This is a genomic window from Streptomyces sp. NBC_00223, from assembly GCF_036199905.1.
Taxonomy (GTDB): domain Bacteria; phylum Actinomycetota; class Actinomycetes; order Streptomycetales; family Streptomycetaceae; genus Actinacidiphila.
This window is the reverse complement of sequence record NZ_CP108109.1, coordinates 1603278-1660948: the sequence shown is the minus strand read 5'-3', so window position 1 is coordinate 1660948 and position 57671 is coordinate 1603278. Positions and strand designations below refer to the sequence as shown.

Genomic DNA, 57671 nt, shown 5'->3' with positions numbered 1-57671 from the left:
ACGTGCGGCGCGCCACGGCGGCCCGCCCCACCACCCACGAACCCGCACTCGCCGACGGCGCTGCGCCCCCACAGGGAGACCCGCAGACGAACTCCCACCCGCACGGGTGGTGCGGGTGGGAGCCAACCCGCGCCGCCAGGCGCGGGTCACCCCGCACGGACGTGCGGCGCGCCACGACGCGCGCCCGCCGGGTGCCCGCGCGTCGGCGCGGCCTGCCTCTCGGGCCGAGGCCCGTCCCCCCGCGGGGGGTGGTGCCCCCGCGCGGCGGCGCGCGAGCCGAGGGGCGGGGCTGCCCAGGCCCGAAGGGGCCCCGGGGACGAGGGGGTCACCCCGCACGGACGTGCGGCGCGCCCCGCCGGGGGACCCGTACCCCCGCCGGGGGCCCGCGTGCAGGAACGACCGCAACCTCCGCGTCGGACAGGCACCGCGCCGCAGGCGCGAAATGGGCGGGTGGGTGGGCAAGGCGCGCCGCAGGCGCGCACATCGGCCCGCGGGCCGGGAACAACCGCAACCTCCGCCGGAGGCGGGCAAGCGCCCGGCAGGGGGCGAGCCACGGGGAAGCGGCGCGCGAGCCGGCCCGGGGCAGGGGGCGGGCCGCCAGGCCCGCCGGGGACCCGTACCCCCGCCGGAGGCGGGGGCGCGCCGGGGTCGGGGACCCCTCAGCGGGAGGCGACGGCGTACCGTGAACCCCGTGAGCGTAGAGCGAACCGCGCTGATCATCGGCGCCGGCATGGCAGGCGTCCAGACCGCCGTCGAGCTGCGCCGCCAAGGCTGGCGCGGCCCCCTCACCCTGGTCGGCGACGAACCGCACCCCCCGTACGACCGCCCCCCGCTGTCCAAGGCCGTGCTGCTGGGCGCGGCCGAGGGCGGCGAGCCCGTCGACACCCGCTTCGACGTCGACTTCGCCGCCCTGGGCGTCGACCTCCGCCTGGACGTGCGGGCCCAGGCCCTGCACACCGACGACCACGTGGTCGTCACCTCCGCCGGCCGGATCCCCTACGACCGCCTCGTGCTGGCCACCGGCGCCTACGCCGTCGCCCTCCCCGGCTCCGTCGGCCTGCCCGGCGTCTACCCGCTGCGCACCCTCGACGACGCCGCCGCCCTGCGCCCCGTACTCGACCGGCGGCTGCACGTCGTCGTGATCGGCGCGGGCTGGATCGGCGCCGAGTTCGCCACCGCCGCCCGCCAGGCGGGCTGTGAGGTCACCGTCGTGGAGGCCGCCGACCGGCCGCTCGCCGGGGTGCTGCCCGCGTCCGTCACCGCGCCCATGCGCGCCTGGTACGAGGAGGCCGGCGTGGACCTGCGCACGGGCTCCCCGGTCGCGGCACTCGAACCCGGTTCCGTGGTCCTCGCCGACGGCACCCGGCTGCCCGCCGCGGCCGTGGTCGTCGGCATCGGCGCCCGCCCGGCCAACGGCTGGGTCGCGGGCTCGGCGGTCACCCTCGACCCGGACGGCGCCGTACTGGCCGACGAGCGGCTGCGCACCACCGCGCCCGATGTGTACGCGGTCGGCGACTGCGCCTCCTTCCCCTCGGCCCGCTACGGCCGCCGGCTGCTCGTCCACCACTGGGACAACGCCATGCAGGGCCCCCGGACGGCCGCGGCCAACCTGCTGGGCGGCGACGAGGTCTACGACCCGGTGCCGTACTTCTGGTCCGAGCAGTTCGGACGCTTCGTGCAGTACGCCGGGGACCACGCGGCGGGCGACACGATGCTGGCCCGAGGCGACCAGGAGAGCCCGGCGTGGTCGGTGCTGTGGCTGCGCGGGGAGACCCTGGTGGCGCTGCTCGCGGTGGGCCGCCCGCGTGACATGGCCCAGGCCCGCAAACTGATCGCCCGGGCGGCCGTACTCGACCCCGCGCTCGCCGCCGACCCGGCCGTACAGCTCAAGTCCGCCGTCCGCCAGTGACGGGTGTCCTGACGACCGGGCCGGCGGCCGGATGTGACATCCGGCACGACGCCCGGACGGCGTCGTGCCGCAGCGCTTGTCGGCGGCGGATGGCACGCTTGTCCCGTGACTGTTTTCTCGTCGGTTGACGCACACATCGACGCTCTCGTCCCCTCGTGGCTCACGCTGCCTGAGGTCGCCGAGCGTCTCGGTCTCGAAATCACCCGGATCCGGCCGCTGATCAAGGAAGGGCAGCTGATCGCGGTCCGCCGCGGTGAGAACAGGGTGCTCATGGTGCCCAGCGACTTCATCGGTGACGGCAAGATCCTCAAGGGTCTGTCCGGCACGCTCACCGTTCTCAAGGACGACGGGTTCTCGGACGAGGAGGCGCTGGAGTGGCTCTTCACCGCTGACCCGACCCTGCCCGGCACCCCCGCCCAGGCGCTGCGCGAGAATCGCGGGACCGAGGTGAAGCGCCGCGCGCAGGCACTCGCCGTGTAACCCGCAGCAGCGCCCCAGGGGGAGCCGATGACCACCGCCCGCGACCAGCTCGCCGACGCCCGGCTGTATCTGTGCACCGACGCCCGCACCGGGCGCGGTGACCTGGCGGCCTTCGCCGACGCCGCGCTGGCCGGCGGGGTGGACGTCATCCAGCTCCGCCACAAGGGCATCGAGGCACGTGAGGAGCTTGCCGCGCTGGCCGTGCTGGCTGACGCCTGCCGCCGGCACGGCAAGCTCCTCGCGGTCAACGACCGGGCCGACGTGGCGCACGCGGCCGGCGCGGACGTCCTGCATCTGGGCCAGGGCGATCTGCCGGTGCCGGCCGCGCGCGCCCTGCTCGGCGACGGCGTGCTCATCGGCCGCTCCTGCCACAGCGAGGCGGAGGCGGCCGCGGCCGCCGTCGAGCCCGGCGCCGACTACTTCTGCACCGGACCGGTCTGGCCCACCCCCACCAAGCCGGGCCGTCCCGCGCCCGGCCTCGACCTGGTCCGATACGCGGCGGCGCTCGGCGGTGACCGTCCGTGGTTCGCGATCGGCGGCATCGACGCCGCCAATGCCGACCAGGTGCTGGCCGCCGGCGCCCGCCGGATCGTGGTCGTCCGCGCGATCACCGAGGCCGAGGACCCGGGCGCGGCCGCGGCCGAGCTGGCGAAGATCGTACGGTCGTACGACGACTGAGCCGCGGTTCCGCGCGGAGGTCCCGTGTCCACGTACTGGACGGAGAACGTCCGGGAAACGGACGTAAACGGTCATATGCCAGCGTGCGGTGACGCTCGGTCGCCGAGCACGGCTAGCCTGCATACATGGCTTTGGGTACCCCTTCCACGCGAACCGACGGCTCGACCACGATCCGTGAACTCCTCGCGGCCGGCGGGCGCTCGTACTCCTTCGAGTTCGCCGCGCCCCGAACGGAGAAGGGCGAGCGGACGCTGTGGAACGCGATCCGCCGGATCGAGGCCGTCGGCCCGACCTTTGTCTCGGTGACGTACGGTGCCGGCGGCTCCTCCCGCGAGGGCACCCTCCGCGCCACCGACCGGATCGTCTCGGACACCACCCTGACCGCGTGCGCGCATCTGACCGCGGTCAACCACTCGGTCGCCGAGCTGCGCAACATCATCGGGCAGTACGCCGACGCCGGTATCCGCAACATCCTGGCCGTGCGCGGCGACCCGCCCGGTGACCCGCTCGGCGACTGGGTGCCGCACCCGAAGGGCCTGACCTACGCGGCCGAACTCGTCCGGCTGATCAAGGAGTCCGGCGACTTCTGCGTGGGCGTCGCCGCCTTCACCGAGATGCACCCCCGCTCCACCGACCCGGCCGAGGACACCCGGCACTTCGTCGACAAGTGCCGGGCGGGCGCGGACTTCGCGATCACCCAGATGTTCTTCGACCCGGCGGACTATCTGCGGCTGCGCGACCGGGTGGACGCGGCGGGCTGTACGGTCCCGATCATCCCCGAGATCATGCCGGTCACCAATGTCCGGCAGATCGAGCGGTTTTCGCAGCTCGGCAACGCCCCCTTCCCGCCCGAGCTGGCCGAACGCATCCTCGCGGTGAAGGACGACCCGGCCGCGGTCCGGGCGATCGGCATCGAGTTCGCCACCGAGATGTGCCGGCAACTGCTCGCCGAGGACATCCCCGGCCTCCACTTCATTACTCTTAACCACTCCACCGCCTCGCTGGAGATCTACGAGAACCTCGGACTGCACCAGCGGGCGGCGTGACCCCTAGGTGAGGAAGTGGGCACATGGGCTACTCGGTGCTCTACATCGCGTTCGGCATCGTCGCGCTGTGGCTGCTGGGTGAGGTACTGCTCCAGTACAAGGCCCGGCTGCGCTGGCGGCTGCTCGCCTTCGGCGGGTTCATGGGTGTGGTCACCGGGGTCTATCTGCGTGAGGTGATCGTCATCGTGCTGGGCGCGCTCGCGTTCGGCGCAGGACAGACGTTCGTCACCCTGTCGTACAAGCGCGGTTTCTCCACCGGCTGGGCGCTCGGCGGGCGGCCCGGCTCCAGCCGCCGCCGCAAGGGCGCAGGTCCCCGGGTCACCGAGCCGGTGCTCGAAGTCACCCCGGTCCAGGAGGAGTTCGCCCCCGCAGGCGCGATGGCCCCGGCCGCCTCGGTCGCCTCGGCGGAGGACGTGGACATGCTCGCCGCCCAGGGCGCGCCCGACGCGGTGTACCAGCCGATGCCGATGCACGACGACAGCGTCGAGTTCCCGCTCTACGACGGCCAGTCGTCCTACACCCCGGACCCGTACACCAGCGGCGGCTACGAGGGCTACGGCGCCCACGGCTACGCGGGCTGGGGCGGCGACCCCCAGCCCGCCGCGGCCAACGCCGGATACGACGGCGGGTACGAGGGCGGCTACGGGAACGCGCACGAGGCCGGCTACGACAGCTCGTACGGGGACGGCGGCTACGCCGGCGGCCAGGAGCAGTCCGGCTGGGGCGGCCAGGGCTACGGCTACGACCAGGCCGCCGCCTCCTACCAGGAGCAGCCCGCAGCGGACGGCTACGACGGGTACGGCGGCCGGGCCACCGGTGACTGGACCCCCCAGCCCCCCACCCCGTCCGCGCCCCCGCAGTACGGTGAGCCGCAGCCCGGCCCCGACTCCTACGGCTACTACGACCAGCAGCAGCCGTACATCCCCCAACAGCAGCAGCCGTACGAGCAGTCGTATGAGCAGTCGTACGAGCCGCAGCCCGCGCAGCAGCCGCCGCAGCAGTCACAGCCGCAGTACGTCAGCGAGTCCGCGGAGTACGCGGACCCGTACGACCCCTACCGCTACTGACGGGCCCGCTCGCCGGCGGGTGAGCGGCCCGGCTCAGCCCCGGCCCGCGCCCAGCAGCGACGGCAGCCGGACCGCCGACATGCCGAGGGCGCCCGGGGTGCCCCACGGGGTGCTCCAGGGCTGCGCGGGCACCAGCGACGCGACATGCGGGAAGTCCCGCAGCAGCGTCTCCTCCTTGTAGCGGGTGCAGCCCTCGTGCCAGCTGAGGATGCCCGCCATCCAGTCGCGCAGCTCCTGCACATAGCCGAGCAGCACCTTCCTGGCCGCCTCGTCGAGCGAGAACTCATCGAAGAGCGCGGGCAGTTGGGTCTCGGTGATGTGCTGGAACTCCTGCATCCTGGCGGCCATCAGATCCCCGACCACCCCCATCGCCTCCTGCGGCCCGCAGTCCAGGAAGTTCTGCACGACGAGGACCGCGTTGTGGATCTCGCCCTCGAACTCGATCTCCTTGCGGTACGAGAAGACGTCATTTAGCAGGCAGGCGTAGTCGGCGGCCGCGCTCTCCATGGCCCGCACGGGACGCGAGCGGTAGACCTCCGGCGACAGCGCGTTGCCGTGGCCGATCCGCGACAGGCTCATCGTCAGGTCGGAGCCGAAGGTCATCCGGCGCATCTCGATGTAGTCCACGGGGTCGGGCACCCGGTTCTGCTTCTGGTTGGCCACCTCCCACAGCCAGCTCTCGCACATGTCCTCGATCGAGGTACGGAACCGGCCCCTGGCCTCCGGGGCCATCGGGCCCGCGGTGCGGTGCCACAGATCGGCCAGCGCCCGTTCCAGCGCGGTCAGCGGCGGCGGTACCGCGCCCGCGTCCAGCGGCATGAAGAGCTTGAACCGGTCGGTGGTGACCCGCGCCGCCGACATGTCGCTGCCGCGGCCGAAGACGATCGGGTAGTAGTCGTCGCCGTAGGTGCCCCAGGTCAGCCAGTCCGTGGTCAGGTCCAACTCGTCCTGGGACGCGGCCGGATGAATGCCGGCGGAGCACAGCGCGAAGTCGTACGCGACGAGCTTCTCCTCGTTCCACAACCCGCCCGGCACCGGGTAGCCGGGCTCGGCGTCCAGCATGCCCATCCGGGCGGCCCACTCCAGGTTGTGCCGCCGCGAGCCGTCCAGATGCGGGCTCAGCGTCAGCTCGAACGGCATCGGGATGTCCGGGGGCTTGACCCAGTCGACCCGCTGGTGCGGCGCGTGCGTGTAGGCGCGGGTCCGCTGCGGCAGCGTCGTGACCAGCGAGGTCAGGATCTGCGCCGCCGAGGTGCCGAGTCCGGTCGGGCCGCCCAGCACGGACGCGGCCCGGGTGCCGTCCTTGGCCCCGTTCATGTAGCGGCTGGACCGCATGTGCCACTCGTGGCCGCCGGACTGCCAGTCCTGGAGCCCCTTGACGTACGCGAAGACGTCCAGCCGCTCCTTCGGGCCCAGGCCGTACTGCCGGAAGAGCGGCTCGACCTCGGTGAGCGCGGTGTGCTCGAACTGCTGGAGCCGCGAGGTCAGCAGATCGTTCACGGCGTCGGCCGCGTCCTGGGTGCTCAGGTTGAGGAAGCGTTCCAGCACGAGCACCGCGTTGGCCAGCTCGCCCTCCTCCTCGGTCTCGCGCTGGTACGAGAACAGGTCGTTGCGCAGGTGCACGCCGTCCGAGAAGGTGTCGCGCAGCACCCGCATCGGGCGGGCGGCGGCGATCACGTCCGGGACTTCCGCGCCGGCGGCGTGCTCGACCAGGTTCGCCGACCAGGGGGCGCCGCCGACCTTGCGGCGCATCTCGATGTACTCGATGGGGTTGGAGACGCGGCCCGCGCTGATGTTGGACAGCTCCCAGAGGGATTCCTCCAGCAGATAGCGGGTGCTCTCGTGGAACCGCCGCCGCCAGCCCTCCGACATCGCGGGCACGGTACGCGCCCACAGGTCGGCGAGGCCCGCCTCGACCTGGTTGGTCGGCTCGGGCACGGACTGGGCGAGGTCGACGGGCATGAAGGCGGGCAGGCGGTCGAGGTACGTCTTGGCGCCGGCCATGTCCTGGGTGCGTTTGAAGATGTCGAGGAAGTGGTCGTCGAAGAAGAACACCCAGACGTACCAGTCGGTGACCAGGTCGAGTTCGGGTCCCGAGGCGTCGGGGTGGGTGTACGCGCACAGCAGCGCGTAGTCGTGCGAGTCGAAGTCGGACTCCTCCCAGATGCCGGAGCCCTCGATCATGTCGAAGTCGCGGGCCCAGGCTTTGGAGTGCTCGCGGGCGCGTTCGAGGTGGGGGTTGAGCCGTGCCGGGTACGGCACGTAGAACTGGGGGAGTTCGAAGGGTTGCGGCATGTCCTCAGGGCCTTCCGCCTGGATGATCAACGGCCGCTCTTCACGCTATGCGCGACCCCCCACCGCTCGTCAGAGCGACCGCCCATTTTCCCCTCGATCTGCTGAATCCCCCCTCCCCGACGCTTAACGATCTTCCCCCCGGTTTTCCCGCCCGCGCGGCGCATGCACGCGCTTTTCCGCCGCGACGGCGGGGTCCTTCGCGGCGCGCCCGGCGGCCGCAACCGCGCCGACCGACGCGGCGCCCGCCCGGGCGGGGGCCCGCTTCTTTCCGCCGCGATGGCGAGAACCCCGGCGGCGGGTTTCGGCGGTGCCGAGGGGCGCGCACCGCGCGTGTTTTCTGCCGCCTGGGAGGGCGGACCCAGCGGCGAAGGCCGCGCACCTTATCCGGGCGCGGATGCGCGCTCTTCTCCGCCGCGGCGGTGGGAAGCCCGGTGGCGGTTTTCGGCGGTGCCGAGCGACTCGCACCGTGTGGCGTCAACGCCGGGTTGAGCCGCCTGCGGGGGCGGAGCCCCGTACGCGCCCGGGCGCGGGTGCGCGCTTTTTCCGCCGCGGTGGTGGGGAGCTCCGCGGCGCATCCCGGCGGTGCCGAACGACTCGCACTGCGTGGCGTCGACGCCGAGTTGAAGCCCGCGTGCCTAGGCGCAGGTGCGCGCATCGTCTTTCAGCCACGGCGGCGGGAACGCCCGTGGCGCTTCTCGGCGGTGCCGAGTGGCCCGTGCTGGGGGGCGTCAATGCCCGGCCAGGGGCGCTGCCTGGGCCGCAAGCCCTGCGCCCGAGCGCCCGCAGCTGCGCCGAGCGGCGCGAGTGCGCGCCTTCTTCCGCCCCGGCGGCGGGTTTCGGCGGTGCCGAGCGGTCCGTGCTGTGTGGCGTCAACGCTGGGTTGGAGCCCCGTACGTGTCCGGGCGCGGGCCGGCGCTTTTTCCGCCGCGGGGGCGGGGAGTCCCGGGGTGCATCCCGGCGGTGTCGAGGGGCGCGCGCCGCGCGCGTGGTCCCTGCCGCCTGGGAAGGGCGGACCCAGCGGCGAAGGCCGCGTACCTTACCCGCGGCGTGGGTGCGCGTGGTGGCAACGCCGGGCCGGAGGACGTGGGTCAGGCTCGGCCCGGAGGGCTATCTGCTGCCGCCGGGGCCGCCGGCGATCAGGTCCGCGGTGATCGCCGCGGACATCCCGACGTGGGGCAGACCGCCCCCGGGATGCGCCCACGCGCCGACCACGTACAGCCCGGCCACGTCCCCCCGATTCGCGGCCCGCAACCACGCCCCGCCCGCCCCGGCCAACGCGGGCGCCGGCACCGAACCGCCCGGCGCCCCCGTCTCCCGCTCGACGTCGGCCGGCGTCCGCACCGCCCGCCACAACTCCCGTTCGCGCAGCCCCGGCACGGCCGCCTCCGCCGCGGCCACCACCCGCGCCGCACACGCCTCGGCGAACCCCGGCGCCGTCCAGTCCACCGCCGAGCCGGCCCGCGCAGCCGAGTGCGGCGGCACCGTCGCCGTCACGGTGACGGCCTCGTGCCCCTCGTCCGGCCGCGTGGCGGGGTCGTCGGGCCGCAGCACGGTCACCGTGACGTCCCCGTCCGCCGGCCCGCCGCCGGGCCCGTACGGCGCGAACACCCGGTCCAGCGCCCCCGTACGGTCGGCCGCGTGCACGACCGTACGGTGAGCCGTGCCCGCGGGCCGCGCCCCCCGCAGCGCGAGGTGGACGGTGAGCCGCCCGGGCTCGGCCGAAGGGCCCACGTACGTCCCCGCCCACGGCACCGCCGGCAGCGGCGCCCCCGCGACCACGAACTCCGCCTCCGCCCGCCCGCCGTCCGCGAGTTCGACCCCGGCCACCCGCCCGTCCTTCTCCAGCAGCCCGCTCACCGCGGACCCGAAGCGGAACTCCACCTTCCGCGCCACGCACCGCGCGTACACCGCGTCGGCCAGCGCCCGCATCCCCCCGCGCACGTACCAGACCCCGAACGTCTGCTCCACGTACGGCAGTACGACCGCCGCGGCCGGCGCCGTACGCGGATCGAGCCCGTACCCGAGCACGTCCGCCTCCAGCAGCGCCACCAGCCGGGGATCGCGCAGTTCCGCCGCCGCGACCCGGGCGAGCGTCGCCGTGCCGCGCCGGAAGAGCCCGCGCCGCGCCGCCCCCGGATAGGGGTCACGGCCCAGCGCGGACGGGTCCGCGCCCAGCGCGTCCTCCAGCAGGGGCCTGCGCGTGACCTCCCACACCTCCCGCGCCCTGACCAGGAGTTCGCTCCACCGCTCCCCGCTGCCCGCCCCGAAAGCCCCGTCCAGGGCGTCGATCACCCCTGAGCGGGAGGCGTTCGGGAGAGACACGCCCGTGCCGTCGGCGAAGACATGGCGGCTCGCCGGGTCGGCCTGGACGAGCCCGACGCTCTGCTCCAGGCTCTCCTTGCCGGTCTTCACGAACAGATCGCGGTAGACGGCCGGGAGCAGCAGCAGACCGGGACCCGTGTCGAAGGCGAAGCCGTCCCGGGCGAACCGCCCGACCACCCCGCCGTAGGTCTCCGCCTGTTCGTGCACGACCACCCGGTGACCGCCCACGGCCAGCCTGGCCGCCGTCGCCATCGACCCCATACCCGCGCCGATCACCGCAATCCGAGCCATGCCAGGGACTGTAGCGGCGGCCCGCGCCTCAGGTGGCGGCCGGGGTCCCCGCGCCGGCCCGGCGGGCGGCGCGCTCCGCCCTCCGCTCGCGCCTGCGCAGGAGGTAGCGGCGGATGCGCGAGAAGAGCAGGACCACCAGGGCGACGCCGAACGCCAGCAGCGTCCCCGCGACGACCGCGGCCAGGACCGGGTGGAAGAGCGCGAAGACCACGATCGCGGCCACCCCGACGTCCTCGGCGAGGCTGAGCGCGATGTTGCTCGCGGGCTCCGGCGTCGTGTTGACCGCCATCCGCGTGCCCGCCTTCACCAGATGGCTGACCAGCGCCGTCGAACCGCCGATCGCCCCCGCCGCCAGCTCGGGCAGCGAACCGTCGTGCCCGGCGAGCAGCGCCGCCACCACCCCGCCGGCGACCGGCCGGACGACGGTGTGCACGACGTCCCACGCGGTGTCCAGGTACGGGATCTTGTCCGCGACCGCCTCGCAGAGGAAGAGCAGCCCCACGACCACCAGGACGTCGGTGCGCTGCAACGAGTGCGGCACCTCGTCCGTCACCCCGGTCGCACCCATGACGCCGAGCAGCAGCACGACGGCATAGGCATTGATCCCGCTCGCCCAGCCGCTGGTGAACACGAGCGGAAGTACGGACATGACGGGACTCTAGCGCGCGTGCCCCGCCGGTCGGCAGCGAATGAGTACCCGTACCTAGACGCCCGGTTGAGTACGGATACGGATGGCTCGCGTGTGGCGGGACGGAAGAGTGGGAACCGTGAACGGGCGCGGGGCGGAACCGCCGACACGGGGCGGCGGAACTCCCGGGGCCCGGACGCGAACGGGGGCGCACCAGGGAAGCGCTGTTCCGCCACGGCCCGGCGGGAATCCGGACGGGCCGCGCCGGAGCAGCGCTTCGTGCGTGCGGTCAACACGGGCCGACGATCGGCGGTCGGCGGGTGCGGGCCTCGCGGTTTGCGCGCGCCCGCCGTACGCGCGGCGGCGGCCGTACGTTCAGCGGTGCGCCGCGGCCCCGCCGACCCGCCCCTGGAGCAGCCGTGACAGCGTCGCGTGGACCTCGTCGATGCTGCGCTCGGCCGCGAACGCCTGCCAGTCGAGCGCGGTGACCAGCACCATCCCGAACAGCGCCGACGCCGTCAGCGGTACGTCGATGTCGTCGCTCACCTCGCCCGCCGCGACCGCCTCGCCCAGCACCTTCTCGACCACGGCCACCGCTTCCTGACGGACCGTCATCAGCGTGTCCTGCCAGGTGCGGTTGGTACGCCACAGCTCGGCGACGTACAGCTGCGTGAAGGACGGGTAGCGGACGATGAAGGCGAGCCCGGCCCGGATCATCGCGTCGAGCGCTTCCACCCGGGTGCCGCCGCGGGCCTCCACATGGTCCGCGGCCTTGCTCAGGGACGTGGTGAGCAGGCCGACACCGTGCCGGAGCAGCTCCTCGAACAGGTCGTTCTTGCTGGCGAAGTTGTAGTAGACGGTGCCCTTGGCCACCCCGGCCCGTTCGGCGATCTCGTCGACCGTGGTCGCGGAGAACCCCTGCTCGGCGATGAGGGTGACGGCGGCCTCGTAGAGCTTCTGCCGAGTGGCCTGGCGTCGTGCGGTGGTCATGACCTTGATTCTGCCTGGCCGGTGAGGTCCGCGTGCACGTTCACCGCCTGTCGCGCGGCGCCCGCGAAACCCGTCGGAAGGGGTGTTTGCCCAGTTCAGGGCGATTGTCAGTGGTCGGCCTCATGATGGGACGCACGGAGAAAGGAGGCTCGTCATGGCAGTTCCCGTCAGCGACATCCACCCTGTGCCGCGCCGCGCGACCGCGCCGCCGGCCGCCCTCGACCTGCTCACCCAGGCGCACCTCGGCCTTGAGGAGGCCGCGCTCCTGGAGACTCCGCACGAGCGTTACGCCACCGCGCACCTCGCCGCGCTCCGCACCGCCGCCGCGGTGCTCGCCGTGCGGGCGCGGCCCGAGGAGGGCCCGCGGCGGCGCAGGAGAATCCGCAGCGCCTGGGAGGTGCTGCCCGAAATCGCGCCGGAACTGGCGGAGTGGAGCGCGCTGTTCGCCGCGGGCGCGGCGCGCAGGGCCCGGGCGGAGGCGGGCATAGCGGGGGCCGCGACCGCGCGCGAGGCGGATGATCTGGTGCGGGCCGCCGGGATGTTCCTGCGGCTGGTGGAGCGGATGCTGCTGCTTCGGCCCGCGGTGCGCGGGAGTTCGGAGCTGATACCCGAGCCGTCGCAGGCGGCGGGCCGGCCCACGGGCTGACCGGGGAGGGGTCGCGCGTCGCGTCGGCGCGGGGCCGTCGTCGGGGCCGCGCCAACGCGCCGGGGCTGTGGTCGAGCCCGGCCGGTCGGGGGCGGCCGCAGCCGACGGTGTGGGGGAGTGACGGCGGTGTCGGGCCGCCGGGCACGGCGGTGGCGCTGACGTGCTCGCGCGGGCGACATCCGCTCTAGAGTGGAGCCGCCCGTAGTGTCGCCCTCGCGAGGAGAGCCGCCCGCCATGTCCCGTCAAGGAGGGGTGGACCCGATGCGCCCCCGTGCCAGCCTCCGTACCGCCGTCGTGTGGGAGATCCTGCGCGATGCCCTGGAACGGCGGGCCAAGGCCGCGGACCGGCCGGATCTCGATGTGCTGGACACCGGCGGCGGCACCGGCAACTTCGCCGTGCCCGTCGCCCGGCTCGGCCACCGCGTCACCGTCGTCGACCCCAGCCCCGACGCGCTCTTCGCCCTGGAGCGGCGCGCGGCCGAGGCGGGCGTGACCGACCGGGTCCGCGGCGTCCAGGGCGACGCCCACGGCCTGCTGGGCGTGATCGAGGCCGGCGGCTACGACATGGTGCTGTGCCATGGCGTCCTGGAGTACGTGGACGACCCCGCGGAAGGCGTGCGCAACGTGGTGGGCGCGCTGCGGCCCGCGGGCTCGCTCAGCCTGCTCGCCGCCGGGCGTGGCGGCGCCGTGCTGGCCCGCGCGCTGGCCGGGCACTTCGCGGAGGCGCAGCACGCGCTCGGTGACCCGGACGGCCGATGGGGCGCGGGCGACTCGCTGCCGCGCCGCTTCACCGCGGACGAGCTGACCCGGCTGGTCAGCGAGGCGGGGCTGCGGGCGGCCGCGGTGCACGGCGTACGGGTCTTCGCCGACCTCGTCCCCGGGGTCCTGGTGGACACCGAGCCGGACGCCCTGGAGGCACTGCTCCGGCTGGAGCTGGCGGCGGCCGAGGAGCCCGGTTTCCACTCCGTCGCGACCCAACTGCACGTGCTGGGCGAGCGCGGCTGACGCGTCGCGTGCCGAGAGTCACCGCGGGGAGTCGGTCACCACGCTGCCCACGGCGTCATTCCTGACCGTATGCTGGCATGACGTGACGTCCGACGGGGAATGAGACCCCCGCCGGATTGGCGCAGTGGGGCGGGTTTCACAGGGGCGATTCCCGCCTATCCTGAAAGGGTCGGACCGGTCGCCCCGTGCGACCGACGAGTAGGAGGTCTCCGTGCCGCTCTCGGAGCATGAGCAGCGCATGCTCGAGCAGATGGAGCGAGCGCTGTACGCCGAAGATCCCAAGTTCGCGTCGGCGCTTGAGGGAAGCGGGCTGCGTACGTATACGCGGCGGCGCGTCTATCTGGCCGTGGTCGGTTTCCTCGGCGGGATCGGGCTGCTCATGGGCGGCATGATCGCGCAGCAGGTCTGGATCAGCGTGGTCGGCTTCCTGGTGATGCTGGCGTGCGCGGTGCTCGCCGTGACGGGGTGGCGCAAGGCCGGTAAGCCCGGCGAGCAGCCGTCCGTCGCGCCCGGTCGCCGTGCGGGTGGGCGGCGCAATCAGCCGCGGCGCGGCAAGGTCATGGACCGCATCGAAGAGCGGTGGCAGCGGCGCCGCGACGAACAGGGGCAGTGAGCGGGCCTCCGGCCCGCCCCCACCGACAACCCCGGCCCTTGTTCCGCCGTAACCCCAGCGAAATCCTCAGCCTGGCCGCCCAGAGCGGCCAGGCTTCTTCGTGCCCCGCGGCGCCCGCGCGCCGATACGGCGAACGCTGTCGCCCGGGGCCACCATGGCTTGGCGCTGAGCCTCGTACCGCCCCGGCCCCACCGGCCGTACGGGCCCCCGCCTCGGGTTTCGCGCGTCGGCGCGGTGCTTCGTGCCTCACGCTCGCGTGGTGCTTTCCGCAGGGCGTCGCCCCCGCAGGGCCCCGCCAGGTCGGGCACCCGCCTCGGGCTTTCGCGCGCTGACATGGCGCTTCGTGCCTCCCGCTCGCCGTACGGACCCCCGCCTCGGGGTTTCGCGCGTCGGCGCGGCGCTTCGGGTCCCACGCTCGCGCGGTGCTTCCCGCAGGGCGTCGCCCCCGCAGGGCCCTGCCGGGTCGGGCACCCGCCCCCTCGGGTTTCGCGCGCCGAGGCGGCGCTTCGGGTCCCACGCTCGCGCAGTGCTTCCCCGCAGGGCGTCGGCCCCGCAGGGCCCCGCCAGGTCGGGCACCCGCCTCGGGCTTTCGCGCGCTGACATGGCGCTTCGTGCCTCCCGCTCGCCGTACGGGCCCCCGCCTAGGGGTTTCGCGCACCGACGCGGCGCTTCGGGTCCCACGCTCGCGCAGTGCTTCCCCGCAGGACGTCGGCCCCGCGGGGCCCTGCCGGGTCGGGCCCCCACCCCCTCGGCCCCCGCAGGACCCTGCCCCGGCGGGCGGGCGGCGGGGGCACAAGCCCCCGTCGCCCGCCCGCCCGGATGACGCCGCGGGCCCCGAGGGCTACGGCGTGCGGCCGCGGACGAGGCGGAGGCGGTGGAGGGGGGACGTCAGACGGGACGTCGTCGATGTCCAGCGGGCCGAGAAGGCCCAGGCCAGCCGCGCCGCGGAGCGCGGCAGCAGCAGCGCCCGCAGGCGTCCGCCCCGCGTGGCCGAGGCGTGCAGCCCCTCCCGCACCCGGTGGACCTCCGCCGCCAGTCCCGGCGTCAGCCGCGGCGTCGGCGCGTACAGCGTCTGCTCCACCGCCGTGGCCAGCGCGGTCGCCGACGAGGCCGCCTCCCCGCTGAGCCGCCCGTCCCGCACGAGACGGGCCATCGCCCGCCGCGGCGTCTCCGACTCGTCCGGCAGGACGCCGTAGTCCCAGCCGGTGTCGAGCACCTCCCGCCAGGCCGCCAGCGCGGGGCTCCCCGCCTTGTCCCGGCCCCCGCCGAGCCTGCGGGCCCGCACCCGGGACCGCCAGAACACCGGCGTCATCGGCAGCAGCAGCACCAGCAACGCGATCAGGACGATCAGCGCCACCCGTCCGCCGCTGACCCCGCCGCCGCCAGAACCGCCGTTCGCCGGCGCCGCGGCCTCACCGCAGGCGGTCCCGCGGTCCTGCTGGGCCGCCGCGCAGCCCGGCGTGGCGGACGGCGTGGCCGCCGGAGCCGTCGCGGTGCCGTGCGGCGCCTGGTCCGGCTGGTCACTGCTCCCGCCGGTCGGCACCGTCTGGGTGTACGAGGGCGCCGAGCCCCGGTACGGCGTCGGCTCGAAGCGGGTCCAGCCGACCCCCTCGAAGTACAGCTCGGGCCAGGCGTGCGCGTCCTTGAGACCGACCGACATCGACCCGTCCGCGCCCTGCGTGCCGGGCGTGAAGCCGATCGCCACCCGCGCGGGAATGTGCAGCGTGCGGGCCATCGCCGCCATGGTGAAGGCGAAGTGGACGCAGAAGCCCTCCTTCGTCTGGAGGAAGCGGGCGATCGCGTCGACCCCGGTCCCCGCCTGGGCCTCCGTGTTGTAGACGAACTGCCCGGAGGTGAAGTACCGCTGGAGGTCCAGCGCCCGCTGGTAGTCGCTGGTGGCCGTGCGCGTCACGCTCTTCGCGGTCTGCTCGACCACCGGCGGCAGCGAACCCGGCACCTGGGTGTACTCCTTGGCGATCCGCCCGGTGGCCGGGGGCGCGTCCGCCAGCTGCTGCGCGGTCGGCTGGAGCTGCATGCTCGTGACCGAGTACCGCACCCCGGACGCGGTCTGTCCGTGCTGGCCGACGATCATCCGGCCCTCGGGCTGGAACTTCCAGTTCCCCGGCGCCTGCACGGACTTCGCCGGGAACGGCAGCGGCAGCAGCCCCTGCACATAGCCGTTGTCCACCCGCACCCGCGTGGTGACGTCCGTGTACTTCACGGCGTCGGACAGGCCCTGCGGCAGGGGCAGTTCGTCGGGCACCGACTCGGTGCCCCGGTTCGACGGCGACCACTCCTTGCCGTCGAACCTGTCGAGCGCCGCGATCTGGAGATACATCCCGGACACGTCCTTGGCGTCCGTCCGGTACGTCAGCACCTCGCGGTCGTCCGGCTGGTTGAGGTTGTCCTGGAGGGCCGCCACCAGGTTCACCGCCCCGGAGCCGCGGCCGCCGCTGCCCGTGCCCGTACCGTGCCCGGTCGTGTCGATCAGTCCGCCGCCCATCGACGGCAGCATCACGGGCACGATCAGCGCGATGCCCAGGGCCAGCACGCCGATCCGCCGCCCGGTGCGCAGCGGGGCCGTCGTGCCGGAGGACGCCGTGGCGGGCCCGCCGGCCCAGCCGCCGCGCGCGGGGGCGGCGCCGAACACCCGGCCCCAGCGCGAGAGCCGGTCCCGGCCCTCGGCGAGCAGGAGCAGCAGATAGCCGCAGGAGGCCAGCAGGAAGTACAGCCACTGGGCGCCGCCGCGCGAGAGCCCGGCCGCGATCGAGTACAGCGCGAGCAGCGGCAGTCCGGCGGGCGCCGCGCTGTCGTACGTCACCGCGATCGCGTCGACCGCGAGCGCGATCAGCAGCACCCCGCCGACCAGCAGCAACTTGATGCCGGGGGTCACCGGCGCCGGGATCGCGAAGCTGCTGACGTCGTTGATGCCGTCCTGCACGAGCCGGCCGAGCTGCCGCAGCGCGCTCGGGCCCGGCAGGATGCCGCCCAGTGCCTGGCGCGCGGTGAACATCATGGTCAGCACGATCAGCGAGACGATCGCCTGCGCCAGCACCGTCAGCGGCCTGGCCAGCGGCACCCGCCGGCCCGCCGCGCCCACCCCGGCCTGGAGGCAGACGCACAGCAGGGCGCGGATGATCCAGCCGTTCGGGGTGGCCAGCGGCAGCAGCGCGCACGCGGCCAGCATCGAGGCGGCCACCGCACACACCGTCAGCCGTGCGCGTCCGCTCATGACGCCGCCCCCGCTCCGCGCTCTTCCCGCTGCGATTCCTCGTGCGACCGGTAACGGTCCGCCTGCTGCCACAGATCCGGCAGCGCGTCCCCCGGGCGCACCTCGACCACGGTCCAGCCCGCCTCGCGCAGCATCCGTACCGCGCGCTCGGTGCTGTCCGTCTCGGGCTCCCCGGGCGCCGGCGGTACGGGGGCGGAGGCCAGTTCCGGCCGCCCGGCGGCCTCGCGGACCAGCCAGTCGTCGCTGTCCAGGACGAACGCGACCGCGCCGCCCGCCCGTTGCCGCATCCGGCTGATGCCGGCCGCCTGCTCCTCGTAGAGGTCGCCGAAGAAGGCCACCAGCAGGCCCTCCCGGCCCGACCGCAGCACGTCGTACGCGGCCGACAGCGTCTCGCCGTCGGAGTGGTCGACGACCGCGAGGGTGTCGAGCAGCACTCCGGCCATGTCCGAGGAGTCCCCGGTGAAGCCGGCCGAGCCGTCAGGCCCCGGCACACTGCTGCCGGTGTCGGTCAGCAGCCGTACCGCGAAGCCGCGTTCGAGCATGTGGGTGGCGACCGAGGCGGAGCCGGAGACGGCCCACTCGAAGGCCGAGTCGGGCCCGGCGCCGAAGTACGCGTCCCTGCGGGTGTCGAGCAGCACCGTGCAGCGCGCCCGGTGGGGCTGCTCCTCGCGGCGGACCATCAGCTCGCCGTACTTCGCGGTGGACCGCCAGTGCACCCGCCGCAGGTCGTCGCCGTGCCGGTAGCCGCGCGGGATCACATCGTCCTCACCGGAGAACGCCAGCGCCCGGGTGCGGTTCTCGCCGTATCCGGTGGACTCCCCGGCCAGCCGCACGGCCGGCAGCGGCTCGACCCGGGGGACGACGGTGAGCGTGTCGTACGCGCTGAACGAGCGGGTCAGCTCGACCATCCCGAACGGGTCGGACAGCCGCAGCTGCAACGGTCCCAGCGGATAGCGGCCGCGCAGGTCCGAGCGGACCCGGTAGGACACCTCGCGGTGGCCGCCGGGCTCGACCCGGTCGAGCACGAAGCGCGGGCGCGGCCCGAGCACGTACGGCACCCGGTCCTGGAGCATCAGCAGCCCGGAGTGCGCCCGGGAGACGTTGTCGACCCGCAGATGGACCCGGGCCTCGGACATCGCGGGGACCCGGGAGGGCGCCAGCCGGCGGCTGCCCGCGACCCGGTAGCGGGTGCGGTAGAGCACGGCGACGCACACCAGCGGCAGGACGGCCAGCAGCAGTCCGACCCGCAGCAGATCCGCCTGCCCGAGTACGTAGCTGCACGCCGCCGCCGCTATCCCGGCGGCCACGAAGGAGCGGCCGCGCGTGGTGAGCCCGCCGAGCGCGGAGCGGAACCCGCCGCCGCCCGTCTGCGGGCCGCCGGGCTGGGCGGCACCGGGCTGCCCCGAGCCCGGCGGGGGATAGGCCGGCTGCGCGCCGGCCTGCGGCGGATACGACGGCTGGGGTCCGCCCGGCGGCGGATAAGCCGGCCGGGCTCCACTCTGCGGCGGATAAGCCGGCCGTGCGCCGCCCGGCCCGCCGCCGCCCTCGGGCGGATAGGCCGGCGGGGGAGGCAGGGGCGAGGCCATCACAGGCCCCGAACGCCCGGTGTGCCCTGCGGACGGCCGGCGCCGTGCGGCCACCCGCCGGCGGTCCCCCCCCCGCCGGCGGCGGACGGGTCGGGCACGGGGACCCGCTGCACGATCTCGGCCACCACCTGCTCGGGCGTGCGCCGGTTCAGCTGCGCCTGCGCGGTGGGCAGCAGCCGGTGCGCGAGCACCGCGGGCGCCAGCGACTGCACGTCGTCGGGGAGTACGTAGTCCCGCCCGTCGAGCGCGGCCGACGCGCGGGCGGCCCGCACCAGGTGCAGGGTGGCCCGCGGCGAGGCGCCGAGCCGCAGGTCGGGGTGGTTGCGGGTGGCGCCGACCAGCGTCACCGCGTACCGCCGCACCGGGTCCGCGACGTGCACCTGCCGTACCGCCTCGATGAGCTTGACGATCTCGTGGGCGTGCGCGACCGGCTGGAGGTCGTCCAGCGGCGAGACCCCGCCGTGCACGTCGAGCATCTGGAGTTCGGCCTCGGGGCTCGGGTAGCCGATGGACACCCGCGCGGTGAAACGGTCCCGCTGCGCCTCGGGCAGCGGATAGGTGCCCTCCATCTCCACCGGGTTCTGGGTGGCGATCACCATGAAGGGGCTGGGCAGTTCGTAGGTCGTGCCGTCGACCGTGACCTGCCGCTCCTCCATGGACTCCAGCAGCGCGGACTGGGTCTTGGGGGAGGCGCGGTTGATCTCGTCGCCCACCACGATCTGCGCGAAGATCGCGCCCGGCTTGAACTCGAAGTCCCGCTGCTGCTGGTCGAAGACGCTCACCCCGGTGATGTCCGAGGGCAGCAGGTCGGGCGTGAACTGGATACGCCGCACCGAGCAGTCGATCGACCGTGCCAGCGCCTTGGAGAGCATGGTCTTGCCGACGCCGGGCACGTCCTCGATCAGCAGATGCCCCTCGGCGAGCAGCACGGTCAGCGCGATGCGTACGACCTCGGGCTTGCCCTCGATCACGCGCTCCACACTGCGGCGGACCCGTTCCGCGGTCGTGGTCAGATCGCTCAGGCTTGCACGCGCTTCAAAGGTCGTCACCCGGTACTCCTCGGCCTGTTCCTAGGGACGCGGTCATCCCTGGACCGGCCCTCCCCGCTCGCGGACCGGCCGTCCCGAGGGACGATTCGGTGCCGCAGGATGCATTCTTCCCTTACGGGGAGGCCCACGTCACTCGCCTGCCGTTACTTGTTCGTGATTTCCCGCAGCAGGCCGGTGTGCACGTCGAAGACAAAACCCCGCACGTCGTCGGTGTGCGCGAGGAACGGGGAGGTGCGGACCCGGGCCATCGACTGCCGCACGTCCTGGTCGATATCGGTGAACGACTCCACCGCCCAGGTGGGCCGCTGGCCGACTTCACGCTCCAGATCGTTACGGAACTCCTCGGTGATGCTCTGCAGACCGCAGTTGGTGTGGTGGATCAGCACCACGGAACGGGTGCCGAGCGCGCGCTGACTGATCGCGAGCGAGCGGATGGTGTCGTCGGTGACGACCCCGCCCGCGTTGCGGATGGTGTGACAGTCGCCCAGCTCCAGACCGAGCGCCTTGTGCAGGTCGAGGCGGGCGTCCATGCACGCGACGACCGCCACCTGGAGCACCGGCCTGGCGTCCATGCCGGGGTCCTCGAACTTGGCCGCGTACCGCTGGTTGGCCGCCACGAGCCGTCCGATGACGGGGGCGGTGGCCGTCGCGGACCCGCCGGAGGCCGGGGACGCCTGGGAGCCGGGGGCGGCCGGGGAAGCCGGAGTGGAATCGGGCGAACCGCTGACAGATATCGACATGTCTATGACGGTACGGGTCGGGCGCCCTTTTGTATCGGTGATGAGTCCCGGCGAAACACGGGAAACCACCCCATCGCACCGTCTGTGATGTACCCCACAGAGCCTGGTGGACAGACCGCTCGGGAGTGTGACGCGCCCGGCCCGGGTTCCGTTGACCGTGGGGCGGGGTGGAGTAAAGTGGCGCGAAGTGGTGCCGTCTGCGGGAGGTGTGCCGTGTTCCTGGGATTCCTCGGGACGTACACCCCGCGCCTCGACGACAAGAACCGGCTGGTGCTGCCCGCCCGGTTCCGTGAGCAGCTGGCCGACGGACTGGTGATCAGCCGCGGGCAGGAGCGCTGTCTGTGCGTATGGCCCGCCGAGGGGTTCAGGGCCGCCACCGAGCAGCTCTCCGCGGCCCCGCTGACCTCCAAGGCCTCCCGTGACTATCTGCGGGTGCTCTTCGCCGGGGCGCACGACGAGATCCCCGACCGGCAGGGCCGGGTCACCGTCCCCCAGCCGCTGCGGGAGTACGCGGGCCTGGTCCGCGACTGCGCGGTGATCGGCGCCAACACCCGGGTGGAGATCTGGTCGGCCGAGGCCTGGGAGCGGTATCTGACGGCCCAGGAAGACACCTTTTCGGCCCTGTCACCGGAGGTTCCGCCCGGATTACTGTGAGCGCGGCCCGCCCCCCGCGGCCGCGCGCCCCACCCCCCCATCACCCGCGCGGACGTACGACTCGGCCTCCTCCCGCTCCCCGGCTCCGCTGGCACCACTTCCCCGGTGCCAGGGGACCGTTTTCCGCAGAGCGGGCGGGGACCAGGTTCTACGTCCACCCGTCCGGCCGAAGGCGGCCGGCACCGCCGGGGCCCGTGGTGTCCGACGCGTCGGACCCGTCCGGGCCCGGCGATCTCCAGAAAAAGGCCCTCATGACCAACCCGTCCCCCTCCGAGCGCCGGCCCTCGGAGCCGCGGCACGTCCCCGTGATGCTGCGGCGCTGCCTCGACCTGCTGGCGCCCGCGCTCGCCGAGCCGGGCGCCCTCGTGGTGGACGCCACCCTCGGGCTCGGTGGGCACAGCGAGGCGCTGCTGCGCACCTTCCCCGCGGCCCGGCTGATCGCCATAGACCGCGACCCGGCCGCGCTGAAGCTGTCCGCGGACCGGCTGGCGCCCTTCGGCGACCGGGCCACCCTGGTGCACGCGCGCTACGACGAGCTGCCCGACGTCCTCGACCGGCTCGGCGTCCCCCGGGTCCAGGGCGTGCTGTTCGACCTCGGGGTGTCGTCCATGCAGCTCGACGAGGCCGAGCGCGGCTTCGCCTACGCCCAGGACGCCCCCCTGGACATGCGGATGGACCAGTCCACCGGGATCAGCGCGGCCGAGGTGCTGAACACCTACCCGCCGGGCGAGCTGGTCCGGATCCTGCGCGCCTACGGCGAGGAGAAGTTCGCCCGCAAGATCGTGGACGCGGTGGTAAAGGAGCGGGCCCGCGAGCCGTTCAGCAACAGCGCGCGGCTGGTCGAGCTGATCCGCGAGGCGCTGCCGCAGGCCGCCAAGCGCACCGGCGGCAATCCGGCCAAGCGCACCTTCCAGGCGCTGCGGATCGAGGTCAACGCCGAGCTGGCGGGGCTGGAGCGGGCCATCCCGGCGGCCGTCGCCGCGCTCGCGGTCGGCGGGCGGATCGCCGTCCTGGCGTATCAGTCGCTGGAGGACCGCCTGGTCAAGCAGGTTCTCGCGGCCGGCGCCGCGCACTCGGCGCCGCCGGGGCTGCCGGTGGTGCCCGAGCAGTACCAGCCCCGGCTGAAGCTGCTCACCCGCGGCGCGGAACTGCCCTCGGAGGACGAGATCGCCGAGAACCGGCGGGCCGCCCCGGCCCGGCTGCGGGGTGCGGAGCGCATTCGCGAGGATGTGCGGTGAGGCGGCCCGCAACCGCGGCGCGCACCCCGTTCGTCGTACTGGTCGTGACACTGCTCGGGGGCGGTCTGATCGCGCTGCTGCTGCTGAACTCCGCGGTCAACTCCGACTCGTTCGAACTGAACAGGCTGCAGAAGCAGACCACCGGCTACACCGACGAGCAGCAGGCCCTCCAGCAGGAGGTGGACGGCTACTCGGCGCCCGGCCCGCTGGAGCGCCGCGCCCGCGAACTCGGCATGGTCCCGGGCGCCAACCCGGCCTTCCTCAACCCCGACGGCTCGGTCCGCGGCACCGCCACCGCGGCCACCGCGCCGCCCGCCCCGCCGCCGCCCCCCACATCCGCGCCGCCCACCACCACGGCTCCGGCGGCCTCGACCTCCGGGGCGCCGCTCGCCACCACCCCGCCGTCCGCCGGTATGCCCACCCCGACCACGGCCCCGCCGCCGCTCCCGCCCCCCGCACCGACCCAGCAGGTGACCCCGTGACCCGTGCCCTGTCGCCCCGTCAGCCGTCACCCCGCCGCCCGGGGACCGCCTGATGACCGCCCCCCGGGACCCCGGCCCCGACCGCCCCCGCCGCCCCGGCGGCCCGCGCGGCGCCGCCCCCCGGCCCGATCTCCGGGCGCGTCCCCGTACCGCCCCCCGGGTCGGCCCCCCGCGCCGCGACGCGCGCCCCTACCGGCACCCCACCCCGCGCGGGCCGAAGATCGTACGACTCGGCCGCCCGCGGCCCCGGCTGCGGCTCGTCGGGGTCGCGCTGACCCTGGTGATGGCCGCGTTCGTGATCCGGCTGCTCCAGGTGCAGGCCGTGGACGCCTCGGCCTACGCGTCCAAGGCGGCGGTGAACCGGTGGGTGACCCACGAGGTGACCGCCGACCGCGGCACGATCACCGACCGCTCGGGCGTGGACCTGGCCACCACCGTGGACGCCTACGACATCACCGCCGACCCGTATCTCTTCACCCTCGCGCAGACCAAGGTCGACGACGCCCCCCAGCAGGCCGCCGAACTGCTCGCGCCCATCGTCGGCGGCGACGCCACCAAGATCGCCAAGCAGCTGGCCACCCCCAACTCGCGCTACCAGATCATCGCCACCCAGCAGTCCCCCCAGGCGTGGAACCAGATCAAGGACCTCAAGTCCGCGTTCGCCACCAAGGCGTCGAGGCGCCAGGGCGCGAATGTGCTGGCCGGGGTCTTCTCCGTGCCGCACAGCAAGCGGGTCTACCCCGCCGGCGACCTGGCGGCCGGCGTGATCGGCTTCGTCAACAGCGAGGGCCGGGGCGGCGGCGGCCTGGAGTCCATGCTCGACAAGGAACTCGCGGGCCGCAACGGCCAGATCCGCTACGCGCAGTCCGACGGCCGCCAGGTGCCCACCGCGGGCGTCCAGGAGCACCCGGCCGTCCCGGGCACCGATGTGGAGCTGACCCTCGACCGGGACATCCAGTGGGCCGCCCAGAGCGCGATCAGCGCCCAGGTCCAGCAGTCCAAGGCCGACCGCGGCTATGTGATCGTCCAGAACTCACGGACCGGCGAGGTGCTGGCCATGGCCGACGCCCCCGGCTACGACCCCAACGACCTCGCGCACGCCGACCCCTCCGCCCTCGGCAACCCGGCGATGCAGGACGTCTACGAGCCCGGCAGCGTCAGCAAGGTGATGTCCATGGCGGCCATACTGGACACCGGCACCGCCACCCCCGGCACCCGGGTCACCGTGCCCGGCACCCTGCCGCGCGCCGACCGGGTCTTCCACGACGACGTCGACCACGGCACCTGGTACCTCACACTCAACGGCGTGCTCGCCAAGTCCAGCAACATCGGCACGATCCTGGCCAGCCAGCACCTCGGCGCGACCCAGCCGCAGGCCAACCAGGTCCTCTACTCGTACCTGCGGAAGTTCGGCATCGGGCAGCCCACCGGCATCGGCTTCCCCGGCGAGACCCCCGGCATCCTGGCCGAGCCGCAGAAGTGGAACGCCTCCCAGCAGTTCACCATCCCCTTCGGCCAGGGTCTGTCCGTCAACGCCCTCCAGGCCACCTCGGTCTACTCCACGATCGCCAACGGCGGGGTCCGGGTCGAGCCCAGCCTGATCCGCGGCACCACGGGACCCGACGGCCGCTTCGTGCCCGCCGACCCGCCGAAGAAGACCCGGGTGGTCACCGAGAAGACCGCCAAGGAGCTCTCGCAGATGCTGGAGTCCGTGGTCGGCGACGAGCAGGGCACCGGCATGAACGCCCGTATCGACGGCTACCGGGTCGCGGGCAAGACCGGTACGGCCAACCGGGTGGACCCGCTCGGCGGCGGCTACCGCGGCTACACCTCCTCCTTCCTGGGCTTCGCCCCCGCCGACAACCCGCGGATCACCGTCTCCTGCGTCATCCAGAACCCGACGAAGGGCTCCTACTTCGGCGGCTCGATCTGCGGACCGGTCTTCAAGCAGGTCATGCAGTTCGCCCTCAAGACCCTGCGGGTGCCCCCGTCGGGCAGGCCCGCCCCCCATCTGCCGGTCGACTTCGACCCCGCGGAACCCGTCCAGCCGGCCACCACGAAGGCCAGGTGATCATGACCAGCGACGCCTCCGGCCGGGGCGCGCCCCCGCCCCGACACGCCCCCGACCAGGGCCGGTCCGCGCCCGGCCGGGTCCGCGACCCGCGCCCGCGGCCCCCCGCCCGTTTTGGCCCGGACCCCGGGCCGCCCGGTAACCTCACCGCCGTGCCCAACGCTGATCAGCCCACCCTCAAACAGCCGGGCGCGCCGCGCCCGGCCCGTGTCCGCCCCCAACCGCTCGCGGCCCTCGCCGGCCTCCTCGGTACGCGGCCGCCCGACGGCGACACCCGTGTCACCGGCATCACCCATGACTCCCGCGCGGTCCGGCCCGGCGACCTCTACGCGGCGCTGCCCGGCGCGCGCTTCCACGGCGCCGACTTCGCCGCGCAGGCCGCCGGGTCCGGCGCGGTCGCCGTACTGACCGACCCCGCGGGCGCCGACCGCGCCGCCGCCACCGGCCTGCCCGTCCTGACCGTGGCCGACCCCCGGGCGGTGATGGGCGGGCTCGCCGCCGCCGTCTACGACGAGCCGGGCCGGGGAATGCTGCGCATCGGCATCACCGGCACCTCCGGCAAGACCACGACGTCGTACCTGGTCGAAGGGGGGCTGCGGGCCGCCCACGCCACCGGCTCCACCGGGCTGATCGGCACCGTGGAGACCCGGATCGGCGACGAGCGGATCAAGAGCGAGCGCACCACCCCGGAGGCCACCGACCTCCAGGCGCTGTTCGCGGTGATGCGCGAACGCGGTGTCGACTCGGTGGTCATGGAGGTCTCCAGCCACGCCCTGGTACTCGGCCGGGTCGACGGCGCCGTCTTCGACGTGGCCGTCTTCAGCAACCTCAGCCCGGAGCACATGGAGTTCCACTCCGGCATGGAGGACTACTTCCAGGCCAAGGCGCAGCTGTTCACCCCGCGCCGCAGCCGCCTCGGCGTGGTCAACCTCGACGACGAGTACGGCCGCAGGCTGGTCGCCGAGGCCGGCGTACCGCTGGTGACCTACTCCGCCGAGGGACGGCTCGACGCGGACTGGCGGGCCGAGGACGTCACCGCGGGACTGCTGGAGAGCCGCTTCACCGCGATCGGCCCCAAGGGCGAACGGGTGCAGGCCGTCGCGCCCCTGCCGGGCCCCTTCAACGTCGCCAACACCCTCGCCGCCATCGCCGCGCTGGCCGCCGCCGGGCTCGACCCGCAGACCGCCGCCGACGGTATCGCCGCGGTGCCCGGGGTGCCCGGACGGCTGGAGCGCGTCGACGCCGGGCAGCCGTATCTCGCGGTCGTCGACTACGCGCACAAGACCGACGCCGTGGAGTCCGTGCTGCGGGCGCTGCGCACGACCACCGAGGGCCGTATCCACGCCGTGCTGGGCTGCGGCGGCGACCGCGACCGCACCAAGCGCGCGCCCATGGGCGCGGCCGTCGCCCGGCTGGCCGACACCGCCGTGCTCACCTCGGACAACCCCCGCTCGGAGGACCCGCTGGCCATCCTCGCCGCGATGCTGGACGGAGCCGTCGAGGTGCCCGCCGAACAGCGCGGCCACATCATCGTCGAACCCGACCGGGCCGCCGCGGTGGCCGCCGCCGTCGCCCTGGCCCGCCCCGGCGACATCGTGCTGGTCGCGGGCAAGGGCCATGAACAGGGCCAGGACATCGCCGGAGAGGTACGCCCCTTCGACGACCGCGAGGTGCTGCGCGCCGCGATCGAGAAGGACCGGAAACAGCCGTGATCCCCCTCACCCTCGCCGAGGTCGCACACGCGGTCGGCGGGAGCACGCACGACATACCGGACACCGGGGTACGCGTCACCGGGCCCGTGGTCCTCGACTCCCGCGCGGTCGAGCCCGGCGCGCTCTTCGTGGCCTTCGCCGGGGAGCGCGCGGACGGCCACGACTTCGCCGCGGGAGCCGTCGCCGACGGCGCGGTCGCGGTGCTGGCCGCCCGTCCGGTCGGCGTGCCCGCGATCGTGGTGGACGATGTGCAGGCCGCCCTCGGCCGGCTCGCCCGGCACGTCATCGAGCGCCTGGGCACGGCCGTGGTGGCCCTCACCGGCTCCGCGGGCAAGACCAGCACCAAGGACCTCCTCGCCCAGCTGCTGGAGCGCCTGGCGCCCACCGTGTGGACGCCCGGCTCGTTCAACAACGAGATCGGACTGCCGCTCACCGCGCTCCGCGCCGACCCCGGCACCCGCCACCTGGTGCTGGAGATGGGCGCCCGCAGCATCGGCCACATCCGCTACCTCACCGGACTGACCCCGCCCCGGATCGGCCTGGTGCTCAATGTCGGCACCGCGCACATCGGCGAGTTCGGCGGCCGCGAGCAGATCGCCCAGGCCAAGGGCGAACTCGTCGAGGCCCTGCCGGCCGCCGCCGAGGGCGGTGTCGCGGTCCTCAACGCCGACGATCCGCTGGTCCGCGCGATGGCCGCCCGGACGAAGGCGAAGGTGGTGTTCTTCGGCGAGAGCGAGGAAGCCGAGGTACGCGCCGAGAACGTCCGGCTGAACGACCGGGGACAGCCCGTCTTCGGTCTGCGAACACCCTCCGGGTGCGCCGAGGTGACCTTGCGCCTGTACGGTGAGCACCACGTGTCGAACGCGCTTGCCGCGGCCGCCGTTGCCCGTGAACTCGGCATGCCTGTCGAGGAGATCGCCTCCGCGCTGTGCGCGGCCGGCTCGCTCTCGCACTGGCGGATGGAGGTCACGGAGCGGCCCGACGGCGTGACGGTCGTCAACGACGCCTACAACGCGAACCCCGAATCCATGAGGGCAGCCCTGCGCGCACTGGCCGCGATGGGCAGGTCCGCGAAGGCTCGGGGGGGCCGTACGTGGGCGGTACTGGGACAGATGGCCGAACTCGGCGAGCAGTCGCTCACCGAGCACGACGCGGTGGGGCGGCTGGCCGTCCGGCTCAACGTCAGCAAGCTCGTGGCCGTGGGCGGTACCGAAGCCGCCTGGCTGCAAATGGGCGCTTACAACGAGGGTTCGTGGGGTGAGGAGTCGGTGCACGTGTCCGACGCGGTGGCGGCGATCGAACTGTTGCGCAGCGAAGTGCGCCCGGGAGACGTCGTGCTGGTGAAGGCATCGAGGTCGGTGGGTCTGGAATCGGTGGCCCTGGCGCTCATCGAGGCAGGCGGCCCGGGCGCCGCCGGCGGTACGGCCCGCGAGGGTGCCGCGCGATGAAGCAGATCCTCGTCTCCGGCGTTCTGGGACTGTTCCTTTCGCTGATCGGCACCCCGCTGCTGATCCGCCTGCTGGCCCGCAAGGGCTACGGACAGATGATCCGGGACGACGGCCCGAAGGCCCACCACAGCAAGCGCGGCACCCCCACGATGGGCGGTATCGCCTTCATCCTGGCCACCCTGGTCGCCTACGCGGCCACGAAGGCGATCACCGGCCAGAAGCCGACGATGTCCGGGGTGCTGGTGCTCTTCCTGACCACCGGGCTCGGTCTGGTCGGCTTCCTCGACGACTACATCAAGATCGTCAAGCAGCGCAGCCTCGGTCTGCGGGCCAAGGCCAAGATGGCCGGCCAGCTCATCGTCGGCATCGCCTTCGCGGTCCTCGCGCTGAACTTCCACGACTCGCGCAACCAGACCCCGGCCTCGACCAAGCTCTCCTTCACCACGGACTTCGGCTGGTCGATCGGCCCGGTGATCTTCGTGATCTGGGCGCTGTTCATGATCCTGGCCATGTCCAACGGCGTGAACCTCACCGACGGCCTCGACGGCCTGGCCACCGGCGCCTCGGTGATGGTCTTCGCCGCCTACACCGTCATCGGCGTGTGGCAGTACGGCCAGTGGTGCGGCGCCGAGGTCAGCGCGACCGCCGGCTGCTACGAGGTCCGCGACCCGCTCGACCTCGCGGTGGTGGCGGCCGCCCTGATGGGCGCCTGCTTCGGCTTCCTGTGGTGGAACACCTCCCCGGCGAAGATCTTCATGGGCGACACCGGTTCGCTGGCCCTCGGCGGCGCCCTGGCCGGCCTGGCGATCTGCTCGCGCACCGAGATGCTGCTCGCCATCCTCGGCGGCCTCTTCGTGCTCATCACGATGTCCGTCGTCATCCAGGTCGGCTCCTTCCGGCTCACCGGCAAGCGGGTCTTCCGGATGGCACCGCTCCAGCACCACTTCGAACTCAAGGGCTGGAGCGAAGTCCTGGTGGTGGTCCGCTTCTGGATCATCCAGGGCATGTGCATGGCCGTCGGCCTCGGCATCTTCTACGCCGCCTGGGTGGCCGTGAAATGACCGCCGCCGCGGACTTCAGCGGCCCGGCCGGCTTCAAGGACCGCCGGGTCACCGTCGCCGGGCTCGGCGTCTCCGGAGTGCCCGCCGCCAAGGTGCTGCACGGCCTCGGCGCCCGCGTCACCGTCGTCAACGGTGTCGCGGGGGACCGGCAGCGGGCCGAGGCCGCCGCACTCGAAGCGCTCGGTGTCGCCGTACGCCTCGGTGACGGCGACACCCTGCCCGAGGGCACCGAACTCGTCGTCACCGCCCCCGGCTGGAAGCCGGACAGCCCGCTGTTCACGGCCGCCGCCGAGGCGGGCGTCGAGGTCTGGGGCGACGTCGAACTCGCCTGGCGGCTGCGCGACACCGTGCCGGGTACGCCCGCCCCCTGGCTCGCGGTCACCGGCACCAACGGCAAGACCACGACGACCCGCATGCTCGCCGCGATCCTCACCGCGGCGGGCCTGCGGACCGCCGCCGTCGGCAACATCGGTGTCTCGCTGCTCGACGCGGTGCTCGGCGAGCAGGAGTACGACGTGCTCGCCGTCGAGCTGTCCAGCTACCAGCTGCACTGGGCGCCCAGCATCCGCCCGCACTCCGCGGCCGTGCTCAACCTCGCCCCCGACCACCTCGACTGGCACGGCTCCATGGCGGCGTACGCGGCCGACAAGGGCCGGATCTACCAGGGCAACCAGGTCGCCTGCGTCTACAACACCGCCGACCCCGAGACCGAGCGGCTGGTCCGCGAGGCCGACGTCGAGGAGGGCTGCCGGGCGGTCGGCTTCACCCTGGACGCCCCCCGGGTCTCGCAGTTCGGCCTGGTCGACGGCGTCCTGGTGGACCGGGCCTTCGTCGCCGACCGGCAGCGCAACGCCCAGGAGCTGGCCGAGACCGCCGACGTACGGCCTGCGGCCCCGCACAACCTCGCCAACGCGCTGGCGGCCGCGGCGCTGGCCCGCGCCTACGGTGTCGAACCCGCCGCCGTACGCGAGGGGCTGCGTGCCTTCCGGCCCGACGCCCACCGTATCGACGAGGTCGTCACGGTCGACGGCGTCACCTATGTGGACGACTCCAAGGCCACCAACACCCATGCCGCCGAGGCGTCGCTGGCCGCCTACGACTCGATCGTGTGGCTGGCGGGCGGCCTCGCCAAGGGTGCCGTCTTCGACGAGCTGGCCGCCAAGGCGGCCGGGCGGCTGCGCGCGGTGGTGCTCTTCGGCGCCGACCGGGCGCTGATCCGCGAAGCACTCGCGCGACACGCGCCGCAGGTCCCGGTGGTCGAGCTGGAACGGACCGACACTGGGGCGATGTCCGCCGCCGTCGCCGCGGCCCGGGACCTGGCCCGACCGGGCGACACGGTTCTGCTGGCCCCGGCCTGCGCGTCGATGGACATGTTCACCAACTACAACCAGCGCGGCGACCTGTTCGCCGAGGCGGCGCGGGCGCTGGCGCCCGGCACCGGCGGAACGGGCGACCACTAGCCGGGGCCCCTCGCGGGGCGGCCGGCCGAGCCCACCGATGGAGGGGACGCATGACGGCAGACCGTTCCACCGCACCCGGCGACGGCGCCTCGCCCCGCGCGGGCGCCCGTGGGACGGGCGACGCCACGTCCCGTGGGGCAGGCGGCCGCGCCTCCGGCGACGCGGCGTCCCGTGGGTCGGGCCGTACTCCGGCCGATCCGTCCGCCCGTAGCGGTGGCCGTTCGGCGGCCGGGTCGGTGCCGCGTGCCTCGGGCGATCCGTCCGCCCGGCCCGGCGGCCGCGCCTCCGGCGATGCGGCGCCCCGCGCTAGTGGCCGTGCGTCGGGTGACGCCACGTCTCGCGGATCGGGGCGTACTCCGGCCGATCCGCCGCCGCGCGGCGGGGGCCGCGCCTCCGGTGATTCCCCGGGCCGTAGCGGTGGCCGTGCCTCCGGCGATGCGACATCTCGTGGGTCGGGCCGTACCCCGGCCGATCCGCCCGCTCGGGGCGGTGGTCGTTCGGCGTCCGGGTCGGTGCCGCGTGCCTCGGGCGATCCGTCCGCCCGGCCCGGCGGCCGCGCCGCGAGCGATTCCTCGGCGCGCGCGGGCGGCCGCGCCGCCCCCGCGCCTCGCGTGAGCGACCTCGCGGCGCGACGGCCCCGCGGCCGGCGCGATAGCGCGCCTCCGCGCGGCAGCGCGCTGCGGGGGGCGGCGCGGCTGCCGGGGCGGCTGCGGGCCGCCTGGGACCGCCCGCTGACGGCGTACTACGTCATCCTCGGCGGCAGCCTCCTGATCACCGTCCTCGGCCTCGTGATGGTCTACTCCGCCTCGATGATCCAGGCGCTGCGCTGGGGCCTGCCCTCCACGTACTACTTCCGCAAGCAGCTGCTGGCCGTCGCCATAGGGTCCGTGCTGCTCTACGCCGCCGCCCGGATGCCGATCAAGCTGCACCGGGCGCTGGCGTACCCGATGCTGCTGGGCGCGGTGTTCCTGATGTGCCTCGTGCAGATCCCCGGGATAGGGGAGACGGTCAACGGCAACACCAACTGGATCTCCATCGGCGGCCCGTTCCAGCTCCAGCCCAGCGAGTTCGGCAAACTCGCCCTCGTGCTGTGGGGCGCCGACCTGCTCGCCCGCAAGAACGACAAGCACCTGCTCGTCCAGTGGAAGCACCTGCTCGTGCCGCTGGTGCCGGTCACCGTACTGCTGCTCGGCCTGATCATGCTCGGCGGCGACATGGGCACCACCATGATCCTCACCGCGATCCTCTTCGGCATGCTGTGGCTGGCGGGCGCCCCCACCCGGCTGTTCACCGGTGTGCTGGCCGGCGCCGGCTCGCTGGCCGTGCTGGCGATCATCACCAGCCCCAACCGCATGGGCCGACTCCACTGCATCGCCGCCACCGACCCGGGCACCAACGACCAGTGCTGGCAGGCCGTGCACGGGATCTACGCCCTCGCCTCGGGCGGCTGGTTCGGCTCGGGCCTGGGGGCGAGCGTGGAGAAATGGGGTGAACTCCCCGAGCCCCACACCGACTTCATCTTCGCCGTGACCGGGGAGGAACTGGGCCTGGCGGGGACGCTGTCGGTCCTCGCCCTGTTCGCGGCACTAGGCTACGCGGGTATCCGCGTGGCCGGTCGCACGGAGGACACCTTCGTCAGGTTCGCAGCGGGTGGCGTGACCACCTGGATCACGGCTCAGGCCGTGATCAACATCGGTGCGGTGCTCGGTCTGCTGCCGATCGCCGGAGTCCCGCTCCCGCTGTTCTCCTACGGAGGTTCCGCCCTTCTGCCGACCATGTACGCGGTCGGGCTGCTGATCTCCTTCGCCAGAAGCGAGCCGGCGGCGCGAGCAGCCCTGGCCGTGCGGGGACGGAACTCCCGGGCCGGGGCCATGAGACGGACGATGCGACGGTACGCCAGACGGCGACCGTCCGGAGAGCGGTGAATTTCGGTGCATGTCGTACTCGCCGGCGGGGGGACCGCCGGCCACATCGAGCCGGCGCTCGCGCTCGCCGATGCCCTGCGCAGGCAGGACCCGACCGTGGGAATCACGGCGCTCGGCACCGAGAAGGGACTGGAGACCAGGCTCGTACCGGAACGCGGCTACGAGCTCGCGCTCATCCCCGCCGTGCCGCTGCCCCGCAGGCCCACTCCCGAACTGATCACCGTCCCCGGGCGGCTGCGCGGCACCATCAAGGCCGCCGAGCAGATCCTGGAACGCACCAAGGCCGACTGCGTGGTCGGCTTCGGCGGCTATGTCGCCCTGCCCGGCTATCTGGCCGCCAAGCGGCTCGGCGTGCCGATCGTCGTCCACGAGGCCAACGCCCGCCCGGGCCTGGCCAACAAGATCGGCTCCCGGTACGCCCACGCCGTCGCCGTCTCCACGCCCGACAGCAAGCTGCGTGACGCCCGCTACATCGGCATCCCGCTGCGCCGGACCATCGCCACCCTGGACCGGGCCGCCGCCCGGCCCGAGGCCCGGCACGCCTTCGGGCTGGACCAGAACCTGCCGACCCTGCTGGTCTCCGGCGGTTCGCAGGGCGCCCGCAGGCTCAACGAGGTGATCGCCACGGTCGCCCCGCGCCTCCAGCAGTCCGGTATCCAGATCCTTCACGCGGTCGGCCCCAAGAACGAGTTGCCCCGGTCGGACAATATGCCCGGCATGCCGCCGTATCGTCCGGTGCCGTACGTCGACCGGATGGATCTGGCCTACGCCGCCGCCGACATGATGCTCTGCCGGGCCGGCGCCATGACCGTCGCGGAGCTGTCCGCGGTCGGTCTGCCCGCCGCGTACGTACCGCTGCCGATCGGCAACGGCGAACAGCGGCTCAACGCGCAGCCGCTGGTCAAGGCGGGCGGCGGACTGCTGGTCGACGACGCCGATCTGACGCCTGACTGGGTGCTCGGCAACGTCCTGCCGGTCCTCACCGACCCGCACCGGCTCTACGACATGTCCCGCGCCGCCGCCGAGTTCGGCCGCCGCGACGCGGACGACCTGCTGGTCGGCATGGTGTACGAGGCGATCGCCGCCCGCAGGCGCTGACCGCCGCCGCCCGCGCGGTCCCGGCCGGCCGGTGGCGTACCGGCCGGCCGGGGGCCGGCCCGGCGGGGGTGCCGTACGCCGGGCGGCGGGCGGGGCACGATAGGGCCCGTGGGGCGATCGTCCCGCAGCCGTCACCAACTCGGGAGGCCGAGATGACCCGACCGGGACCAGCCGCCGTCGGCCGCGCGAGCGGCGCGGACGCCGGCGCGCAGCCGCGACCGCCCGAGGAGCGGCTGCCGGAGCCGGACGGCGGCGGCCCCCCGCGGTGGTCGGCGCGGCGGCGCAGGCAGGCGCTGCTGGCCGGGCTGGTCGTACTCACCGTGCTGTTCGGCGGCGGCACCTGGGCGGTCTACGGCTCCTCCTGGTTCCGCGCGACCCGGGTCGGCGTCGACGGCACCAGGGAACTGACCCCCGCCGCCGTCGAGAAGGCCGCCGCCGTACCGCTCGGCGGCCCGCTGGCGTCGGTCGACACCGGGGCCGTGCGCAAGCGGCTGCTGGCCGAGCTGCCCCGGATCGAGGACGTCGACGTGGAAAGGTCGTGGCCGCACACGATTCGGGTGAAAGTGACCGAGAGAACGCCTTCCGCGGTACTGAAAAACGGCAAGAAGTTCACCGAAGTGGACCGGACCGGAGTACGTTTCGCGACGGTCGATCAGGCACCCCGCGGGGTACCCCTGGTGCAATTGACTCCCGATCAGTCCGCGAGCTTTCGGCATTTCGGAACAAAGGGACTGCTGCGGGCGGCGATTGCCGTCGCGGGAGATCTTCCGGAATCGCTGCACGGACGGGCGACCGCGATCCGGGTGCGTTCGTACGACTCCATCACCGTCGAACTCACCGGCGGCCGGATGGTGATGTGGGGAAGCGCGGAAGCCGGAACACGGAAGGCATCCGTGCTCACCGCACTGATGAAGGCACAGCCCGACGCCACCCGATTCGATGTCAGTGCTCCCACCGCGCCTGCGGCGTCCGGAAGTTGACGCCGGGACCGGAGTGACAGCGGTGTCTTGGGGCCCTGTGTCCACGGCCGACGTCGTGATCACATAGGGTGAAAAGAAAACCGGGAGGTTCGGCGTGTTCGTTGAACCACCGCCGCTTGTCGACTTAGTGTCTCGTCCCAAGGAACACATGGGACAGGCATACTGGTAACCCTAAACCTGAGGGTCAGGGTTCGGAACGGCAACGGCGAGCCTACCGACCGTCCCACACGATTCGTAACTCGAGGCGAGAGGCCTTCGACGTGGCAGCACCGCAGAACTACCTCGCAGTCATCAAGGTCGTCGGCATCGGCGGCGGTGGCGTCAACGCCATCAACCGGATGATCGAGGTCGGTCTCAAGGGCGTCGAGTTCATCGCGATCAACACCGATGCGCAGGCCCTCCTGATGAGCGACGCCGACGTCAAGCTCGACGTCGGCCGGGAACTGACCCGGGGACTCGGCGCCGGCGCCAACCCGGATGTCGGCCGCAAGGCGGCCGAGGACCACCGTGAGGAGATCGAAGAGGTGCTCAAGGGCGCCGACATGGTCTTCGTCACCGCGGGCGAGGGCGGCGGCACCGGCACCGGTGGCGCCCCCGTCGTCGCCAACATCGCCCGCTCCCTGGGCGCGCTGACCATCGGCGTGGTCACCCGGCCCTTCACCTTCGAGGGCCGCCGCCGCGCCAACCAGGCCGAGGACGGCATCGCCGGGCTGCGGGAGAACGTCGACACCCTCATCGTGATCCCCAACGACCGCCTGCTGTCCATCTCGGACCGCCAGGTGAGCGTGCTCGACGCCTTCCGCTCCGCCGACCAGGTGCTGCTCTCCGGTGTGCAGGGCATCACCGATCTGATCACCACCCCCGGTCTGATCAACCTCGACTTCGCGGACGTGAAGTCCGTGATGTCCGAGGCGGGTTCGGCCCTGATGGGCATCGGCTCCGCCCGCGGTGACGACCGCGCGGTGGCCGCCGCGGAGATGGCGATCTCCTCGCCGCTGCTGGAGGCCTCCATCGACGGCGCCCGCGGGGTGCTGCTCTCCATCTCCGGCGGCTCCGACCTCGGCCTGTTCGAGATCAACGAGGCCGCCCAACTGGTCAGCGAGGCGGCCCACCCCGAGGCCAACATCATCTTCGGCGCGGTCATCGACGACGCCCTGGGCGACGAGGTGCGGGTCACCGTCATCGCGGCCGGCTTCGACGGCGGACAGCCGCCCACCAAGGGCAGCCGCGACAAGGTGCTCGGCGGCCCGTCCTCCTACACCTCGCGCGACGACACCCCGGCCGCCGGCGCCCCCCGCACCGACGGTTCGCGTCCCACCCCGTCCTTCGGCGGGCTCGGCAGCGTCCCCTCGGCCTCCCCGGGCGAGCGCGAGCCGCACGGCGAGCCGGTCGCCGAGGCCCCCTCGGCCCCGGCGCTCCCCCCGGTCGTCCCCCCGGCCCGTCCGTACCAGGACAGCGCCGCGGAGGAGCTGGACGTCCCGGACTTCCTGAAGTGACCGCCCGGCAGTGATAGGACACAGCACGGCAGCGGACGGCGCGCACTTCGCCTTCACCGACCGGTGGGGCGGGGTGAGCGCCGTTCCGCATGACAGCCTCAACCTCGGCGGCGCGGTCGGCGACGACCCGGCCGCCGTACGGACCAACCGCGAGCGGGCCGCCGCCGCGCTCGGCCGCGACCCGGGCCGGGTGGTGTGGATGCGCCAGGTGCACGGGCGCGAGGTCGCCGTGGTCGACGCGCCCTGGGGCGCGGAAGTGCCCGCGGTCGACGCGCTGGTCACCGCCCGCGCCGATCTCACCCTCGCGGTGCTGACCGCCGACTGCGTACCGGTGCTGCTCGCCGACCCGCGGGCCGGGGTGGTGGCCGCCGCGCACGCCGGACGGCCCGGACTGGTCGCGGGCGTCGTACCGGCCGTCGTGGAGGCGATGATCGGACAAGGCGCCGAAACCGGTCGTATCATGGCACTGCTCGGACCGTCGGTGTGCGGAAAGTGCTATGAAGTGCCCGCCGAAATGCGGGAAAACGTCGCCGCCGTGGTGCCCGAGGCGTACGCCGAGACGAGTTGGGGCACTCCGGCGGTCGATGTGAGCGCCGGTGTGCGCTCCCAACTCGCGTGCTGCGGCGTACGGCTGATGGACGGCCCGGCCGTCTGCACCCTGGAATCCACCGATCACTTCTCCTACCGTCGCGAGCGCGTCACCGGACGTCTCGCGAGCTATGTCTGGCTGGACGGGAACGCGTGAACGACTCCTCCGACCTCTCCCGCAGAGGCGCCCAACTCGCCGAGAATCTCGCCCGGGTGGAGGACCGTATCGCCCGCGCGTGCGAGTCCGCCGGACGCGACCGGGCGGAAGTGACCCTGATCGTGGTCACCAAGACCTACCCGGAGAGCGATGTACGGCTGCTGTCCGGCCTCGGAGTGCGGCAGGTCGCCGAGAACCGTGACCAGGACGCGGCCCCCAAGGCCGCCGCGGCCGCCGATCTCCCGCTCACCTGGCACTTCGTGGGCCAGTTGCAGACCAACAAGGTACGCTCCGTGGTCCGTTACGCTGATCATGTGCACTCGGTCGACCGGCTCAAGCTGGTCACCGCGCTGTCCACCGCGGCCACCGCCGCGGGACGGCGGGTGGGCTGTCTCGTCCAGGTCGCCCTGGACGCCGAGTCGGGCGACCGCGGTGAGCGGGGCGGTGTGGCGTACGACGCGGTCGCGCCGCTCGCCGACGCCATCGCGGCGGCCGAAGGGCTGCGGCTGGACGGGGTGATGACCGTCGCGCCGCTGACCGGCCGGTACGCGGGCCAACCCCGCGCCGCCTTCGACCGGTTGACGGAAATCTCATCCCGCCTGCGCGAGACGCATCCGGCTGCGAACATGGTCTCGGCCGGGATGAGTCAGGACCTCGACGAAGCCGTGGCGGCCGGAGCGACACATGTACGCGTCGGAACGGCGGTGCTCGGAGTCCGTCCCGGGCTCCGGTAACGTCACCAACAAGTCGGACCACAGCATAAATATGGTGTGGCGGCCGTCCCGCGAGGCGGCCGAGGACCGCAACCCCGCTGAGAGGACGCAGAGCATGGCCGGCGCGATGCGCAAGATGGCGGTCTACCTCGGCCTCGTGGAGGACGACGGATACGACGGGCCGGGGTTCGACCCCGACGACGAGTTCGAGCCCGAGATGGCCACGCCGCCCAGCGGCCGGACCGCCCCGGAGCCCGAGCGCGTCGCTCCCCGTCGGCCGCACAGCCAGCATGTGCCGCCGATCCAGCACCAGCCGTCGCAGGACGAGCCGGCGCGTCTCGTACACGCCCCGGCTCCGCGAGAACCGCGGATCGCCCCAGTGGCATCCATCACACCCGAACGTCACAGCCTGGAGAAGAACGCACCGGTGATCATGCCCAAGGTCGTGTCAGAGCGCGAGCCGTACCGGATCACAACACTCCACCCCCGGACGTACAACGAAGCCCGTACCATCGGGGAACACTTCCGTGAGGGTACGCCGGTGATCATGAACTTGACGGAGATGGACGACACGGACGCGAAGCGACTTGTCGACTTCGCCGCCGGTCTCGTCTTCGGTCTTCATGGCAGCATCGAGCGGGTGACGCAGAAGGTCTTTCTGCTCTCGCCTGCTAACGTCGATGTCACGGCGGAGGACAAAGCCCGGATCGCTGAGGGTGGGTTCTTCAACCAGAGCTGAGCGAAACACAAGCGTAGGAACCGGCCGGCAGGCCGACGAGGAGCAGGGGAGAGGGAAGCGCGATGAGTGTCGCACTCCAGGTGCTGTACATCGCGTTGTACTGCTTCCTGTTTGTGCTGATCTTCCGATTGGTGATGGATTACGTCTTCCAGTTCGCTCGTTCGTGGCACCCTGGCAAGACGATGGTGGTGGTCTTGGAAGCCACCTACACTGTCACCGATCCGCCACTCAAGCTTTTGCGGCGGTTCATCCCGCCGCTACGTCTCGGGGGCGTGGCGCTCGACCTGTCCTTCTTCGTATTGATGATCATCGTGTACATCCTGATCTCCGTCGTTGGGGGCTTGATGTGAACGGTGCGGGCTCCCGATATGTCGACGATCACGTTGAGGTGAAGAGATGCCGCTGACCCCCGAGGACGTTCGGAACAAGCAGTTCACGACCGTCCGCCTCCGAGAGGGCTATGACGAGGATGAGGTCGACGCCTTCCTCGACGAGGTGGAGTCGGAGCTGACCCGATTGCTCCGAGAGAACGAGGATCTGCGGGCCAAACTGGCCGCGGCGACTCGTGCCGCCGCGCAGAACCAACAGCAGGGCATGCGCAAGCCGGAGCCGCAGGACCGGCCGGTGCCCGCTGCCATATCGGGACCGCAGCCGGTGCAGCAGCAGATGCCGCAGCAGCAGATGGGCCCGCCCCAGCTGCCCGGCGGCGCGCCGCAGTTGCCTGCCGGGCCGAGCGCCCAGCAGCAGCACGGCCCGGGTCCGGGCCAGCACCCGATGCAGCAGCAGGGCCACCCCATGCAGCAGCAGGGGCCGGGCCCGATGGGCCAGCACCCGATGCAGCAGCAGCACCCGATGCAGCAGCAACAGGGTCCCGGTCCGATGGGCCAGCACCCGATGCAGCAGCAGGGTCCCGGCGGCGACAGCGCGGCACGCGTGCTCTCGCTCGCCCAGCAGACCGCCGACCAGGCGATCGCGGAGGCCCGTTCCGAGGCCAACAAGATCGTCGGCGAGGCCCGCAGCCGCGCCGAGGGCCTGGAGCGGGACGCCCGCGCCAAGGCCGACGCGCTGGAGCGGGACGCGCAGGAGAAGCACCGCGTGGCGATGGGCTCCCTGGAGTCCGCGCGGGCGACGCTTGAGCGCAAGGTCGAGGATCTGCGCGGCTTCGAGCGGGAGTACCGCACGCGGCTCAAGTCCTACCTGGAGTCCCAGCTGAGGCAGTTGGAGAACCAGGCGGACGACTCGCTGGCCCCGCCGCGTACGGCGCCGCCTGCCCCGTCCCTCCCGGCGGCCTCCTCGATGGGCGGCGGCATGGGCGGTTCCATGGGCAGCAGCGGCATGGGCGGCATGGCTCCGGCCGGTGCGGGTGCCATGGGCCATGGCGGTTCCGCGCCGTCGTACGGCGGCGGTCAGAGCAACGGCATGGGCGGGCACGGTCCCGGTCCCACGTACGGTGGTCAGCAGCAGATGTCGCCGGCGATGACGCAGCCGATGGCGCCGGTGCGGCCGCAGGGGCCGCAGCCGTTGCAGCAGGCGCCGACGCCGATGCGGGGCTTTTTGATCGACGAGGACGACAATTAGTCGTTAGGCACTAGTCGTTAGGCACTGGCCTCACCAAGGTCCGGGCCGCCCGGGAAACGTACCCCAGGCGACCCGGACCTTTTGCGCCTCAATCGCCGGCGGGCTTTGGCCTCAGACGCCGGCCGGGCTGGATCTGCCCTCAAACGCCGGGCGGGCTTCGCTGCCCTCAAACGCCGGGCGGGCTGGTTTTTCCAGCCCGGCCGGCGATTGAGGCCAGGAGCCTGCCCGGCGATTGAGGGCCTAGGACTTGCGGAGGTGGAACGTGAGGCCAAGGCCCTCGTCGGTGAACGCCGGGCCGAACTCCTCCCCGGGAGCACCGGCCGCGAAGTCCACCGCCAGAACCTCCTCGGCGATCAACCCCGCGTGATCCGCGAGCGCCGCCCCCAACTCCGCCTCCGCGGCCACATACCGCACCGCGATCCGGTCCGCCACATCGAGCCCACTCTTCTTCCGCGCCTCCTGGATCAGCCGGATCGCGTCCCGCGCCAGCCCGGCCAGCCGCAGCTCCGGCGTGATCTCCAGGTCGAGCGCGACCGTCGCGCCCGCCTCGGAGGCCACCGACCACCCTTCCCTGGGCGTCTCCGTGACCACGACCTCCTCGGGCGAGAGGTCGACCGCCTCCCCGTCGACGGTCACCGTCGCCGTCCCCTTCTCCCGCAAGTCCGCCGACAGCCGCGCCGCGTCCGCCGCGGCGACCGCCGCCGCCACCGCCTGCACCCCCTTGCCGAACCTCTTGCCCAGCGCCCGGAAGTTGGCCTTCGCGGTGGTGTCGACCAGCGACCCGCCGACCTCGGCGAGCGACGCCAGCGAGGAGACGTTCAGCTCCTCGGTGATCTGCGCCCGCAGCTCCTCGGACAGCGCCTCGAAGCCCGCCGCCGCGACCAGCGCCCGCGACAGCGGCTGCCGGGTCTTGACCCCGGACTCCGCGCGGGTCGCCCGGCCCAGCTCCACCAGCCGCCGTACCAGCCGCATCCGTTCGGACAGCGCCGGGTCGATCCGCTCCTGCTCGGCCACCGGCCAGCTCGCCAGGTGTACGGAGTCGGGCGCGTCCGGCACGACCGGGACGACCAGGTCCTGCCACACCCGCTCGGTGATGAACGGCACCAGCGGCGCCATCAGCCGGGTGACCGTCTCGACCACGTCGTGCAGCGTCCGCAGCGCCGCCGCGTCGCCCTGCCAGAAGCGCCGGCGCGACCGCCGCACGTACCAGTTGGACAGGTCGTCCACGAACGACGACAGCAGCTTGCCCGCGCGCTGGGTGTCGAAGGTCTCCAGCGCGTCGGTGACGTCCCGCACCAGCCCGTTGACTTCGCCGACCAGCCAGCGGTCCAGCAGCGGCCGGTCCTCGACCGCCGGGTCGGCCGCGCTCGGCGCCCACCCCGAGGTACGGGCATACAGCGCCTGGAAGGCCACCGTGTTCCAGTACGTCAGCAGCGTCTTGCGCACGACCTCCTGGATCGTGCCGTGCCCGACCCGCCGGGCCGCCCACGGCGAACCGCCCGCCGCCATGAACCACCGGACCGCGTCGGCCCCGTGCTGGTCCATGAGCGGGATCGGCTGGAGGATGTTGCCCAGGTGCTTGGACATCTTGCGGCCGTCCTCGGCCAGGATGTGACCGAGGCAGACCACGTTCTCGTAACTGGACTTGTCGAAGACCAGGGTGCCGATCGCCATCAGCGTGTAGAACCAGCCGCGGGTCTGGTCGATCGCCTCGGAGATGAACTGCGCCGGGTACGTCCGCTCGAAGACCTCCTTGTTGCGGTACGGGTAGCCCCACTGCGCGAACGGCATCGACCCCGAGTCGTACCAGGCGTCGATGACCTCAGGGACGCGGGTCGCCGTCGCCGAGCAGGACGGGCACGGGAAGGTGACCGCGTCGATGTACGGGCGGTGCGGGTCGAGGCCCGACTGGTCGGTACCGGTCAGCTCGCCGAGTTCGGCCAGCGAGCCGACACAGGTCTGATGGCCTTCCTCGCAGCGCCAGATGGGCAGCGGGGTGCCCCAGTAGCGGTTGCGGGACAGCGCCCAGTCGACGTTGTTGTTGAGCCAGTCGCCGAAGCGGCCGTGTTTGACGGACTCGGGGTACCAGGTGGTCCGCTCGTTCTCCCGCAGCAGCGCGTCCTTGACCGCGGTGGTGCGGATGTACCACGACGGCTGCGCGTAGTAGAGCAGCGCGGTGTGGCAGCGCCAGCAGTGCGGATAGCTGTGCTCGTACGGGACGTGCCGGAACAGCTTGCCGGTGGCCTGGAGTTCGGCCACCAGCTGTTCGTCGGCCTTCTTGAAGAACACCCCGCCGACCAGCGGCACGTCCGGCTCGAAGGTGCCGTCGGGGCGTACCGGGTTGACCACCGGCAGGCCGTACTCCCGGCAGGTCTTGAGGTCGTCCTCGCCGAAGGCGGGGGACTGGTGGACCAGACCCGTGCCGTCCTCGGTGGTGACGTACTCCGCGTTGAGGACGTAGTGCGCGTCCGGGATGTCGACGAAGGAGAACGGCCGCTGGTACGTCCAGCGCTCCATCTCGCGCCCGGTGAAGCGCTGCCCGGTCGCGGTCCACCCTTCACCCAATGCCTTGGTCAGCAGGGGCTCGGCGACGACCAGCTGCTCGGTGCCGTCGGTGGCCACCACGTAGGTGACGTCGGGGTGGACGGCGACGGCGGTGTTGGACACCAGGGTCCAGGGGGTGGTCGTCCAGACCAGCAGCGCGGCCTCGCCCGCCAGCGGGCCGCTGGTCAGCGGGAAGCGGACATAGACCGACGGGTCGACGATCGTCTCGTAGCCCTGCGCCAGCTCGTGGTCGGACAGACCGGTCTGGTCGCGCGGACACCAGGGGGCGACCCGGTAGTCCTGGACGAGCAGGCCCTTGTCGAAGATCTGCTTGAGCGACCACCACACGGACTCCACGTACTGCGGGTCCATCGTGCGGTAGGCGTCGTCGAGGTCCACCCAGTAGCCCATGCGCGTGGTCAGCTCGGTGAACGCGTCGGTGTGCCGGGTCACCGACTCACGGCACTTCGCGTTGAACTCCGCGATGCCGTACGCCTCGATGTCCTGCTTGCCGGTGAAGCCCAGCTCCTTCTCGACGGCCAGCTCGACCGGCAGACCGTGGCAGTCCCAGCCGGCCTTGCGGGTCACATGGTGGCCCTGCATGGTCTTGAAGCGCGGGAAGACGTCCTTGAAGACGCGGGCCTCGATGTGGTGGGCGCCGGGCATGCCGTTGGCGGTCGGCGGACCCTCGTAGAAGATCCAGTCGGGCAGGCCCTCGGACTGCTCGACGGAACGGGCGAAGGTCTTCCGCTCGTCCCACAGGGCCAGCACCTCGTGTTCGAGGGCGGGCAGGTCGACCTGGGCGGGCACCTGGCGGTACTGCGGCTGCGAGGGTTGCGGGGTCATCGCTTCTTCCTCCGGCGGACTGTCGCGTATTCCGTCGGAGGGACGAGAGCGTTTCTGCGTGCTCCCGCGGTACCACCCTCCTTGGCGGTGGACCTTCCCACCGCCCCCTCATTGGGGCAGCGACGCCGGTTCTACTCGTGCGCGGGCGCGTCATTTATCCCGCGGACTTTCTTCCGGCGGCTCCGGGGTGATCTTCACATCGCGCACACCCCCGGGCTTCCACCGTCCCCGGGTCGCTCATGGCTGCGTGCGGCGCTACTCGTCCCATCCACGCCTCTCGCTGCCGCCCAGTGTACGGGGCCGACCGGGCCGGGGCGTCCGGGTTTATCCGGGGCGCGCGGGGGGCGGCGCTGACCCGAATGGCCGCGTTTCGACACGGTTTCGGCATGGTCGGGGGCCCGGGCCGGAATACCTGGCGGAGAGCTGGGCACAACGGATGCATGCCGGGTCCGTCCTCCGGCGGAGCCGGGGATCGGGCAGCGCGTCCCGTTGCCGCGGATCGGGGAGCCGTTTTACCGTTTCCCGCACGATTCGCGCACAAGATCACAGATGTGAAGGGGCCGCGGTCATGGTCGAAGGGAACGGGGCGGAGTCCGCTGCCGCGGGGGTGGGGGCGAGGTCCGCGTCCGCGCGGAAAGCGGGTGCCGGACCGCGTCCGGCGCCCGCGCCCAAGAGGTCGTCGCGGCCCACCCGCACGGACCGCGAACCGTCGGCGGTCGTGCCGTCGGCGTGGCCGGACGGCGGGGTCGTCGTACGGCTGCCGGCCGATCCGTCGTCCCTCGCGGTCCCGGCCGCCGAGAACGGTCAGCCCGCCGCAACCGCCGACGTGACCACGAACTCGGGAGACGGTCCCCCGCCGTCCGGCCCGGAGAGCACCCCTTCGCCGGGCGCGGCCTCCAGGGCTGCTGCCGCTGTGGCCGCAGGCTCGGGCGACGGTTCGCCGTCGTCCGGGGCGGGCGCTGGCGGCGCGGGTGCGTCGTCCGGGCCGGTCGGCGCTGTGGGCGCGGGCTCGGGGGACGGTTCGCCGTCGTCCGGGTCTGGGGACGCTCCTTCGCCGGGCGCGGCCTTCGGGGCAGCCGGCGCCGTGACCACGACCTCGGGGGACGATTTGCCGTCGTCCGGGTCGGGCGCTGGTGGCGCGGGTGCGTCGTCGGGGTTGGGGGACGGCCCCTCGCCGGGTACATCTTCCGGGGCGGGGGACACCGCCTCGTCGGGTGTGGCCTCGGGGCCGGTCGGCGCTGTGGGCGCGGGCTCGGGGGACGGTTCGCCGTCGTCCGGCAAGGAGGGCACCCCTTCGCCGGGCGCGGCCTCCGGGGAGGCTGCCGCGGCGCCCGCGTCTCCGGGGGACGGTTCGCCGTCGCCGTCGTCGTCGTCCGGGTCGGGGGACGCCCCCTCGTCGGGTGCGTCGTCCGGCCCGGAGGGCACCCCTTCGTCGGGTGCGGACTCCGGGGAGGGGGCGCCGGGACGACGGCGCGATGGGGGCGGGAAGGCCGTCGCCAAGACAACCGCTTCGGCGGACACGAAGAAGACAGGAGCCCGCAAGGTGGCAGCGAAGAAGACCGTGGCCGATACGGCCGCGACCCCGGGGTCCCCCGTACCCGCCGCACGGGCCGCCGCGGACCCGGGCACCCTCGCCGTACTCCCCGGCGAGGAGCCGTGGACCCCGGAAGAGGCCGAGCAGGCCCGAGTCGAGCTGACCGCCGAGGTCGAACGGCTCAAGACCGAGATCGCCTCCTCCGAGGCGGCCGTCGCGGGCCTGCTCCGCGACTCCGCCGACGCCGGCGGTGACGAGGCCGACACCGGCTCGAACAACATCACCCGCGAGTACGAGATGGCGCTCGCGGCCAACACCCGCGACACCCTGCACCAGGCCACCCACGCCCTACAGCGGCTGGACGAGGGCACGTACGGCCTCTGCGAGGTCTGCGGCAACCCGATCGGCAAGGCCAGAATGCAGGCGTTCCCCCGGGCCACGCTCTGTCTGGACGACAAGCAGCGGCAGGAGCGCCGCTGATTCTCCGTACGCGTGTGCCGTACCCTCGTCTTCAGTCAGGATTCGGCCTGACGGGCACGGAGCACAAGGGCTGAGGGACTCACGTGACGGAAGCGGAGCGCACCATCACCACACCGGACACGCCGGAGACACCGGACACTCCGGACGCCACGGACCGGTCGGGCGCCGCGGAAGAGGCGACGCCGCAGGCGGCCGAGCCGGAGTCCGCCGTGTCCGGAAAGCGGCGGGTCGCGGTCCTGGTCGGGGTCGCGGCCTTCGCCTACCTGCTCGACCTGCTCTCCAAGATCTGGGTCGTGCACAGCCTGGAGTACCACAACCCGATCGACGTCTTCGGCCACTACCTGCGGCTGGACGCGACCCGGAACGCGGGCGCCGCCTTCGGCTTCGGCCAGGGCATGACGATCGTGTTCACGATCATCGCGGTCGGGGTGATCGCGGTGATCGCCCGGCTGTCCCGGCGGCTCTACAGCCTGCCGTGGGCGATCGCACTCGGCCTGCTGCTCGGCGGCGCCTTCGGCAACCTCACCGACCGCGTCTTCCGCAGCCCGGGCGGCTTCCAGGGCCGGGTGGTGGACTTCATCGCGCCCGAGCACTTCGCGGTCTTCAACCTCGCCGACTCCGCGATCTGCTGCGGCGGCGTGCTGATCGTGCTGCTCTCCTTCTGCGGCATCGACCCGGACGGCACCAAGCACCGCGACTGACCGGGCCCGTACAACCGGGCGCGCGCCCGTACGGAACCCATTGCCCGAGCCCGTACCGAACCCGTTGCCCGCGCCCGTACGGAACCCGTTGCCCGCGCCCGTACCGAACCCGCTGCCCGCGCCCGTACGACAGCCAGGCCCGGCCGTCGTACCCGCCCGTAGGACGGCCGGGTACGACCGTATGACCGGGGCTTCGGCCCCCGAGCGGGTCGGGCGGCCCTCGGGGTCCGGCATACTCGACCAGGTGAGTACCCTTCCCGAAGTCCGCTCCCTGCCCGTGCCCGACGGCCTGGAGGGCGAGCGCGTCGACGCCGCCATCGCCCGTATGTTCGGTTTCTCGCGGACCAAGGCCGCCGAGCTGGCCGCCACGGGCAAGGTCTCGATCGACGGCTCCGCCGCGGGCAAGTCGGAGCGGGTGCGTGGCGGGGCGTGGCTCGAGGTCGAGATGCCGGCGCCGCCCAGGCCGGTGACGATCGTCGCGGAGCCCGTCGAGGGCATGGAGATCGTCCACGACGACGACGACGTCGTGGTCGTCGCCAAGCCGGTCGGGGTCGCCGCCCACCCCAGCCCCGGCTGGACCGGCACCACCGTGATCGGCGGGCTGGCCGCCGCGGGCTACCGGATCGCCACCTCGGGCGCCGCCGAGCGCCAGGGCATCGTGCACCGGCTCGACGTCGGCACCTCGGGCCTGATGGTCGTGGCCAAGTCCGAGCGGGCGTACACCCTGCTCAAGCAGCAGTTCCGGGAGCGCGTGGTCGACAAGCGCTACCACGCGCTGGTCCAGGGCCACCCCGACCCGATGAGCGGCACCATCGACGCGCCGATCGGCCGCCACCCCCAGCACGACTACAAGTGGGCGGTCGTCGCGGACGGCAAGGCGTCCGTGACGCACTACGACCTGATCGAGGCGTACCGCTCCGCGAGCCTGCTCGACATCAAGCTGGAGACCGGCCGCACCCACCAGATCCGTGTGCACATGTCGGCCCACCGCCACCCCTGCGTCGGCGACCTGACCTACGGCGCCGACCCCACGATGGCCAAGCGGCTCGGTCTGACCCGGCAGTGGCTGCACGCGATGCGGCTCGGCTTCGAGCACCCGGCGGACGGCTCCTGGGTGGAGTTCGAGAGCACCTACCCCGCCGACCTCCAGAACGCGCTGGACATCATCCGCGCGGACAGTGAGTGACCTGCCAAATGACCGACCGTACGACAGCGCGACCGTCCGACCGTACGACCTCGCGGGCGACCGACGCGGTGACCGCCCCCGCGCCGGCCGTCCGGGTCGTCGCCGCGGACGACCCGGACGCGATGGCCGCCGTGCACGCGATACGGCACGAGGTCTTCGTCGTCGAGCAGGACGTCCCGGCGGACCTGGAGCGGGACGGCAAGGACGACCGGGCCGTGCACGTACTGGCCGAGGGCGCGGGCACCGGGCGGCTGCTGCTCGGCGCGGACGCCGCGGCGAAGAACGACGGCGACCCGGAGACGGCCGTGCTCGGCCGGCTCGCCGTACTCGGGTCCGCGCGCGGCCGGGGCGTCGGCGCCCGGCTGGTGCGGGCGCTGGAGGACGAGGCCCGGCGGCTCGGGCTGCGCGGGGTGTACCTGGAGGCGCAGGTGCACGCCATCGCCTTCTACGAACGGCTCGGTTACACCGCGTACGGGCCGGAGTTCATGGACGCCGGCATCGCCCACCGCTCGATGCGGCGCGTGTTCACGAAAACGGCCCCGCCCGGCGATTGAGAAGCCTGCTGTTCACAAGGGCGTGACACCCTTGCGCCGTGGATCAGTTGGCCCTCTTCTTCACGCTCATGCTCGCCGCCATCATCATGGTGCCGCTCGGCGACCGGGTAAAGCTGCCGCCGCCGGTGCTGATGACCATTTTCGGGGGCGTGCTCGCGCTGATCCCGCAGGTGCCCAACGTCCGGATCGACCCCGATCTGATCCTGCCGCTGGTGCTGCCGCCGCTGCTGTACGCGGCCGCGCAGCGCACCTCCTGGCGGCAGTTCGCGGCGAACCGGCGGGCGATCTTCCTGCTCGCGGTCGCGCTGGTCTTCGTCACGACCGCCGCGGTGGCCCTGGTGGTCAACGCGGTGGTGCCCGGCATCACCGTGGCCGCCGCCTGCGCGCTGGGCGCGCTGGTCGCGCCGCCCGACCCGGTGGCCGCGACCGCGGTGGCCGGCAGCCTCGGCCTGCCCCGCCGGATGATCTCCATCCTGGAGGGCGAGGGGCTGTTCAACGACGTCACCGCCATCGTGCTCTACCACGTGGCGGTCACGGCGGCGCTGTCCGGCGAGTTCTCGGTGGCGCACGCGGCGTTCGAGCTGGTCGAGTCCGCGGTGGTGGCGGTCGTGGTCGGCCTGGTACTCGGCTGGGGCGCCAACAAGCTGATGGGCGTGGTCGGCGACGCCACCTTGCAGATCGGTCTGTCGCTCCTGGTGCCCTTCGCCGCCTACGCGCTGGCCGAGCAGTTCCACGGGTCCGGCGTCCTGGCGGTGCTCACCTGCGCGCTCTTCCTGGCCGAGTACGCCTTCGAGGCGGACGACGTGAAGGCCCGGCTGGCGGGCAACACCTTCTGGGAGATCGTCGACACCCTCATCACCGGGATCGCCTTCGGTCTCATCGGTCTTGAGCTGCACCATGTGTTCAGCGTCGGCCGGGGCAACTGGGACCCGATGCTGCGTCACGCCGGCCTGGTGATCGCGGTCGTGGTCGGCGTACGGCTGCTGTATCTGCTGCCGGCGGCCTGGGTGGCCAAGAGGCTGCACAAGCTGCGGGACGTGGACGAGGACATCCCGATGACCTGGCGGGAGACCGTCATCATGTGGTGGTCGGGGATGCGCGGGGTGGCGTCGGTGGCGCTGGCCCTGGCCATTCCGGTCGCCACGGACGACGGCGGGCCCTTCCCGGCCCGCGCCGAACTGCTCTTCATCGCCTTCGCGGTGGTGCTCGCCACCCTCGTCGTGCAGGGGCTCACCCTGCCCTGGCTGGTCCGGCGGCTCGGCGTCCGCGGTGACATCGAGGCCGAGCACGCGCTGGAACGCAAGCTCGCGGTACGGGCGATGACCGCCGCCAGGGTCCGGCTGCGGGAGATCGAGCAGGCCGAAACGCTGGACGAGGAGCTCGCCGAGATGCTGCACCACCGGGCGTTCGACGTCGGTGTCCGCATCTCGCCCGACATCGTGGACGACGAGCGCCGGGAGAGCCACTTCCGGCGGGCCGAGCGGCTCAAGGCGCTGCGCCGGATCCAGGACGACATGCTGTCCGCGGCCCGGCACGAAGTGCTCGCCGCGCGCAGCGAGCCCGGGGCCGACCCGGAGATCGTCGACAGAGTGCTGCGCTCGCTCGACCTGCGCTCGATGCGCGGGGTGTGAGCGGCGTGTTCCGTGCGGCGCATGCGGTGTGAGTTGCGTCACCGGGTCCGCGTCCACGGCCTGTTGCCGCGTCGCGCGACCGCGCCGCCCGCCTACTGCGGTCCAGGCCCCGGCCCGAGATGGCTGGGGTCGGGCGCGGGCGTGGCCGTTCGCTCCCCGGCCGCCTCCTGCCCGGGCGCGGGCGCCGTGCTGATCCGGGGGAGCGCGTACGGGTGCTCGCAGCGCAGCCAGTCGACCAGCTGCTCACGCACGATGCAGCGCAGATTGAAGATGTCGCCCGCGTCCTTGGCCGTCGCCAGCGCCCGCACCTGGAGAGTGGTGGGCGTGCTGTCGATGACCACCAGGCCCCAGGCCCTGCGGTCCCACTGCGGGGTCTGCTCCAGTATCTCCAGCAGCCGCTTGCGCATCTGGTCGACCGGCGCGGAGTGGTCCAGGTGCAGATAGACCGTGCCGGTCATCCGCGGGTCGCCGCGCGACCAGTTCTCGAACGGCTTGCTGGTGAAGTACGACACGGGCATGGTGATCCGCCGCTCGTCCCAGGTGCGGACGCTCAGGAAGGTGAGGGTGATCTCCTCGACCTCGCCCCACTCGCCGTCCACCACCACGGTGTCGCCGATCCTGACCATGTCGCCGAAGGCGATCTGGAGCCCGGCGAAGAGATTGCCCAGCGTGGACTGGGCGGCCACGCCCGCGACGATGCCGATGATGCCCGCGGAGGCCAGCATCGAGGCCCCGACGGTCCGCATCTCCGGGAAGGTGAACAGCATCGACGCGACCGCGATCACACCGATGATCGCGGTGAGCACCCGCTGGATCAAGGTGAGCTGGGTCCGCAGCCGGCGGATCTTCGGCACGTCGTGCGAGACCGCCGAGTACCGCGCGTACGAGGAGTCGATGACGGCGGCGGCGACGCGTACCACCAGCCAGGCCGACGCGGCGATCATCACCAGGACGAGCAGCCGGCCGATGGCCGCGGTGTCGCCGTCGGAGAGGTCCGCGCTCCGGTAACCGCCGCGCAGGATCGAGGTGCAGAGCACGACCTGCAACGGGACGCCGCACCGCCGCAGCAGATGCCACAGCGGCGTCTCCGGGTGCCGGGCGTCGACCCGGCGCAGGGAACGGTCGACGGCCCAGCCCGCGATCAGCGACAGCCCGACGGCCACGCCGACCACGACCACCGGCCGTAGGGCGTCCTCCATGGTCACCTGCTCCTTTCCTGGCATACCAGCACACTTGTACGGCGCTTCCGGGGTCAGAGGCAAATGGCACCATGGTCGCGTACCCGGACCCACGCGAACGAAGGCTGCACTGTGACGATCCTCCTTCTGCACTCCGCCTACGGGCTGCGTCCCGCCGTCCACACCGCCGCCGACCGGCTGCGGTCCGCCGGTCACGAGGTGCGGGTGCCCGACCTGTACGACGGCCGGACCGCGGAGGACGTCGAGGAGGGCATGCGGATCAAGGACTCGATCGGCCGGGAGGAGTTGCTGCGCCGCGCGGTCGCCGCCGCGGCTCCGTACTCCGAACAGGGCCTGGTCTACGCGGGCTTCTCGCTGGGCGGCTCCCTCGCGCAGAACCTCGCCCTCGGCGACGAGCGGGCCCGCGGACTGCTGCTCCTGCACGGTACGTCGGACATCGCCGACGACGCGGCCACCGGCATCCCGGTCCAACTGCACGTGGCCGAGCCCGACCCGTTCGAGCCGGACGACTGGCTGAACGCGTGGTACCTGCGGATGCGCAAGGCCGGCGCCGATGTCGAGGTGCACCGCTACCGCGGCGCGGGCCACCTCTACACCGACCCCGACCTGCCCGACTACGACGCCGAAGCAGCCGAGCGTACCTGGGCGGTGGCGCTGGACTTCCTCGCCGAGCTGTGCGACTGATCACACGACCGAGCGGGCGCACAGCGAAGGGACGGCCCCGGAACCCACCCGGTCCGGGGCCGTCCCGCACGGCCGCGCGGCGGCCGGACCGCCGCTACTTCAGCATGTCCATGATCGTGCTGGTGAACTGGCCGCCCGCCATGGCCTGAACGTTCTTCACGTCCTGGCCGTCGAGCTTGACCGTCGGCGTCGAGCCGATGCCGTCGGTGTCGAACTGCTTGGACATGGTCAGCGCCCACTTGTCGTAGGTGCCGTCCTCGACCGCCTTCTGGAACGCCTTGTTGTTCTTGAGCGCGGGCACCTGCTGGGCGTACTTGATCAGGTTGGCGTCCTTGCCGAAGACATCGCTGTTCTCGTCCGGGTGCACGTCCTTGGAGTAGAGCACCTTGTGGTACTGGACGAACGCGTCGGTGCTCACATTGAGCGCCGCGCCCAGAGCGCTCAGCGCGTTCTTCGAGCCGGTCCCGCGCTCGGACTTGGGGCCGTCGAGGAAGGTGCCCATGGTGTACGAGATCTGGTACTTGCCCTTGCCGGCGAGGTCCTGGACCTCGTCGCCCGAACCCTGCTCGAAGGCCGCGCAGACCGGGCAGCGCAGGTCCTCGTAGACCTTCAGCACATGCTTGTTGCTCGGGTCGCCGACGACGATCGAGCTGCCGTTCTTGCCGCTGGAGTGGGCCGGCTTGACCAGCGGCTTGTTGGCGGCGGCCTCCCAGTAGCCGGGCTTGTTCATCTGGTTGACGGCCACGGCCACACCGGCGGCGACCGCCAGGACGACCACGATGCCGCCGCCGACGAAGAGCTGGCGGCGGATCTTGGCGCGCTTGGCATCCTTCTCGCGCTGCGCGCGCAGCCGCTCGCGGGCGGCTTCCTTGCTGGCCTTGCTGTTCCTGCTGCTCATGGGTGATCTCCGCATGCGTACGCGTGTTGAGTGGGGGGAGGGAACCGTTCGTGGCGGTCAGACGGCGACCGGGACGAAAGGCGGCCCACGGCGTACGACGGCGTGCAGCAGCGGCCGGGCGGAGAGCGCTCCGGCGGCGGTACGGGCGGTGGCCGGGCGGACCCGGCGCGGCGCGGCGGCCCGTACGGTACGGGCGGCGACGGCGAAGAGCAGCGGACGGAAGGCGGCGGCGCCCACCGCGCGCAGCACCCGGTGCAGCGCGGCCTCACCGCGGCGCAGCCACCAGGAGGCGAGCAGACCGACGGCGACATGCACACCGAGCAGCAGCCAGGGCGCCGCGGAGGACGGCATCTCGGGGGCCAGCGAGGCGCCGGGCACCGCCGAGAGCTGACCGCCCACGTCACCGCCGTTGCAGAACACGGCCTCGTGGAAGGACCGCCACGAGCCGGTCACCGGACCGCCGGAGGGCCCGTAACAGGCCTGCTGGCCGGAGGTGAACAGGGTGTCGACGGCCAGTTCCAGCGGCACCATCAGCGCGGCGATCGGCCAGAAGCCGCGCTCGCGGCGGCCGAGGACCACGTACGCGAGCGCGAAGGCGGCGGCGAAGGCGCCGGCCACCGCGGTCAGCGGCAGCGGGGTGCGGGCCATCAGCACATGCGAGGTGGAGGAGAGTGTGACGCACAGCGCGGCGAACAGGGCGGCACGTGCTGCCCTCAGCCGCGGTCGTATCTCCTCCATGGCCACAGAGTGTGCCACGCGGGGGTGTAGGTGTGGCCTAAAGGCCGGGTAACGGATACGGGCCCGGAATCCGCCTCGGCGACCGGCCTTCGGCGGCGCCGCGGACGCGCCGGGCGACGACGGCGGGGGCGCCCCCCGGAGGGGACGCCCCCGCCGCTGTGGAAGTGGGGGTGGAGCGCGATCAGTTGTGGCCGAACTTCTTCTGCTGCTTGCGCGGGACCGTGGTCGCGGCCGGCATCACATGCTCTTCGGGTATCGAGCTCTTCGCCTGGTCCTGGGACTCACCGGACGACGACTCGCGCTGCCGGTCCTGTTCGTGTCCGCGCTGACGGTTCTGGTTCTTGTTCTTGGCCACGATCGTGCCTTCCTGATGAGGGGATACAGCCCCGGGGGAGTGGGGGTTACGGCCCCTGGGGACGCCATCAGATTTGCATGGGAGTACAAAGCGCGCATTTCGGGCAGTTGACGGTGATGATCCGGAAAAAACCGTTCACCGCCACGCCGAAGATCGTGTTCGAGGTCATAACCCCCGAGCATTCGGGCAGACTCGGGGGAAACCTTGGGTAGTCAGCGCCGGGGGGCGACCGGAAGAGGTGCAACATGGACCGCTGCGTCGTCCTGGTGGACGCCGGGTATCTGCTGGGCGCAGCGGCGAGCCTGCTGGCCGGTGAGCCGTCGCGGTCCCGGATCGTCGTGGATCACGCCGCCGTCGTCGCCGGCCTGCGCGAACGTGCCGAACTGGAGACCGGTCAGCCGCTGCTGCGGATCTACTGGTTCGACGGCGCACCCGACCGGGTTCCGCAACCCGAGCACCGCAGACTGCGGGTGATGCCCAGAGTGACGGTCCGGCTCGGCGCCCTCACCCGTACGGACGGCCGCTGGGCGCAGAAGGGCGTCGACGCGGCCATGCACGCCGAGCTGTCGGAGCTGGCCCGCAACCGGGCCTGCTCCGATGTCGTCCTGGTCACCGGCGACGGCGATCTGCTGCCCGGCATGATGTCCGCCAAGGAACACGGCGTCGCCGTCCATCTGTGGGCCGTGCAGGCCGCCGACGGCGACTACAACCAGTCCGAGGACCTGGTCGCCGAGGCCGACGAGCGGCGGGTGCTCGACCGGGAGTGGATCACCGCGGCGATCCGGGCCCGCGATGTCGCCGGGGTCTGTCCACCGCCGGGCCCCCGGCCCGGCATCCGCCCCGAGATCGCCGCGATCCTGTCGGCGCCGCTGCCCGAGTCCGGTGCGGCGCCCCCGCAGGAGACCGAGCTACCGCACCCCCACGCGCAGCCGCATCCGCATCCCGCGAAGAACGGTTCGGCGCCCGAGCCGGACACCACTCCGGTCAGCGCCCCCGGCAAGGGCGTACCCACCCCCAAGGACCTCGCCGGGCTCGGCCGGATCCACGCCGCCCCGCCGCCCCCGCAGCCCGCGCCCAGCGCCACCCTGCGCTGGTCCTCCGACAAGGGCTGGACCGACCGCGGACCCGGCTCCGACCTGCCCGACACCAGCGGTCTGCCGACCCTCGCCCAGCTCACCACCGCCGAGCAGCGCTGGGCCGACCGCGAGGCCGACATCACCGCGGTCAGCGGCGATCCTTACGAGGTCGGGCAGGTCTTCGCCCGCCGCTGGATCGCCCGCGTCACCGACCCCGGCCTGCTCCAGCAGCTCTCCGCGCACTACCCCCGGGTCCCGCACCGCGTCGACGGCGAGCTGCTGCGGTACGCCGCCCGCTTCGGGCTGCTCGCCCACAAGGACGACCAGATCGACGAGCATGATCGCTACGCGATCCGGGCGGGGTTCTGGCGCGAGGTGGACGGCCGCACCGACCGCGACGGCCCGGACGAGTAGGTCTTGCGCGCGCGCTTTTTCGGGGCCGTCCGGGTGGGGTGGCGACAGGTGGCTTCCGGGCCACCGGCCGGTGGGGGGCTTGTCGCGCAGTTCCTCGCGCCCCTGATGGGGCTGCCCGGGGGCCTTTCCACCGGCGGACGTCCCGACACCCCCAGGGGGCACTGGGGGCACCCCCGGGCGGAGCCTGGGGGAGGAACTGCGCGATTAGCCCTCGTCCGCGGACGATCCGGAGACCACCGTCACCACCCCGCCCGGACGGGCTTGCGGGGGTGACGGAAGGCTGAACTCGGCCCCCGTTGTGCCGGACACCCCCCGTGGCGCGTACCCTCGATCCTCGTGAGTACGGGCACGGAGGAGACGGCGCCCCCGGCGGTCGCCACCGCCCCCGACGCGGTGTGCACCGTGCGCGGTCTGGTCAGGACGTTCCCGGCCGGTTCCGGCGCCCGCCGCCCGTCCTTGAGGCGCGGCCGCGGCGCGGCCCGGCAGTCCGAACCCGTGCGCGCCAACGACGGCATCGACCTCGACGTCCACCGCGGCGAACTCTTCGGCATCCTCGGCCCCAACGGCGCCGGCAAGACCACGCTGGTCCGCCAGCTCACCGGTCTGCTGCGGCCCGACACGGGCACGATCGACCTGCTCGGCCACGACCTCGTACGCCACCCCGACCGGGCCTCCCGGCTGATCGGCTACCTCGGTCAGGAGTCCTCGGCGCTCGACGAGCTGACCGTGGCGCTCGCCGCCGAGACCACCGGGCGGCTGCGCGGGCTCGGCGCGGCCGCCGCCCGGGCCGCCCGTGACGCCGTCTTCGACGAACTCGACCTCGGGCCGATCGCCGGGCGCCCGATCAAGCGGCTGTCCGGAGGTCAGCGCCGACTGGCCTGCTTCGCCGCGACGCTGGTCGGCGAGCGGCCGGTGCTGGTCCTGGACGAGCCCACGGCCGGTATGGACCCGGTGGCCCGCCGGGCCGTGTGGGCCGCCGTCGGCCGGCGCAGGACCGAGCGCGGCGCCACCGTGCTGCTCGTGACACACAACGTCATCGAGGCCGAGACCGTGCTCGACCGGGTCGCCGTGCTCGACCGGGGCCGGGTGATCGCCTGCGACACCCCGGTGGGGCTGCGGGCACTGGTCGACGGCGAGGTGCGGCTCGATCTCGTCTGGCGCGACGAGGCACCGGTCGGGCTGCCCGCCGTCGCCGCGCTGCGGCCGCTGGCCGAGGTCTCCGGGCGCCGCTGGACGCTGCGGCTGCCGCAGGACCGGGCCCGGGCGACGATCGCCGAGATCACCGGCGGGGCGGCCTTCGCCGCTCTGGACGACTTCACCCTGGCGACGCCCAGCCTGGAGGACGTCTATCTGTCCCTGGGCGGCCGTGCGAAAGGTCTCATCAAGTCATGACCCCGCCCCTGCCCCCACCCCTGCCACCGGTCGGCATCCGTACGACCACCCCGCCCGTCCGTCCCGCCGCGCTCTCCGCCGGGCCGGCCGGGACGGGCTGTACGGGGGGTGGACGGTGACCGCGATCGCGGAGGCCGGGGCACGGCGGGTGAGGAGCGCGGTGGAGGCCGAGGCCAGGACCGGGGAAGGGGCCGCCGTACTGGCGCCCAAGGCGAAGCTGTGGGCCTCGCTCGTCGCCGTCTACCGGGCCCAGCTCTCGCGGGCCCGTGTCGCCCGCGTCCCCCTGCTGTTCGTCGCCACCTTCCAGTCCATCGGCATCATGATCATGATGCGCGGTGTCGTGGACGCGGGCGACGGCGAGGCGGCCCGGTCCGTCGTCGCCGGCTCCAGCGTCCTCGTCGTCGCCTTCGTCGCGCTCAACCTGCTCGCCCAGTACTTCGGCCGGCTGCGGGCCTCCGGCGGCCTCGACCACTACGCCACCCTCCCCGTACCGCCCGCCTCCGTCGTCCTCGGCGCGGCGGCGGCCTACGCGTCCTTCACCGTGCCCGGCACCCTCGTCACGGCGATCACCGGCTGTCTGCTCTTCCACCTCACGCTGACCAGCCTGTGGGTGCTGCTCCTGGTGATCCCGCTGGCCGGTGCCGCGCTGTCCGGGCTGGGCGCGGCCCTGGGGCTGCTCGCCCCCCGGCAGGAGATCGCCACACTGCTCGGCCAGCTCGGCATGTCCGCCGCGCTGCTGCTCGGTGTGCTGCCGGCCTCGCACATGCCCGCGCCCATCGTCTGGGCCCGTGACCTGCTGCCCTCCACCTACGGCGTGGAGGCTTTCGCCCGTACGCTCGGCGGCGACGGGTCCACCGACTGGGCCGCCGTGCTCGGCGATCTGTCGGTGTGCGCGGGGGTCGGTGTGATCTCGCTCGCCGTCGCCACCTGGGCCTACCGCAGGGCCGCCTGCCGGTGACGCGGCCCCCGGCCAGACCTGGCACGATGGGCGGGTGACCGCACCTCTGACTCCCCAAGAGCAGCCACCGCAGTACCCGCCCTACCCGGGCTGGGGGTCGGGCCCCGGCGGGGACGACGGAGGTGAGCACGACTCGGCGCTGGACGAGATCGGCCGCGGAGTGATGATCGCGCTGCTGGTCGCGATCTCCGGCGTGGTGCTCGGCCTGGTGTGGCTGTGGCTGTCGCCGCGGATCCCGATGGTCTCCGACGGCCAGGCCGTCTACCTCAAGGACACCGAGGGCGAGGAGGCGATCGGCGGCGACGGCACCTTCGTGCTGATCGCGGTGGTGCTGGGCGTGCTCACCGCGGCGGCCGTCTTCTGGCGCTACCGCAAGGGCGGCGTGGGGACCGTGCTCGGCCTCGCCGCCGGAGGCGCGCTCGCCTCGGTCATCGGCTGGCGGCTCGGCGTCTGGCTCGGCCCGCCGACGGACATCGTGGCGCACGCCACCGAGCTGATCAGGAA

At 73.0% G+C, this 57671-nt stretch carries 49 protein-coding genes (1 of these 49 only partly in view); 35 read left to right on the top strand and 14 right to left on the bottom strand.

The features are described from left to right. Positions 1-691 precede the first annotated feature (691 nt). From OHA30_RS07000 to OHA30_RS06980, 5 genes are all read left to right on the top strand, one after another. The gene (locus OHA30_RS07000; RefSeq protein WP_328912921.1) at positions 692-1909 is read left to right on the top strand and encodes an NAD(P)/FAD-dependent oxidoreductase; all 1218 of its coding nucleotides are present in this window, start codon (positions 692-694) and stop codon (positions 1907-1909) included. Between the two features lie 105 nt (positions 1910-2014). Next, entirely contained in the window at positions 2015-2389 is a 375-nt protein-coding gene (locus OHA30_RS06995) for an Rv2175c family DNA-binding protein (protein WP_328912920.1), read from the top strand. A 27-nt stretch (positions 2390-2416) separates the two neighbouring features. Then, entirely contained in the window at positions 2417-3067 is a 651-nt protein-coding gene (gene thiE, locus OHA30_RS06990) for a thiamine phosphate synthase (RefSeq protein WP_328912919.1), read from the top strand. Between the two features lie 125 nt (positions 3068-3192). Next, positions 3193-4113 (top strand): methylenetetrahydrofolate reductase [NAD(P)H], encoded by a 921-nt coding sequence (gene metF / locus OHA30_RS06985; RefSeq protein ID WP_328912918.1) that lies wholly within the window; start codon positions 3193-3195, stop codon positions 4111-4113. A gap of 23 nt (positions 4114-4136) precedes the next feature. Continuing rightward, a complete protein-coding gene (locus OHA30_RS06980; protein ID WP_328912917.1) occupies positions 4137-5180 on the top strand; it encodes a hypothetical protein in 1044 nt (347 codons plus the stop codon). A 33-nt stretch (positions 5181-5213) separates the two neighbouring features. Here the strand turns inward: OHA30_RS06980 and OHA30_RS06975 are convergent, their stop codons facing one another. From OHA30_RS06975 to OHA30_RS06960, 4 genes are all read right to left on the bottom strand, one after another. Next, the gene (locus OHA30_RS06975; RefSeq protein ID WP_328912916.1) at positions 5214-7475 is read right to left on the bottom strand and encodes a terpene synthase family protein; all 2262 of its coding nucleotides are present in this window, start codon (positions 7473-7475) and stop codon (positions 5214-5216) included. A 1107-nt stretch (positions 7476-8582) separates the two neighbouring features. Further along, on the bottom strand, positions 8583-10088 hold the full coding sequence (locus OHA30_RS06970) for a phytoene desaturase family protein (protein ID WP_328912915.1): 1506 nt from the start codon (positions 10086-10088) through the stop codon (positions 8583-8585). A 28-nt stretch (positions 10089-10116) separates the two neighbouring features. Continuing rightward, the gene (locus OHA30_RS06965) at positions 10117-10737 is read right to left on the bottom strand and encodes a DUF4126 domain-containing protein (RefSeq protein WP_328912914.1); all 621 of its coding nucleotides are present in this window, start codon (positions 10735-10737) and stop codon (positions 10117-10119) included. Positions 10738-11091: 354 nt separating this feature from the next. Beyond that, a complete protein-coding gene (locus OHA30_RS06960; RefSeq protein ID WP_328912913.1) occupies positions 11092-11706 on the bottom strand; it encodes a TetR/AcrR family transcriptional regulator in 615 nt (204 codons plus the stop codon). Positions 11707-11860: 154 nt separating this feature from the next. Between OHA30_RS06960 and OHA30_RS06955 the strand changes: the two genes are divergently transcribed. The 3 genes from OHA30_RS06955 to OHA30_RS06945 all read left to right on the top strand — a co-directional run bounded on the left by OHA30_RS06955 (position 11861) and on the right by OHA30_RS06945 (position 13970). Beyond that, positions 11861-12352, top strand: a complete 492-nt coding sequence (locus tag OHA30_RS06955; protein WP_328912912.1) for an SAV_6107 family HEPN domain-containing protein — start codon at positions 11861-11863, stop codon at positions 12350-12352. A gap of 234 nt (positions 12353-12586) precedes the next feature. Next, positions 12587-13357: a methyltransferase gene (locus OHA30_RS06950; RefSeq protein WP_328912911.1), complete on the top strand. Its 771-nt coding sequence runs from the start codon at positions 12587-12589 to the stop codon at positions 13355-13357. A gap of 211 nt (positions 13358-13568) precedes the next feature. After that, positions 13569-13970: a DUF3040 domain-containing protein gene (locus OHA30_RS06945; RefSeq protein WP_328912910.1), complete on the top strand. Its 402-nt coding sequence runs from the start codon at positions 13569-13571 to the stop codon at positions 13968-13970. Positions 13971-14811: 841 nt separating this feature from the next. On the opposite strand, the gene OHA30_RS06940 is transcribed toward OHA30_RS06945, so the two are convergent. The 4 genes from OHA30_RS06940 to OHA30_RS06925 form a co-directional block, all read right to left on the bottom strand. Next, positions 14812-17202, bottom strand: a complete 2391-nt coding sequence (locus OHA30_RS06940; protein WP_328912909.1) for a transglutaminase family protein — start codon at positions 17200-17202, stop codon at positions 14812-14814. Then, entirely contained in the window at positions 17199-18788 is a 1590-nt protein-coding gene (locus OHA30_RS06935) for a DUF58 domain-containing protein (RefSeq protein ID WP_328912908.1), read from the bottom strand. Before OHA30_RS06935 ends, OHA30_RS06940 begins: the two co-directional genes overlap by 4 nt. Next, the gene (locus OHA30_RS06930; RefSeq protein WP_328912907.1) at positions 18788-19837 is read right to left on the bottom strand and encodes an AAA family ATPase; all 1050 of its coding nucleotides are present in this window, start codon (positions 19835-19837) and stop codon (positions 18788-18790) included. Before OHA30_RS06930 ends, OHA30_RS06935 begins: the two co-directional genes overlap by 1 nt. 143 nt (positions 19838-19980) lie before the next feature. Continuing rightward, positions 19981-20577, bottom strand: coding sequence for a beta-class carbonic anhydrase (locus tag OHA30_RS06925; RefSeq protein ID WP_328912906.1), 597 nt, complete (start codon positions 20575-20577; stop codon positions 19981-19983). Between the two features lie 213 nt (positions 20578-20790). Here OHA30_RS06925 and mraZ point away from each other — a divergent pair, with 213 nt between their 5' ends. The 17 genes from mraZ (at position 20791) to OHA30_RS06840 (ending at position 39977) form a co-directional block, all read left to right on the top strand. Further along, on the top strand, positions 20791-21231 hold the full coding sequence (gene mraZ, locus OHA30_RS06920; protein ID WP_328912905.1) for a division/cell wall cluster transcriptional repressor MraZ: 441 nt from the start codon (positions 20791-20793) through the stop codon (positions 21229-21231). Positions 21232-21482: 251 nt separating this feature from the next. Next, a complete protein-coding gene (rsmH, locus tag OHA30_RS06915; RefSeq protein WP_328912904.1) occupies positions 21483-22469 on the top strand; it encodes a 16S rRNA (cytosine(1402)-N(4))-methyltransferase RsmH in 987 nt (328 codons plus the stop codon). Further along, a complete protein-coding gene (locus OHA30_RS06910; RefSeq protein ID WP_328912903.1) occupies positions 22466-22951 on the top strand; it encodes a hypothetical protein in 486 nt (161 codons plus the stop codon). Before rsmH ends, OHA30_RS06910 begins: the two co-directional genes overlap by 4 nt. A 52-nt stretch (positions 22952-23003) precedes the next feature. Continuing rightward, a complete protein-coding gene (locus OHA30_RS06905) occupies positions 23004-25022 on the top strand; it encodes a peptidoglycan D,D-transpeptidase FtsI family protein (RefSeq protein ID WP_328912902.1) in 2019 nt (672 codons plus the stop codon). Between the two features lie 2 nt (positions 25023-25024). Further along, on the top strand, positions 25025-26734 hold the full coding sequence (locus OHA30_RS06900; RefSeq protein ID WP_405785721.1) for a UDP-N-acetylmuramoyl-L-alanyl-D-glutamate--2,6-diaminopimelate ligase: 1710 nt from the start codon (positions 25025-25027) through the stop codon (positions 26732-26734). Beyond that, positions 26731-28182 carry a UDP-N-acetylmuramoyl-tripeptide--D-alanyl-D-alanine ligase gene (locus OHA30_RS06895; RefSeq protein ID WP_328912900.1) on the top strand — a complete coding sequence of 484 codons (1452 nt, stop codon included), beginning with the start codon at positions 26731-26733 and terminating at the stop codon, positions 28180-28182. Before OHA30_RS06900 ends, OHA30_RS06895 begins: the two co-directional genes overlap by 4 nt. Further along, positions 28179-29243 carry a phospho-N-acetylmuramoyl-pentapeptide-transferase gene (gene mraY / locus OHA30_RS06890; RefSeq protein WP_328912899.1) on the top strand — a complete coding sequence of 355 codons (1065 nt, stop codon included), beginning with the start codon at positions 28179-28181 and terminating at the stop codon, positions 29241-29243. The genes OHA30_RS06895 and mraY overlap by 4 nt, the downstream gene beginning before the upstream one ends. Next, complete coding sequence (gene murD, locus OHA30_RS06885; protein ID WP_328912898.1) at positions 29240-30703, top strand: UDP-N-acetylmuramoyl-L-alanine--D-glutamate ligase; 1464 nt, start codon at positions 29240-29242, stop codon at positions 30701-30703. Before mraY ends, murD begins: the two co-directional genes overlap by 4 nt. 611 nt (positions 30704-31314) lie before the next feature. Further along, complete coding sequence (gene ftsW / locus OHA30_RS06880; RefSeq protein WP_328912897.1) at positions 31315-32628, top strand: putative lipid II flippase FtsW; 1314 nt, start codon at positions 31315-31317, stop codon at positions 32626-32628. A 6-nt stretch (positions 32629-32634) separates the two neighbouring features. Beyond that, positions 32635-33726 (top strand): undecaprenyldiphospho-muramoylpentapeptide beta-N-acetylglucosaminyltransferase, encoded by a 1092-nt coding sequence (gene murG, locus OHA30_RS06875; protein WP_328912896.1) that lies wholly within the window; start codon positions 32635-32637, stop codon positions 33724-33726. 152 nt (positions 33727-33878) lie between these two features. Continuing rightward, positions 33879-34706: a cell division protein FtsQ/DivIB gene (locus tag OHA30_RS06870; protein ID WP_328912895.1), complete on the top strand. Its 828-nt coding sequence runs from the start codon at positions 33879-33881 to the stop codon at positions 34704-34706. Between the two features lie 260 nt (positions 34707-34966). Beyond that, on the top strand, positions 34967-36202 hold the full coding sequence (ftsZ, locus tag OHA30_RS06865; protein ID WP_328912894.1) for a cell division protein FtsZ: 1236 nt from the start codon (positions 34967-34969) through the stop codon (positions 36200-36202). A gap of 10 nt (positions 36203-36212) precedes the next feature. Beyond that, the gene (gene pgeF, locus OHA30_RS06860; RefSeq protein WP_328912893.1) at positions 36213-36947 is read left to right on the top strand and encodes a peptidoglycan editing factor PgeF; all 735 of its coding nucleotides are present in this window, start codon (positions 36213-36215) and stop codon (positions 36945-36947) included. After that, positions 36944-37681, top strand: coding sequence for a YggS family pyridoxal phosphate-dependent enzyme (locus OHA30_RS06855; RefSeq protein ID WP_328912892.1), 738 nt, complete (start codon positions 36944-36946; stop codon positions 37679-37681). The genes pgeF and OHA30_RS06855 overlap by 4 nt, the downstream gene beginning before the upstream one ends. A gap of 94 nt (positions 37682-37775) precedes the next feature. Next, entirely contained in the window at positions 37776-38399 is a 624-nt protein-coding gene (locus OHA30_RS06850; RefSeq protein WP_328912891.1) for a cell division protein SepF, read from the top strand. 62 nt (positions 38400-38461) lie between these two features. Next, positions 38462-38749 (top strand): YggT family protein, encoded by a 288-nt coding sequence (locus tag OHA30_RS06845; RefSeq protein ID WP_328912890.1) that lies wholly within the window; start codon positions 38462-38464, stop codon positions 38747-38749. Between the two features lie 46 nt (positions 38750-38795). Beyond that, positions 38796-39977, top strand: coding sequence for a DivIVA domain-containing protein (locus OHA30_RS06840; protein WP_328912889.1), 1182 nt, complete (start codon positions 38796-38798; stop codon positions 39975-39977). A 240-nt stretch (positions 39978-40217) separates the two neighbouring features. Here OHA30_RS06840 and ileS read toward each other — a convergent pair whose 3' ends face one another. Together ileS and OHA30_RS06830 are read right to left on the bottom strand one after the other, a co-directional pair. Next, positions 40218-43367 carry an isoleucine--tRNA ligase gene (gene ileS, locus OHA30_RS06835; protein ID WP_328912888.1) on the bottom strand — a complete coding sequence of 1050 codons (3150 nt, stop codon included), beginning with the start codon at positions 43365-43367 and terminating at the stop codon, positions 40218-40220. A gap of 804 nt (positions 43368-44171) precedes the next feature. After that, entirely contained in the window at positions 44172-44792 is a 621-nt protein-coding gene (locus OHA30_RS06830; RefSeq protein WP_328912887.1) for a hypothetical protein, read from the bottom strand. Between the two features lie 118 nt (positions 44793-44910). Between OHA30_RS06830 and OHA30_RS06825 the strand changes: the two genes are divergently transcribed. The 5 genes from OHA30_RS06825 to OHA30_RS06805 all read left to right on the top strand — a co-directional run bounded on the left by OHA30_RS06825 (position 44911) and on the right by OHA30_RS06805 (position 49453). Then, the gene (locus OHA30_RS06825) at positions 44911-45381 is read left to right on the top strand and encodes a TraR/DksA family transcriptional regulator (protein WP_328912886.1); all 471 of its coding nucleotides are present in this window, start codon (positions 44911-44913) and stop codon (positions 45379-45381) included. 83 nt (positions 45382-45464) lie between these two features. Continuing rightward, on the top strand, positions 45465-46082 hold the full coding sequence (gene lspA, locus OHA30_RS06820) for a signal peptidase II (RefSeq protein WP_328912885.1): 618 nt from the start codon (positions 45465-45467) through the stop codon (positions 46080-46082). Between the two features lie 244 nt (positions 46083-46326). Next, positions 46327-47268 (top strand): RluA family pseudouridine synthase, encoded by a 942-nt coding sequence (locus tag OHA30_RS06815; protein ID WP_328912884.1) that lies wholly within the window; start codon positions 46327-46329, stop codon positions 47266-47268. A gap of 8 nt (positions 47269-47276) precedes the next feature. Beyond that, entirely contained in the window at positions 47277-47822 is a 546-nt protein-coding gene (locus tag OHA30_RS06810) for a GNAT family N-acetyltransferase (RefSeq protein ID WP_405785728.1), read from the top strand. Positions 47823-47860: 38 nt separating this feature from the next. After that, positions 47861-49453, top strand: a complete 1593-nt coding sequence (locus OHA30_RS06805; RefSeq protein WP_328912883.1) for a Na+/H+ antiporter — start codon at positions 47861-47863, stop codon at positions 49451-49453. Between the two features lie 92 nt (positions 49454-49545). Here OHA30_RS06805 and OHA30_RS06800 read toward each other — a convergent pair whose 3' ends face one another. After that, positions 49546-50652, bottom strand: coding sequence for a mechanosensitive ion channel family protein (locus tag OHA30_RS06800; RefSeq protein WP_328917768.1), 1107 nt, complete (start codon positions 50650-50652; stop codon positions 49546-49548). A gap of 63 nt (positions 50653-50715) precedes the next feature. Between OHA30_RS06800 and OHA30_RS06795 the strand changes: the two genes are divergently transcribed. Continuing rightward, positions 50716-51336 (top strand): dienelactone hydrolase family protein, encoded by a 621-nt coding sequence (locus tag OHA30_RS06795; protein WP_328912882.1) that lies wholly within the window; start codon positions 50716-50718, stop codon positions 51334-51336. 94 nt (positions 51337-51430) lie between these two features. On the opposite strand, the gene OHA30_RS06790 is transcribed toward OHA30_RS06795, so the two are convergent. The 3 genes from OHA30_RS06790 to OHA30_RS06780 form a co-directional block, all read right to left on the bottom strand. Then, complete coding sequence (locus tag OHA30_RS06790) at positions 51431-52234, bottom strand: thioredoxin domain-containing protein (RefSeq protein ID WP_328912881.1); 804 nt, start codon at positions 52232-52234, stop codon at positions 51431-51433. A 57-nt stretch (positions 52235-52291) separates the two neighbouring features. Then, positions 52292-52972, bottom strand: a complete 681-nt coding sequence (locus OHA30_RS06785) for a hypothetical protein (protein WP_328912880.1) — start codon at positions 52970-52972, stop codon at positions 52292-52294. A 181-nt stretch (positions 52973-53153) separates the two neighbouring features. Beyond that, a complete protein-coding gene (locus tag OHA30_RS06780; RefSeq protein ID WP_328912879.1) occupies positions 53154-53327 on the bottom strand; it encodes a hypothetical protein in 174 nt (57 codons plus the stop codon). A 245-nt stretch (positions 53328-53572) separates the two neighbouring features. Between OHA30_RS06780 and OHA30_RS06775 the strand changes: the two genes are divergently transcribed. From OHA30_RS06775 to OHA30_RS06760, 4 genes are all read left to right on the top strand, one after another. Continuing rightward, complete coding sequence (locus OHA30_RS06775; protein ID WP_328912878.1) at positions 53573-54817, top strand: NYN domain-containing protein; 1245 nt, start codon at positions 53573-53575, stop codon at positions 54815-54817. A gap of 336 nt (positions 54818-55153) precedes the next feature. Further along, positions 55154-56209: an ABC transporter ATP-binding protein gene (locus tag OHA30_RS06770; protein ID WP_405785732.1), complete on the top strand. Its 1056-nt coding sequence runs from the start codon at positions 55154-55156 to the stop codon at positions 56207-56209. Positions 56210-56357: 148 nt separating this feature from the next. Then, a complete protein-coding gene (locus OHA30_RS06765; protein ID WP_328917766.1) occupies positions 56358-57167 on the top strand; it encodes an ABC transporter permease in 810 nt (269 codons plus the stop codon). Between the two features lie 34 nt (positions 57168-57201). After that, positions 57202-57671: the 5' portion of a hypothetical protein gene (locus OHA30_RS06760; protein WP_328912877.1), read on the top strand. It continues 373 nt past the right edge of the window; only the first 470 of its 843 coding nucleotides appear in the window; it begins with the start codon at positions 57202-57204; its stop codon lies off the right edge, out of view.

Coding starts and splice junctions, on each gene's coding strand:
- mraY (WP_328912899.1), top strand. CDS start 28,179: ATGAAGCAGATCCTCGTCTCCGGCGTTCTGGGACTGTTCCTTTCGCTG.
- murD (WP_328912898.1), top strand. CDS start 29,240: ATGACCGCCGCCGCGGACTTCAGCGGCCCGGCCGGCTTCAAGGACCGC.
- OHA30_RS06840 (WP_328912889.1), top strand. CDS start 38,796: ATGCCGCTGACCCCCGAGGACGTTCGGAACAAGCAGTTCACGACCGTC.
- rsmH (WP_328912904.1), top strand. CDS start 21,483: ATGACCAACCCGTCCCCCTCCGAGCGCCGGCCCTCGGAGCCGCGGCAC.
- OHA30_RS06800 (WP_328917768.1), bottom strand. CDS start 50,652: ATGGAGGACGCCCTACGGCCGGTGGTCGTGGTCGGCGTGGCCGTCGGG.
- OHA30_RS06790 (WP_328912881.1), bottom strand. CDS start 52,234: ATGAGCAGCAGGAACAGCAAGGCCAGCAAGGAAGCCGCCCGCGAGCGG.
- OHA30_RS06960 (WP_328912913.1), bottom strand. CDS start 11,706: ATGACCACCGCACGACGCCAGGCCACTCGGCAGAAGCTCTACGAGGCC.
- OHA30_RS06940 (WP_328912909.1), bottom strand. CDS start 17,202: ATGAGCGGACGCGCACGGCTGACGGTGTGTGCGGTGGCCGCCTCGATG.
- OHA30_RS06980 (WP_328912917.1), top strand. CDS start 4,137: ATGGGCTACTCGGTGCTCTACATCGCGTTCGGCATCGTCGCGCTGTGG.
- OHA30_RS06900 (WP_405785721.1), top strand. CDS start 25,025: ATGACCAGCGACGCCTCCGGCCGGGGCGCGCCCCCGCCCCGACACGCC.
- OHA30_RS06795 (WP_328912882.1), top strand. CDS start 50,716: ATGGCACCATGGTCGCGTACCCGGACCCACGCGAACGAAGGCTGCACT.
- OHA30_RS06870 (WP_328912895.1), top strand. CDS start 33,879: ATGACCCGACCGGGACCAGCCGCCGTCGGCCGCGCGAGCGGCGCGGAC.
- OHA30_RS06905 (WP_328912902.1), top strand. CDS start 23,004: ATGACCGCCCCCCGGGACCCCGGCCCCGACCGCCCCCGCCGCCCCGGC.
- OHA30_RS06955 (WP_328912912.1), top strand. CDS start 11,861: ATGGCAGTTCCCGTCAGCGACATCCACCCTGTGCCGCGCCGCGCGACC.
- OHA30_RS06935 (WP_328912908.1), bottom strand. CDS start 18,788: ATGGCCTCGCCCCTGCCTCCCCCGCCGGCCTATCCGCCCGAGGGCGGC.
- metF (WP_328912918.1), top strand. CDS start 3,193: ATGGCTTTGGGTACCCCTTCCACGCGAACCGACGGCTCGACCACGATC.
- ileS (WP_328912888.1), bottom strand. CDS start 43,367: ATGACCCCGCAACCCTCGCAGCCGCAGTACCGCCAGGTGCCCGCCCAG.
- OHA30_RS06965 (WP_328912914.1), bottom strand. CDS start 10,737: ATGTCCGTACTTCCGCTCGTGTTCACCAGCGGCTGGGCGAGCGGGATC.
- OHA30_RS06775 (WP_328912878.1), top strand. CDS start 53,573: ATGGACCGCTGCGTCGTCCTGGTGGACGCCGGGTATCTGCTGGGCGCA.
- OHA30_RS06975 (WP_328912916.1), bottom strand. CDS start 7,475: ATGCCGCAACCCTTCGAACTCCCCCAGTTCTACGTGCCGTACCCGGCA.
- OHA30_RS06925 (WP_328912906.1), bottom strand. CDS start 20,577: ATGTCGATATCTGTCAGCGGTTCGCCCGATTCCACTCCGGCTTCCCCG.
- OHA30_RS06785 (WP_328912880.1), bottom strand. CDS start 52,972: ATGGAGGAGATACGACCGCGGCTGAGGGCAGCACGTGCCGCCCTGTTC.
- thiE (WP_328912919.1), top strand. CDS start 2,417: ATGACCACCGCCCGCGACCAGCTCGCCGACGCCCGGCTGTATCTGTGC.
- OHA30_RS06845 (WP_328912890.1), top strand. CDS start 38,462: ATGAGTGTCGCACTCCAGGTGCTGTACATCGCGTTGTACTGCTTCCTG.
- OHA30_RS06970 (WP_328912915.1), bottom strand. CDS start 10,088: ATGGCTCGGATTGCGGTGATCGGCGCGGGTATGGGGTCGATGGCGACG.
- OHA30_RS06850 (WP_328912891.1), top strand. CDS start 37,776: ATGGCCGGCGCGATGCGCAAGATGGCGGTCTACCTCGGCCTCGTGGAG.
- OHA30_RS06950 (WP_328912911.1), top strand. CDS start 12,587: ATGTCCCGTCAAGGAGGGGTGGACCCGATGCGCCCCCGTGCCAGCCTC.
- OHA30_RS06810 (WP_405785728.1), top strand. CDS start 47,277: ATGACCGACCGTACGACAGCGCGACCGTCCGACCGTACGACCTCGCGG.